At 70.7% G+C, this 57,004-nt stretch carries 53 protein-coding genes and 3 pseudogenes (2 of these 56 running past the window's edge); 38 read left to right on the top strand and 18 right to left on the bottom strand.

The annotated features are described in order from the left end of the window. From AMK33_RS36180 to AMK33_RS36165, 4 genes are all read left to right on the top strand, one after another. A protein-coding gene (locus tag AMK33_RS36180; protein ID WP_073937264.1) for a FecCD family ABC transporter permease crosses the window boundary here: on the top strand, positions 1-721 show its 3' portion. Its footprint begins 332 nt before the window's first position; the window shows 721 of its 1,053 coding nt (coding positions 333-1,053); the start codon falls outside the window, past its left edge; it ends in the stop codon at positions 719-721. Then, entirely contained in the window at positions 718-1,791 is a 1,074-nt protein-coding gene (locus AMK33_RS36175; RefSeq protein ID WP_235618295.1) for a FecCD family ABC transporter permease, read from the top strand. The genes AMK33_RS36180 and AMK33_RS36175 overlap by 4 nt, the downstream gene beginning before the upstream one ends. A 103-nt stretch (positions 1,792-1,894) precedes the next feature. Next, positions 1,895-2,245: a hypothetical protein gene (locus AMK33_RS45345; protein WP_073937263.1), complete on the top strand. Its 351-nt coding sequence runs from the start codon at positions 1,895-1,897 to the stop codon at positions 2,243-2,245. A 128-nt stretch (positions 2,246-2,373) separates the two neighbouring features. Continuing rightward, the gene (locus tag AMK33_RS36165; protein ID WP_073937262.1) at positions 2,374-3,894 is read left to right on the top strand and encodes an ABC transporter substrate-binding protein; all 1,521 of its coding nucleotides are present in this window, start codon (positions 2,374-2,376) and stop codon (positions 3,892-3,894) included. 439 nt (positions 3,895-4,333) lie between these two features. On the opposite strand, the gene AMK33_RS36160 is transcribed toward AMK33_RS36165, so the two are convergent. Beyond that, the gene (locus tag AMK33_RS36160) at positions 4,334-4,744 is read right to left on the bottom strand and encodes a cupin domain-containing protein (RefSeq protein WP_073937261.1); all 411 of its coding nucleotides are present in this window, start codon (positions 4,742-4,744) and stop codon (positions 4,334-4,336) included. A 232-nt stretch (positions 4,745-4,976) separates the two neighbouring features. On the opposite strand from AMK33_RS36160, the gene AMK33_RS36155 reads away from it, so the two are divergent. From AMK33_RS36155 to AMK33_RS36095, 13 genes are all read left to right on the top strand, one after another. Then, the gene (locus AMK33_RS36155) at positions 4,977-5,540 is read left to right on the top strand and encodes a carboxymuconolactone decarboxylase family protein (protein ID WP_079195100.1); all 564 of its coding nucleotides are present in this window, start codon (positions 4,977-4,979) and stop codon (positions 5,538-5,540) included. Positions 5,541-5,646: 106 nt separating this feature from the next. Then, positions 5,647-7,176: an ABC transporter substrate-binding protein gene (locus tag AMK33_RS36150; protein ID WP_073937259.1), complete on the top strand. Its 1,530-nt coding sequence runs from the start codon at positions 5,647-5,649 to the stop codon at positions 7,174-7,176. A gap of 32 nt (positions 7,177-7,208) precedes the next feature. Next, complete coding sequence (locus AMK33_RS36145) at positions 7,209-8,180, top strand: ABC transporter permease (RefSeq protein ID WP_143203895.1); 972 nt, start codon at positions 7,209-7,211, stop codon at positions 8,178-8,180. Continuing rightward, complete coding sequence (locus AMK33_RS36140; RefSeq protein WP_079195098.1) at positions 8,177-10,165, top strand: dipeptide/oligopeptide/nickel ABC transporter permease/ATP-binding protein; 1,989 nt, start codon at positions 8,177-8,179, stop codon at positions 10,163-10,165. The genes AMK33_RS36145 and AMK33_RS36140 overlap by 4 nt, the downstream gene beginning before the upstream one ends. Continuing rightward, the gene (locus tag AMK33_RS36135; RefSeq protein WP_073937257.1) at positions 10,162-11,055 is read left to right on the top strand and encodes an ATP-binding cassette domain-containing protein; all 894 of its coding nucleotides are present in this window, start codon (positions 10,162-10,164) and stop codon (positions 11,053-11,055) included. The genes AMK33_RS36140 and AMK33_RS36135 overlap by 4 nt, the downstream gene beginning before the upstream one ends. A gap of 166 nt (positions 11,056-11,221) precedes the next feature. Next, positions 11,222-12,133, top strand: coding sequence for a LysR family transcriptional regulator (locus AMK33_RS36130; protein ID WP_073937256.1), 912 nt, complete (start codon positions 11,222-11,224; stop codon positions 12,131-12,133). 112 nt (positions 12,134-12,245) lie between these two features. Next, a complete protein-coding gene (locus AMK33_RS36125) occupies positions 12,246-13,166 on the top strand; it encodes a VOC family protein (protein ID WP_073937255.1) in 921 nt (306 codons plus the stop codon). 30 nt (positions 13,167-13,196) lie between these two features. After that, positions 13,197-14,645, top strand: a complete 1,449-nt coding sequence (locus tag AMK33_RS36120) for an NAD-dependent succinate-semialdehyde dehydrogenase (RefSeq protein WP_073937254.1) — start codon at positions 13,197-13,199, stop codon at positions 14,643-14,645. Continuing rightward, positions 14,642-15,409 carry a fumarylacetoacetate hydrolase family protein gene (locus AMK33_RS36115; RefSeq protein ID WP_073937253.1) on the top strand — a complete coding sequence of 256 codons (768 nt, stop codon included), beginning with the start codon at positions 14,642-14,644 and terminating at the stop codon, positions 15,407-15,409. The genes AMK33_RS36120 and AMK33_RS36115 overlap by 4 nt, the downstream gene beginning before the upstream one ends. A gap of 3 nt (positions 15,410-15,412) precedes the next feature. Beyond that, entirely contained in the window at positions 15,413-15,784 is a 372-nt protein-coding gene (locus AMK33_RS36110; RefSeq protein WP_073937252.1) for a VOC family protein, read from the top strand. Positions 15,785-15,808: 24 nt separating this feature from the next. Continuing rightward, entirely contained in the window at positions 15,809-16,594 is a 786-nt protein-coding gene (locus AMK33_RS36105; protein WP_073937251.1) for an alpha/beta fold hydrolase, read from the top strand. Continuing rightward, a complete protein-coding gene (locus AMK33_RS36100; RefSeq protein ID WP_073937250.1) occupies positions 16,591-17,070 on the top strand; it encodes a GlcG/HbpS family heme-binding protein in 480 nt (159 codons plus the stop codon). Before AMK33_RS36105 ends, AMK33_RS36100 begins: the two co-directional genes overlap by 4 nt. A 3-nt stretch (positions 17,071-17,073) precedes the next feature. Continuing rightward, positions 17,074-18,102 carry a methionine synthase II (cobalamin-independent)-like protein gene (locus tag AMK33_RS36095; RefSeq protein ID WP_073937249.1) on the top strand — a complete coding sequence of 343 codons (1,029 nt, stop codon included), beginning with the start codon at positions 17,074-17,076 and terminating at the stop codon, positions 18,100-18,102. An 80-nt stretch (positions 18,103-18,182) separates the two neighbouring features. Here AMK33_RS36095 and AMK33_RS36090 read toward each other — a convergent pair whose 3' ends face one another. After that, a complete protein-coding gene (locus tag AMK33_RS36090) occupies positions 18,183-18,470 on the bottom strand; it encodes a putative quinol monooxygenase (RefSeq protein ID WP_073937248.1) in 288 nt (95 codons plus the stop codon). 223 nt (positions 18,471-18,693) lie between these two features. Between AMK33_RS36090 and AMK33_RS36085 the strand changes: the two genes are divergently transcribed. From AMK33_RS36085 to AMK33_RS40880, 6 genes and pseudogenes are all read left to right on the top strand, one after another. Next, complete coding sequence (locus tag AMK33_RS36085) at positions 18,694-20,142, top strand: aldehyde dehydrogenase family protein (protein ID WP_073937247.1); 1,449 nt, start codon at positions 18,694-18,696, stop codon at positions 20,140-20,142. 37 nt (positions 20,143-20,179) lie between these two features. Continuing rightward, the gene (gene lhgO, locus AMK33_RS36080) at positions 20,180-21,379 is read left to right on the top strand and encodes an L-2-hydroxyglutarate oxidase (protein ID WP_073937246.1); all 1,200 of its coding nucleotides are present in this window, start codon (positions 20,180-20,182) and stop codon (positions 21,377-21,379) included. Between the two features lie 148 nt (positions 21,380-21,527). Continuing rightward, on the top strand, positions 21,528-22,388 hold the full coding sequence (locus AMK33_RS36075) for an amidohydrolase family protein (RefSeq protein WP_073937245.1): 861 nt from the start codon (positions 21,528-21,530) through the stop codon (positions 22,386-22,388). 13 nt (positions 22,389-22,401) lie between these two features. Beyond that, entirely contained in the window at positions 22,402-24,111 is a 1,710-nt protein-coding gene (locus AMK33_RS36070) for a thiamine pyrophosphate-dependent enzyme (RefSeq protein WP_073937244.1), read from the top strand. A 17-nt stretch (positions 24,112-24,128) separates the two neighbouring features. Further along, on the top strand, positions 24,129-25,202 hold the full coding sequence (locus AMK33_RS36065) for an Ldh family oxidoreductase (RefSeq protein ID WP_073937243.1): 1,074 nt from the start codon (positions 24,129-24,131) through the stop codon (positions 25,200-25,202). Positions 25,203-25,693: 491 nt separating this feature from the next. Beyond that, positions 25,694-26,495 (top strand): annotated as a pseudogene (locus AMK33_RS40880) (IS5 family transposase); the annotation flags it as partial. Positions 26,496-26,749: 254 nt separating this feature from the next. Here AMK33_RS40880 and AMK33_RS36050 read toward each other — a convergent pair. The 8 genes from AMK33_RS36050 to AMK33_RS45005 form a co-directional block, all read right to left on the bottom strand. After that, positions 26,750-28,063: an MFS transporter gene (locus AMK33_RS36050; RefSeq protein WP_073937242.1), complete on the bottom strand. Its 1,314-nt coding sequence runs from the start codon at positions 28,061-28,063 to the stop codon at positions 26,750-26,752. Between the two features lie 270 nt (positions 28,064-28,333). After that, complete coding sequence (locus tag AMK33_RS36045; protein ID WP_073937241.1) at positions 28,334-29,287, bottom strand: VOC family protein; 954 nt, start codon at positions 29,285-29,287, stop codon at positions 28,334-28,336. Next, entirely contained in the window at positions 29,284-30,366 is a 1,083-nt protein-coding gene (locus AMK33_RS36040; RefSeq protein ID WP_073937240.1) for a 4-oxalomesaconate tautomerase, read from the bottom strand. Before AMK33_RS36040 ends, AMK33_RS36045 begins: the two co-directional genes overlap by 4 nt. Further along, a complete protein-coding gene (locus AMK33_RS36035; RefSeq protein WP_073937239.1) occupies positions 30,363-31,058 on the bottom strand; it encodes a 4-carboxy-4-hydroxy-2-oxoadipate aldolase/oxaloacetate decarboxylase in 696 nt (231 codons plus the stop codon). Before AMK33_RS36035 ends, AMK33_RS36040 begins: the two co-directional genes overlap by 4 nt. Beyond that, positions 31,058-31,816 (bottom strand): PIG-L deacetylase family protein, encoded by a 759-nt coding sequence (locus tag AMK33_RS36030; RefSeq protein ID WP_073937238.1) that lies wholly within the window; start codon positions 31,814-31,816, stop codon positions 31,058-31,060. Before AMK33_RS36030 ends, AMK33_RS36035 begins: the two co-directional genes overlap by 1 nt. A 43-nt stretch (positions 31,817-31,859) precedes the next feature. After that, positions 31,860-32,513 (bottom strand): GntR family transcriptional regulator, encoded by a 654-nt coding sequence (locus AMK33_RS36025; protein WP_073937237.1) that lies wholly within the window; start codon positions 32,511-32,513, stop codon positions 31,860-31,862. A gap of 297 nt (positions 32,514-32,810) precedes the next feature. Further along, complete coding sequence (locus AMK33_RS36020; protein WP_073937236.1) at positions 32,811-33,560, bottom strand: hypothetical protein; 750 nt, start codon at positions 33,558-33,560, stop codon at positions 32,811-32,813. Then, the gene (locus tag AMK33_RS45005) at positions 33,490-33,912 is read right to left on the bottom strand and encodes a hypothetical protein (protein WP_327380416.1); all 423 of its coding nucleotides are present in this window, start codon (positions 33,910-33,912) and stop codon (positions 33,490-33,492) included. The genes AMK33_RS36020 and AMK33_RS45005 overlap by 71 nt, the downstream gene beginning before the upstream one ends. Positions 33,913-33,981: 69 nt before the next feature. Here AMK33_RS45005 and AMK33_RS36010 point away from each other — a divergent pair, with 69 nt between their 5' ends. From AMK33_RS36010 to AMK33_RS35995, 4 genes and pseudogenes are all read left to right on the top strand, one after another. Continuing rightward, positions 33,982-34,452, top strand: a complete 471-nt coding sequence (locus AMK33_RS36010) for a hypothetical protein (RefSeq protein WP_073937234.1) — start codon at positions 33,982-33,984, stop codon at positions 34,450-34,452. 467 nt (positions 34,453-34,919) lie between these two features. Next, on the top strand, positions 34,920-36,689 hold the full coding sequence (locus tag AMK33_RS36005) for a subtype B tannase (protein WP_143203894.1): 1,770 nt from the start codon (positions 34,920-34,922) through the stop codon (positions 36,687-36,689). Positions 36,690-36,859: 170 nt separating this feature from the next. Next, positions 36,860-37,117 (top strand): hypothetical protein, encoded by a 258-nt coding sequence (locus AMK33_RS36000; RefSeq protein ID WP_073937233.1) that lies wholly within the window; start codon positions 36,860-36,862, stop codon positions 37,115-37,117. A 45-nt stretch (positions 37,118-37,162) separates the two neighbouring features. Next, positions 37,163-37,321, top strand: a pseudogene (locus AMK33_RS35995) (transposase); the annotation flags it as partial. A gap of 37 nt (positions 37,322-37,358) precedes the next feature. Here AMK33_RS35995 and AMK33_RS35990 read toward each other — a convergent pair. Beyond that, positions 37,359-37,769: a transposase gene (locus AMK33_RS35990; RefSeq protein WP_073937232.1), complete on the bottom strand. Its 411-nt coding sequence runs from the start codon at positions 37,767-37,769 to the stop codon at positions 37,359-37,361. 168 nt (positions 37,770-37,937) lie between these two features. Here AMK33_RS35990 and AMK33_RS44300 point away from each other — a divergent pair. Beyond that, positions 37,938-38,105 (top strand): annotated as a pseudogene (locus AMK33_RS44300) (pirin family protein); the annotation flags it as partial. 161 nt (positions 38,106-38,266) lie between these two features. Here AMK33_RS44300 and AMK33_RS35980 read toward each other — a convergent pair. Together AMK33_RS35980 and AMK33_RS35975 are read right to left on the bottom strand one after the other, a co-directional pair. Next, positions 38,267-39,544: an MFS transporter gene (locus AMK33_RS35980; protein ID WP_073937231.1), complete on the bottom strand. Its 1,278-nt coding sequence runs from the start codon at positions 39,542-39,544 to the stop codon at positions 38,267-38,269. Continuing rightward, the gene (locus tag AMK33_RS35975) at positions 39,541-40,932 is read right to left on the bottom strand and encodes an MBL fold metallo-hydrolase (RefSeq protein WP_235618294.1); all 1,392 of its coding nucleotides are present in this window, start codon (positions 40,930-40,932) and stop codon (positions 39,541-39,543) included. Before AMK33_RS35975 ends, AMK33_RS35980 begins: the two co-directional genes overlap by 4 nt. Before the next feature lie 73 nt (positions 40,933-41,005). Here AMK33_RS35975 and AMK33_RS35970 point away from each other — a divergent pair, with 73 nt between their 5' ends. The 5 genes from AMK33_RS35970 (at position 41,006) to AMK33_RS35950 (ending at position 45,798) form a co-directional block, all read left to right on the top strand. Further along, on the top strand, positions 41,006-41,683 hold the full coding sequence (locus AMK33_RS35970) for an ArsR/SmtB family transcription factor (RefSeq protein WP_073937229.1): 678 nt from the start codon (positions 41,006-41,008) through the stop codon (positions 41,681-41,683). Further along, positions 41,680-42,861 carry a cysteine desulfurase family protein gene (locus tag AMK33_RS35965; RefSeq protein ID WP_073937228.1) on the top strand — a complete coding sequence of 394 codons (1,182 nt, stop codon included), beginning with the start codon at positions 41,680-41,682 and terminating at the stop codon, positions 42,859-42,861. The genes AMK33_RS35970 and AMK33_RS35965 overlap by 4 nt, the downstream gene beginning before the upstream one ends. 50 nt (positions 42,862-42,911) lie before the next feature. Next, positions 42,912-44,096: a trans-sulfuration enzyme family protein gene (locus tag AMK33_RS35960; RefSeq protein ID WP_073937227.1), complete on the top strand. Its 1,185-nt coding sequence runs from the start codon at positions 42,912-42,914 to the stop codon at positions 44,094-44,096. Between the two features lie 131 nt (positions 44,097-44,227). Beyond that, positions 44,228-45,496 carry an MFS transporter gene (locus AMK33_RS35955; RefSeq protein ID WP_073937226.1) on the top strand — a complete coding sequence of 423 codons (1,269 nt, stop codon included), beginning with the start codon at positions 44,228-44,230 and terminating at the stop codon, positions 45,494-45,496. Then, positions 45,493-45,798 carry a sulfurtransferase TusA family protein gene (locus AMK33_RS35950; protein ID WP_073937225.1) on the top strand — a complete coding sequence of 102 codons (306 nt, stop codon included), beginning with the start codon at positions 45,493-45,495 and terminating at the stop codon, positions 45,796-45,798. Before AMK33_RS35955 ends, AMK33_RS35950 begins: the two co-directional genes overlap by 4 nt. A 32-nt stretch (positions 45,799-45,830) precedes the next feature. Here AMK33_RS35950 and AMK33_RS35945 read toward each other — a convergent pair whose 3' ends face one another. Continuing rightward, entirely contained in the window at positions 45,831-46,307 is a 477-nt protein-coding gene (locus AMK33_RS35945) for a MarR family winged helix-turn-helix transcriptional regulator (protein WP_073937282.1), read from the bottom strand. Between the two features lie 57 nt (positions 46,308-46,364). Here AMK33_RS35945 and AMK33_RS35940 point away from each other — a divergent pair, with 57 nt between their 5' ends. Both AMK33_RS35940 and AMK33_RS35935 read left to right on the top strand, forming a co-directional pair. Beyond that, positions 46,365-47,027: a class I SAM-dependent methyltransferase gene (locus AMK33_RS35940; RefSeq protein WP_073937224.1), complete on the top strand. Its 663-nt coding sequence runs from the start codon at positions 46,365-46,367 to the stop codon at positions 47,025-47,027. After that, entirely contained in the window at positions 47,024-47,449 is a 426-nt protein-coding gene (locus tag AMK33_RS35935) for a GerW family sporulation protein (RefSeq protein WP_073937223.1), read from the top strand. Before AMK33_RS35940 ends, AMK33_RS35935 begins: the two co-directional genes overlap by 4 nt. A 328-nt stretch (positions 47,450-47,777) precedes the next feature. Here the strand turns inward: AMK33_RS35935 and AMK33_RS35930 are convergent, their stop codons facing one another. Beyond that, positions 47,778-48,956, bottom strand: a complete 1,179-nt coding sequence (locus AMK33_RS35930; RefSeq protein ID WP_073937222.1) for an ROK family transcriptional regulator — start codon at positions 48,954-48,956, stop codon at positions 47,778-47,780. 234 nt (positions 48,957-49,190) lie between these two features. On the opposite strand from AMK33_RS35930, the gene AMK33_RS35925 reads away from it, so the two are divergent. Further along, the gene (locus AMK33_RS35925) at positions 49,191-52,664 is read left to right on the top strand and encodes a glycosyl hydrolase (protein WP_158075158.1); all 3,474 of its coding nucleotides are present in this window, start codon (positions 49,191-49,193) and stop codon (positions 52,662-52,664) included. A 75-nt stretch (positions 52,665-52,739) separates the two neighbouring features. Here the strand turns inward: AMK33_RS35925 and AMK33_RS35920 are convergent, their stop codons facing one another. After that, a complete protein-coding gene (locus tag AMK33_RS35920; protein ID WP_107425322.1) occupies positions 52,740-54,284 on the bottom strand; it encodes an MFS transporter in 1,545 nt (514 codons plus the stop codon). A 481-nt stretch (positions 54,285-54,765) separates the two neighbouring features. Here AMK33_RS35920 and AMK33_RS35915 point away from each other — a divergent pair, with 481 nt between their 5' ends. Next, positions 54,766-55,047, top strand: coding sequence for a hypothetical protein (locus AMK33_RS35915; RefSeq protein WP_143203892.1), 282 nt, complete (start codon positions 54,766-54,768; stop codon positions 55,045-55,047). Positions 55,048-55,065: 18 nt separating this feature from the next. Here AMK33_RS35915 and AMK33_RS35910 read toward each other — a convergent pair whose 3' ends face one another. Then, on the bottom strand, positions 55,066-55,665 hold the full coding sequence (locus tag AMK33_RS35910; protein ID WP_235618293.1) for a TetR/AcrR family transcriptional regulator: 600 nt from the start codon (positions 55,663-55,665) through the stop codon (positions 55,066-55,068). A gap of 119 nt (positions 55,666-55,784) precedes the next feature. After that, positions 55,785-56,684: a LysR family transcriptional regulator gene (locus AMK33_RS35905; RefSeq protein ID WP_073937219.1), complete on the bottom strand. Its 900-nt coding sequence runs from the start codon at positions 56,682-56,684 to the stop codon at positions 55,785-55,787. A 195-nt stretch (positions 56,685-56,879) separates the two neighbouring features. Here AMK33_RS35905 and AMK33_RS35900 point away from each other — a divergent pair, with 195 nt between their 5' ends. Further along, a protein-coding gene (locus AMK33_RS35900) for an FAD-dependent oxidoreductase (protein ID WP_073937218.1) crosses the window boundary here: on the top strand, positions 56,880-57,004 show its beginning. Its footprint extends 1,099 nt past the window's final position; the window shows 125 of its 1,224 coding nt (coding positions 1-125); it begins with the start codon at positions 56,880-56,882; the stop codon falls past the right edge of the window.

Here is a 57,004-nt window from a genome sequence, read left to right as displayed (position 1 = left end):
CCTCGGCGTCAACGCGGGCGCGTCGGCCGCGGTCGTCACCGCGATCGGGGTCCTCGGCATCACGTCCTTCACCGGATACCTGTGGTTCGCGCTCGCCGGCGCGGCCCTCGCCGCCACCGCCGTCAGCGCCCTCGGCGGCGGCCGGCGGGCGACGCCGGTCCGGCTCGCACTGGCCGGAACCGCTGTCAACGCGGCCCTGTTCGGCTACGTCAACGGCCTGTCGCTGTGGCACCTGAGCACGCTGGACGAGATGCGGTTCTGGTCGGTCGGCACCCTCGCCGGCCGGGAGGTGTCCCTGCTGGCCGTCGTGGCGCCGCTGCTTCTGGGCGGTGCCGTGCTCGCCCTCGCGCTGGCCAGGCCGCTCGGCGCCATCGCCCTAGGCGAGGACCACGCGCGGGCGCTGGGCACTCGGGTGCGGCGCGTGCGGGTGCTCTCCGTCGTCGCCGTCACCCTGCTGTGCGGCGGAGCCACCGCCGTGTGCGGGCCGATCGGCTTCATCGGCCTGATGATCCCGCACGCCGTCCGCGCCTTCTGCGGACCTGACCCGCGGCGGCTCATCCCCTGCTGCGCGGTGTTCGCGCCGGTGCTGCTGCTCGTCTCGGACGTGATCGGGCGCGTCGTGATGCCGCCGTCCGAGATCGAGGTCGGCACGGTCACCGCGTTCCTCGGCGGACTGCTCTTCATCCATCTCGTACGGCAGCGGAAGGTGGCCCAGTTGTGAGCCCCGTGAAGGACGCCCCCGCGCGGGCCCGCGCGGAGGTGCGGCGCGGACTGCTGCGCACCGGCCGCTGGTCGCTGCGCTACGACAGCCGGGCCCTGCTGGTCTGCGTGCTGCTCGCCGTGTTCGCGGCGTGCGCCATGGTGCTGGCCGTCGGTACCGGAACCTACGAGCTGTCCCCGACCGAGGTGCTGAGCACGCTCGCCGGCGACGGCCCGCCGGGAGCCGGGTTCGTCGTGCTCGACCTGCGCCTTCCCAGGGCCCTGGTGGCCGTGCTGGTCGGCTTCGGACTGGGCATGGCGGGCGCGGTCTTCCAGTCCCTGACCCGCAACCCGCTGGGCAGCCCCGACGTCATCGGCTTCGGCAACGGAGCCTCGGCCGGCGCGCTCGTGGCGATCATCGTCCTCGACGCGGGCGCCGTGCAGACGGCCGTCGGCGCGGTGTGCGGCGGCGCGGCGACGGCCACCGCCGTCTACCTGCTGGCCTGGAAGCGCGGGGTGCACGGCTACCGGCTGGTCCTCGTCGGCATCGGCGCCTCCTCGGTGCTGGGTGCGGCGACCAGCTTCCTGTACCTGCGCGCCGACATCGGCAAGGCCGCGCAGGCCGCCGCCTGGACGATCGGTTCGCTCAACGCCCGGGACTGGAACGACGTTTGTATCGCCGCGCTGGGGCCGGCGGCGCTGGCGCCGGTCGTCCTGGCGTATGGACGACGGCTGACCCTGCTGGAGATGGGTGACGACACCGCCGCCGCGCTCGGGGTGCCGCCCGAGCGGAGCCGCCTGGTGCTGCTCGGTGCGGGCACGGGCCTCACCGCCATGGCGGTGGCCGCGGCCGGACCCGTCCCGTTCGTCGCGATGGCCGCCCCGCAGCTGGCTCGCCGGGTGACGCGTGCGGCGGGTCCGAACGTCCTTCCCGCCGGCTGGACGGGAGCGTTCCTGGTGACCGCCGCGGACCTGGCCACCCAGCGTCTGACCGGCTCCGCCCTGCTACCGGTCGGTGTGGTGACCGGCGTGGCCGGCGGGGCCTACCTGGCCTGGCTGCTGCGCGCCGAGCGCCGGGGCTCCCGGCTGTGACGGGGAGACCGGCCGCCGAGCGAGTACCTACGTGCGTAATGCGACGAGCTGTGGATTCCGGCATCCCCACACCTCCGCTCCCCGGCGGCTCGTCTCCCCGTAAGTGACCGAGAACGAACGCGCGTTCACCCGCACCACCTGCCTGAGCGCCCGGCACTGGCATCACGACCGCCTGACGGCCCTGGCCGGGGTGCCACTGGACCGGGCCGGCGTCGCCCTCCTGCACCGGCTCGCCGACGGCGAGCCGGCCGCGCAGCTCGGCGTGGAGGCGTCCACGGCTCGGTCCTGCTCCACCCGCTCGAGGAGAAGGCCCTCGGCATCACCTCGGCCCGGGCCGGCGGCCTCGGCGACTGGTCACCGCCGGCTGGGTCCGGCCGTGCGCACGATGCCCCGTGCGTTCCAGGGGCCGGTGTTCTCCGGCGTGCAGTTTTACCTTGCGCCCCGGGAGGGGTGAGTTTTCCGGCTGCGCCACTACCTTCACTGGCACCGCACGGCTTGTCGGCTCCGTGCGCGTCCCCCATGCCTTTCCTTTTCCTTCCCTTTTTTCTCCCGCGCTGTCCGGCGCAAGGAGGCGCTCAGACCATGAGAAGCACGAACAGCGGCAGGCCCAGAGCCCTCGCCGTCGCGTCGATGGCGACCGTGATGGTCCTCGCGGGCTGCTCAGGAGGCTCCGGGACCACGGACGAAGCCGACACCCTGACCGTCAACTGGGGCGGTTTCCCGGAAAACTGGGCGCCGGGCGCCGAGATGGAAGCCGGCTACCTGCGGGTCCCGTACGAGAACCTGGTGGCGCTCGACGCCGGCGGTGCGATCAGACCCGTACTCGCCACCCGGTGGAAGCAGACGGACGAGGCGCTGACCCTCACCCTCCGCAAGGGCGTCACCTTCCACGACGGCACCCCGTTCGACGCGGAGGCCGTCAAGGCCAACCTGGAGTTCATCCGCGACGGGGAGACCGCCTACGCGGGCCCGCTCAAGGTGATCGAGTCGGTCGACGCCGTCGACGCGCACACCGTCCGCCTCAACCTCTCCGAGCCCACCCCGTCCCTGCTCACCATGCTCTCCACACGGGCGACACCGATGGGCAGCCCCAAGGCGATCAAGGCCGGCACCATCGTCCGGACCCCTGTCGGCACCGGTCCGTGGGCGTACGACGCGAGCGCCTCCAGCAGGGGCAACCGCATGACGTTCACGTACTACGACGACTACTGGGGCGGCGAGGACAGCGTCGGCTTCAGGACGGTGGAGCTCCACGCGATCCCCGAGGACAGCTCGGCCGGCGTCGCGCTCGCCGTCGGGGAGATCGCCCTCACCGACACCGAGACCACGCAGCTCGGCAGCATCAAGATCAACCGGCACCTGCGGCACCTCACCTATCCCGCCCTCCGCAACAACCCGATGTTCTTTGACCGCGGACCCGGTGGCGCCTTCGCGGACGTGCGCGTGCGCCGTGCGGCCTGCCACGCCCTCGACACCCAGGAGATCGTCAAGCTCGAGCCGGACTTCAAGGAGCACACCCAGCACTTCGGCGAGGGCGAACCCGGTTACAACCCGGACATCGAGGGCTACGACCACGACCTGCAGACGGCCCAGGCCCTCATGGCCGAGGCCGGCAGTCCCCAGGTGTCTGTCGAAGTCCTCGCGGCCCCCTTCAACGAGAAGCAACTGCGGGTGTACGCCGAACAGCTCGGGAAGGCCGGTATCGAGGTGACCGTGCGGCCCGCGGCCTCGCCGGAGTACTTCTCGCAGTGGAACAGCGGGCGTTACGCCCTGGGCCTCGGCTCCAACGACGAGCTGACCCCCTACGACTGGTACAAGGCGTGGTTCGCCGAGGGCGCGCCCGGCAACCCGGCCAAGGTGGAGAGCGCCGAGCTGAAGGCGGCGGCCGACGCCGCCATCGCCGCCGGTGACTCGGACCTGGCCGACGAGCTGTGGCAGAAGGTCACGAAGATCGTCTCCGACGAGGCCCTCACCTGCGCCCATCTGACGGGTGAGGAGCTGATCGCCTGGAACACCGAGATCGTCACCGACGTGAAGGCGTCCTCCCAGCCGTGGGAGACCAACCTGGTCGACTACAAGGCTCTCCGGCCAGCCGGAGAGTGACTTGACCCGGCCCCCGTCCGCGCAGCCGGCGGGTGCGGGCCACGCGCCGGGCCGGAGCCGCCGACGGGGAGGTCCAACGCCTCCACCCGGCCTTCTTCCCGCCGCAGGCGGTCACCGTGTCCCCGCTCGTCCTCCCGCTGACGTATCCGGAGCCGAAGAGCCCGGCCGCGGCGGTCCCGGGTGCGCCGCCACACCGGAGAGCCCGGAACGGGGGTTTCGACGCGCCTCGCCGAACGGCTCGGCGCGGTGTCCGGCGGCGGCCACGGCGCCTCCCGCGCCACCGGCCCGCCCGTGACCAGCCTCGTCCACCGCCGTGCCCGTCGGGCCGCACACCGGGCCGGCGAATCGCGTCGGGTGTGACGCGACGCGGCCATACGCGCTGTGCCCCGCTGCTCCGTTCCGGGCAGCGGGGCACAGCGCGAGCCGCGGACGGGACCGCTCAGTCGCGGCCCATCTGGTCCTCGGCCGACAGGTGTTCCACCGTCCTGCCCGTCTCCGTGAACGTCCGGGTCACATGCCCGGAGGAGTACACCCACAGAATGCGCAGCGGGGTGTCGCCGACGTTGCGGAACAGGTGGGGGATGGGAGAGGGGATGTACGTCGTGTCGTAACGTTCCAGCTTCGTCACCTCGCCATCGACCCACACCTCCGCCTCGCCGTCCAGGATCGTCACGTGCTCGTCGCAGTTGTGCGAGTGCAGCGGCGCCCCGGAGCCCACCGGATACACGCTCATCCCGCTGGTGATCCGGTTCTCCCCGCCCGCCGAGGGCGTCGTGATCAGCGGTGTCGTCACGACGGCGCCACCACGGTCGAGCAGGGGCACCGACGCGGCCTTGATGATCGTGGTCATCCGGAACTCTCTCTCCTTCTGGGGGTGCGTCGAACGACGGTAGGTCGGCGCCGGACGAATGGGTGCCCTCCGGAGTGCAGGTTTACCTTGCACTCCGGGAGGGGTGAGCTTCCTTCCGGCCGGTTGTACCGTCACCTGGCATCGCACGGCGTCTGTATCCGTGCCTGAAACGCGCCGGAAAGAAAAGGCAGGTAACGGCCAGATGAGGCTCCCCGTTCTCACTGATGAGGAAATGAACCCGCGGCAGCAGGAGCTGGCCGCGCGGATCGCCGGCCGTCGCGGAGCCGTCCGCGGGCCGTTCCGGGTCTGGCTGCACAGCCCGGAGATGTGCGAACGCGCCGAGTCCCTCGGTGCCTTCGCCCGCTTCGACTGCAGCCTCCCCAAGCACCTGCGCGAGCTGTCGCTCCTGATGGCCGCCCGGAACTGGGACGCGCAGTACTCCTGGAACGCACACGTGCACCAGGCGATCGAGGCGGGCATCCCGGAGGCGGCCGTGAAGGCGATCGCCGAGAAGCGCGAGGCCGTCTTCGAGGACGAGGGGGACCAGGCCTTCTACCAGTTCTGCCGGGAGGTCCTCGAGAACCACTTCGTCTCCGACGAGACCTTCGCCCGCGCCCACGCCCACTTCGGCGCCAAGGGCCTGGTCGACACCATCGGCACACTCGGGAACTTCACCATGCTGGGCATGTGCCTGAACACCTTCCAGGTGGACCTCCAGGCCGACAAGGAGCCGCCCTTCCCCGACATCCGCGGCTACGGACGCGTCGACCCCGGACAGGACACCCCGTCGTCCTGACACCCCCGCCGCCCGTACCCGGCGGCACCACCGCGCTCAGTCGTTCCCGTTCCTGTTCCATTCGCGATCTTCCCCGCAGTGCTCGGCGCAAGGAGGCGCTCAGCCCATGAGAAGCAGCAAGAACAGCACCAAGCCCAAAGCCCTCGCCCTCGCCTCGGTGGCGGCTGTCATGGTCCTCGCGGGCTGCTCCGGAAACGCCGCGAGCCAGGACAAGTCCACCTCCGGCACCCTGGCCGCGAACTGGGGCGGCTTCCCAGAGAGCTGGGCGCCGGGCGCCGAGATGGAAGCCGGCTACATGCGGGTCCCGTACGAGAACCTGGTGGCCCTCAACGGCCAGGGCGAGATCATCCCGGTGCTCGCCACCAAGTGGGAGCAGACGGACAAGGCGCTGACCCTCACCCTGCGCGAGGGCGTCACCTTCCACGACGGCACCCCCTTCGACGCCGAGGCCGTCAAGGTCAACCTGGAGTCCATCCGCGACGGCAAGACCGCCTACGCCGGTCCGCTCAAGGTGATCGAGTCGGTCGACGCCGTGGACGCGCACACCGTCCGCCTCAACCTCTCCGAGCCGACCCCGTCGTTGCTCACCCAGCTCTCCACCCGCGGCGCCCCCATGGGCAGCCCGAAGGCGATCAAGGCCGGCACCATCGCCCAGACCCCCGTGGGCACCGGTCCCTGGGCGTACGACGCGAAGTCCTCCACCAAGGGCACCCGGATGACGTTCACGTACTACGACGGCTACTGGGACGGCGCGGACAGCGTCGGCTTCCAGACGGTCGAGCTGTACGCGATACCCGAGGACAACGCGGCCACCGGCGCGCTCGCCACCGGCGAGATCTCCCTGACCGACACCGAGACCACCCAGTTCGGCCGCATCGAGTCCAACGCGAGCCTGAAGCACCTGTCCTACCCGGCGATCCGTAACAACCCGATGTTCTTCGACCGGGGCGAGGGCGGTGCCTTCGAGGACGTCAGGGTCAGGCAGGCCGCCTGCTACGCCCTCAACACCGAGGAGATCGCCAAGCTGGAGCCCGACTTCAAGGTCCGCAGCCAGCACTTCAGCGAGGGCGAGCCCGGCTACAACCCGGACGTCACGGGCTACACCCACGACCTCGCCAAGGCCAAGGCGCTGATGGCCGAGGCCGGTGACCCCGAGGTCGAGGTCGAGATGCTCGCGGCCCCGTTCAACGAGAAGCAGATGCAGGTGTACGCCGAGCAGCTCGGCAAGATCGGCATCAAGGTCTCCGTGCAGCCCGCGGCCCCGCCGCAGTACTTCTCCCAGTGGAACAGCGGACGCTACGGCCTGGGCCTCGGCTCCAACGACGAACTCACCCCCTATGACTGGTACCAGGCGTGGTTCGCCGAGGAGGCCCCCGGCAACCCCGCGCACGTGGAGAGCGCCGAGCTGAAAAAGGCCGCCGACGCGGCCATCGCCGCCGGCGCCTCCGACGAGGCGGACGCTCTCTGGCAGGACGTCACCAAGATCATTTCCGATGAGGCCCTGACCTGCGCCCACGTGGCGGGCGAGGAGCTGATCGCCTGGAACACCAAGGTCGTCACCGACGTCAAGCCCTCCACCCAGCCGTGGGAGACCAACGCCATTGATTACAAGGCCCTGCGCCCGGCCGGAGAGTGACCTGACATGACCCTCGCCCATACCGCTGACGGGTGCGGGGCCCGCGCGGGGCGGAGGCGATGATGGGCAAGCTCATCGCCTACCGCCTCGTCCTGGCCCTGCCGCAGTTGGCCCTGGTCTCCCTGCTCGTGTTCTTCCTGACATACCTGGTGCCCGGCAGCCCGGCCGCGGCCATCCTCGGCGCCGGCGCGACCCCGGAGAGCCTCGCCCAGGTGGAGTCCGACCTCGGCCTTGACCAGCCGTTCGCCGAGCGGCTGGTGGAATGGTTCGGCGCCGCGCTCACCGGCGACCTCGGACTGTCGTACTCCAACAGCCTGCCGGTGAGCGACCTGATCGCCGAACGGCTCCCCGCGACCCTCTCCCTCGTCGGTGGCGGCCTGGTCTTCGCCGGTGTCTTCGGCATCCTGCTCGGCGTGCTCGCCGCGCTCCGGCCCGGCCCCCTCGACCGGGCGATCAACGGCGTGACGTCCCTGGGGCTCGCCATCCCGGAGTTCTGGTTCGGGCTGATCCTCTCGCTGGTCTTCGCCGTGCAGCTGGGCTGGGTTCCGGTGGTCGCCTACACGCCTCTCGCCGAGGACCCCGCCGCCTGGTTCACCGGCATGATCCTGCCGTCCATCGCGCTCGGCGCACCCGCCGCCGCCATGGTGGCCCGGCAGACCCGCGGTGCCATGGCCAAGTCCCTGAGGGCCCCCTACATCGACAGCCTCACCGCGGTCGGCGTGCCCCGCACCCGCGTCGTGGTGCGGTACGCCCTGAAGAACGCCATGATCCCGGTGCTCGCCTCCACCGGTCTCACCCTGCGCATCCTGATCGGTGCGAGCTTCGTCGTCGAGACGGTCTTCGCCGTTCCCGGCATGGGCGAACTGCTCCTGCACAGCGTGATCGGCAAGGACTTCCCCGTCGTCCAGGGTGCCGTCCTCGTGGTCGCCGTCCTCGTCATCGGTGTCAATCTCGTTCTGGACGTGGGCTACGGCCTGCTCGATCCGAAGGTGCGCTCGCAATGACCGTGACCGAGAAAACACCGGCGTTCGGTAAGACCGAGCCCGCACCGCCGAGGAAGCGAAACCGCCACGGTCTCGTGCCCCGCCTGCTGCGGCAGCCGGGAACCGTCGCCGGCATGGGCGTACTGCTGCTGGTGGTCCTGATCGCCGTCGCCGCCCCGCTCCTCGCCCCGCACGACCCGGCCGCGCACAACTACGACGCCGTCCTCCAGGGCCCCGGTGTCGAGCACTGGCTCGGCACCGACGACCTGGGCCGTGACACCCTCAGCCGACTGCTGTACGGCGCCCGTGTCGCCCTGCTGGTCTCCGTCGGAGCCGTCGGCATCGCCATGCTCATCGGCGTGCCCATCGGACTGCTGCTCGGCTACCGAGGCGGCTGGACCGACCGGCTGGGCTCCCGGCTCCTCGACGTGTCGGACGCGCTGCCGGGCATCATGGTCGGCTTCACCGTGATCGCGATCCTGGGCCGTGGACTGCTCTCCCTGATGCTCGCGGTCGGCCTCATCTTCTGCATGAGCTTCGCCCGGCTCACCCGTGCCGTGACCCTCGCCGAACGCGAACGCCAGTACGTGGAGTCCGCGCAGGTCGCAGGGTTGCGTACACCGGAGATCCTCTTCCGGCACGTGCTGCCCAACCTCACCGGGCCGCTCGCCGTGCAGGCCGCCGGGTTCCTCGGTCACGCCGTCGTCATCGAGTCCGTCCTCAGCTTCCTGGGCCTCGGCCTGGAGTCCGACACCGCCTCCTGGGGGGCGATGCTCTCCCTCGCCGCGGAGCAGCAGGCCGAGCAGCCCTTCCTGCCGTTCCCGCCCGGCATCGCCATCGTGATCACGGTGCTCGCGTTCAACGTGATCAGCGACGGCATCAACGACGCCCTCATGGGCGGCGGTCGCACCTCCGTCAGCCGCCGGTTCCGCGGCACCCTCAAGGCCGCGGCGGCCGCGTCCGCCGACGGCACCACGGCCGGGCAGGACAGGACCGGGAGCACGGTCGGGGCCGGCGACAGCTCCGACGACTCCGATGCCGTGCTGGCCGTCCGGCACGTCACGGTCGCCCTCGACGGTCCCGACGGACCCGTCCCGCTGGTGAAGGACGCGGGCCTCACCCTGCGCGACGGAGAGGTCCTCGGCCTGCTGGGTGAGTCCGGCTCGGGCAAGTCGATCCTGTCCCGCTCCGTCCTCGGCCTGCTGCCCCGCGGGATCCATATGACCGAGGGATCGGTCCGGCTGGGCGGCGAGGAGATAGCGGGCCTCGGAGAGAAGGAGATGCGGCGCCACCGCGGTTCCGGCATCTCCGTGGTGCTCCAGGACCCGATGACCGCGCTGTCCCCGGTGCACACCGTGGGCAGGCAGCTCTGCGAGCCGCTGCGGCTGCACTTCGGCCTGTCGAAGGAGCAGGCCAGGGCCCGCGCCGTCGAACTGCTCACCCGGGTCGGGGTGCGCGACGCCGAGGGACGGCTCGACGACTACCCGCACCAGTTCTCCGGGGGCATGGCCCAGCGCGTGGCCATCGCCATGGCGCTGGCGGCCGGCCCCAAGGTGCTCATCGCCGACGAGGCCACCAGCGCGCTCGACGTCACGACCCAGAGCCAGGTCCTCGACCTGCTGCTGGAACTCCGGGACGAGTTCAACATGTCCATCATCATGATCACCCATGACCTGGGTGTGGTGGCCGAGACCTGTGACCGGGTCGCCGTCATGTACGCCGGACAGATCGTGGAGGTCGGCGAGGTCTCCGACGTGCTCCACCGACCCCGCCACCCGTACACCGCCGCCCTGATGGCGTCCAGCCCTTCGGGAGAGGTCACCGGAGGGCGCCTGGCCACCATTCCCGGCCAGGTACCGCCGGCCGGGTCCTGGCCCGTCGGCTGCCACTTCGCCGACCGCTGCTCCTTCGCCGAGGACGGCTGCCGCGAGCACCCCGTGCACCTCGCGGAGAACGTCCGCTGCACCCGTGCCGACGACCTCGTCCTGGAGGTGACCAAGCCGTGAAGACCGCACCCCTCACCGAGTCCGCCGCCCCGGGGACGGACGACGCCCCCCTGCTGGAGGTCCGCGACCTCAGCGTCTGCTACCGCACCGGGCGGGCCGCCTCCTGGCGGCGCACCGACACCCCCGTCGTCGACCGCGTCAGCTTCGACGTACGCCCCGGGGAGACCCTGGGCCTGGTCGGCGAGTCCGGCTCCGGCAAGTCGACCATCGGCCGCACCATCCTGCGGCTCGTCGACCCGGTGTCCGGCACGATCACGTTCGACGGACGCGAGGTAACCGCCTTCGGCCGGTCCACTCCGCTGTCCTACCGGCGGGACGTGCAGGCCGTCTTCCAGGACCCGGCGTCCTCGCTCAACCCCCGGCACATCGTGCGCGACGCCATCACCGGACCGTTGCGCCGCCACGGCAGGGGCTCGCGCAAGGAACGGGAGGAGGCCGCCGCCGAGGCGTTCCACATGGTCGGCCTGAACCCGGCCCTGCTCACCCGCTACCCCATGGAACTGTCCGGCGGCCAGCGGCAGCGGGTGGCCATCGCCCGCGCCATCGCGCTGAAGCCCCGGCTGGTCATCTGCGACGAGGCGGTCAGCGCGCTGGATGTCTCCACCCAGAGCCAGATCGTCAACCTGCTCGCCGACCTCCAGGAATCCACCGGGGTCAGCTTCCTGTTCATCACGCACGACCTGCGCCTGGTGCGCCACATCTCGCAGCGCGTCGCCGTCCTGCAGCACGGCCGGCTGGTGGAGTTCGCGGACACCGAGCAGTTGTTCCGCACCACCCGGCAGCCCTACACCCGCAGACTGCTGGCGGCCATCCCGGCCACCGACCCGGAGGGCCGCGAACACCGCAGGGCCCGCCGAGCCGCCCACCGCAAGGCTCCGAATACCACATGAAACTGTGAGGTCAGAACCCCTTTACTCAGCTGAAAGATCTCTTAGCCTGAAGTGCCCGCCATAAGAGGGAGCAGCTTCTTTCGCTTCCTCGGCCGAGCACATCCTGCACCGGCACGTCGCGCAGCCGGCGGCAGCGTCGTCTGACCGCCGTGGCCCAGGAGGAACCGTGGACCGCCTACTCCTCATGCACAGCTTCGTCACCGTCGCCCAGGTGGGCAGTTTCAGCGGTGCCGCGAAAAAGCTGGGCTCGTCCGGTTCCCTGGTGTCCCGGCACGTTGCCGAGCTGGAACGGCAGGTGGGTGTCCGCCTCGTCAACCGCACGGCCCGGTCGGTGAGCCTCACCGAGCCGGGCCAGCGGTACGCCGATTTCGCCGCCCGTATCCTGGACGAGATCGACGCCGAGGACGCCTCCATCTCCCAGCTGCACGACCGCGCCGAGGGCACGCTCAGCATCATCTGCCCGAAGTGGATAGGCAGTCTCGACCTCGGTGACGCGATCGCCGCATTCTCCGCCGAGCACCCGAAAATCCAGGTCCGTTTCGAGCTCGGTGGCATGTCCGACCGTACCTACGACTTCCTGGACAGCGGGTTCGACATCGCCTTCCACACCCGCGACCTCCGCGATTCCAGCGTCCGGCTGAAGAAAATCGCCTCGCTGCCGTTCGTGCTGTGTGCGTCCGAGGAGTACATCGCACGGCGCGGCGGCCTCGACCACCCGAACGACATCGCCGCCCACGACTGCCTGGTGCACGTCAACGACCCGGTGTGGCGGATCGGCCACGGACACGCCAGCACCCTGCACAAGATCCGCAACATCGCCTTCTCGTCGAACTCCTACATCGCCCTGCAGAAGGCCGCCGTGCACGGCCGCGGCCTGGCCCTGCTGCCCCAGCGCCCGGCCTACGACGATCTGGTCTCCGGCGCCCTGAAGGTGCTCCTGCCCGAACTGGCCGTCCCCGACCGTCCGCTGTACGCGATCTACGGGCCCGGTCAGGACACCCCGCGCAAGGTGAGCGTATTCCTGGACTTCCTGTCCCGGTGGTTCGCGCAGAATCCCATGCCGGCCGTGCGTCCGTAACCTCCCCGCCGTCAACCGCAAGAAACGATTGCGCACTTCGTCAAGCTCGGGCCATTGAGGGCTGTCGCCGCGGAAACCTACGCTCGCCGGGCGACCCGCGAAACGAGGAACCATGGGAATCCAGAGAATCGAATCGGTCACCTACAGCATTGACGACCTCGACGAATGCGTCCGGTTCTTCGACGACTTCGGACTGCTCCTGGTCGAGCGCACCGATGAACACGCCGTCCTCGAGACCCTCACCGGACAGACCCTGACCCTGGACACCGCGCCCGGCGACCTGCTGCCGCCGCCGGTGGAGGACGGGCCCACCCTGCGCGAGGTCGTGTGGGGCGTCGACACCGCCGAGGAACTCGACCGGCTGGTGGCCGAGACGGCCCGCGACCGTCCCGTCCGGCTCAGCGCCGACGGCGTGCACCACACCGTCGACGAGACCGGCTTCGGCGTCGGGCTCACCCTCGCCAGGCCCAGGCCGGCGCCCGTCACACCCCGCCCGGCCAACGCGCTCGGCAACGTCAACCGCTGGAACGCCGCCCTGACGGAGATCGCCCGGGTCCGACCGCTGCGCATGTGCCACGTCGCGCTCAACATCCGCAAGGAGGGCAAGGACGAGGCGGTCGCCTTCTACACCGACCGGCTCGGTTTCCGTCCCACCGACGTGGTCGAGCCCATGGGTGTCTTCATGCAGGCCCCCGGCGACGACGACCAACACACCATGCTGCTGTGCCACCGCCCCGACCGGGCCGGTGTCAACCACATCGCCTACGAGGTGCCCGGCTTCGACGACGTCATCGAGGGCGGCAACTTCATGATCGAGCGGGGCTGGCGGGAGGCCCGCAGACTGGGCCGCCACACCATCGGCTCCAACGTCTTCCGCTTCCTGCACGCCCCCTGCGGCGGACGCGTCGAGTACGCGGCCGACATGGACCGCGTCGACGACAGCTACGAGACCCGGGTGCACGAGACCACCCCGCCGCACCACATCTGGGCCCTGCGCACCAACCGCGACCAGGACGCCACCAGCACCGCCTGAACCTTCCCCGGCCTGAGAGGGCACCCCTTCATGACCACCGACCACGGCTATCCCGCCGTCCGCATGCACATCGCGGGCGAGTGGTGCCAGGGCGGCACCGGACGTACCGCCCCCATCGTGAACCCGGCCACCGAGAAGGTGATCGGCGAGGTACCGCTCGCCACCACCGCCGACCTCGACCGTGCCCTCGCGGCCGCCGACGAGGGCTTCCGGAGCTGGCGCGACACCCCCATAGCCACCCGCACGGCGATCCTGCACAAGGCCGCCGACCTGCTCACCGAACGCGCCGCCGCCATCGGCCGGATCATGACCCTGGAGCAGGGCAAGCCGCTCGCCGAGGCCACCGGGGAGGCCCGCCGGGTCGCGGGCACCCTGCGCTGGCACGCCGACGATGCCCGCCGCGCGTACGGCCGTATCGTGCCGTCCGCCCCCGGCACCGTGCTCACCGTGCGCCGCGAGCCGATCGGGCCCGTCGCCGCCTTCGTGCCGTGGAACTTCCCCGTCGGCGGTCCGATGCGGAAGATCTCCTCCGCGCTGGCGTCCGGCTGTTCCATCGTCATCAAGGCGTCCGAGGAGACCCCCGCCACCGCCATGGAGCTGGTGCGCTGCTTCACCGACGCGGGTCTGCCCGCGGGCGTCCTCAACCTGGTCTTCGGCGAGCCCGCCGAGGTCTCCGCCCACCTCATCGCCTCGCCCGTCATCAGGCTGGTCGCCTTCACCGGCTCGGTGCCGGTCGGCAAGCTGCTCGCCGCCGCGGCGGGCCGGGTCATGAAGCCGTCCCTGATGGAACTCGGCGGCCACGCCCCCGTGATCGTGTGCGCCGACGCCGACCCGGTGAAGGCCGCCCGCCGCGCCGCACAGGCGAAGTTCGCCAACGCCGGACAGGTGTGCACCTCGCCCAGCCGGTTCCTGGTCCACGAGTCCCTGATCGAGGACTTCACCGCCGAGTTCGTGAAGGCCGCCGAAGCGGTCGTCGTCGGGGACGGCCTGGACGAGTCCACCACCATGGGCCCGCTCGCCAACGAACGCCGGCTGAAGGCGATGGAACGCCTGGTCGCCGACGCCGTCAGCCGGGGCGCCAAGGTGCTCACCGGCGGCGAACGGCCGGACCGTACCGGGTACTTCTTCGCGCCGACGGTCCTGAGCGACGTACCGGCCGACGCGGAGCTGATGAGCGAGGAACCGTTCGGGCCGCTCGCGCCGATCGTTCCCTTCACGGATCTCGACGAGGCGCTTGCGGTCGCCAACGCGCTGCCCTACGGGCTCGCCGCCTACGGCTTCACCGACTCAGCCGCCACCGCCGAGAAGCTGTCGGCCGGACTGGAGGCCGGGATCCTCTCCCTCAACCACTGCGGCGGCTCCGTCCACGAGGCCCCCTCCGGCGGCGTCAAGGACAGCGGCTACGGCCGCGAGGGCGGCCCCGAGGCCCTGGACGCCTACCTGGTCACCAAGCGCGTCTCCCACCTGCTGGTGCCATGAGGTACGCGCGCATCTCGGTCGGTGGACGCGCGGTGTGGGGCCGGGTGGGGGAGGAGGACGTCGAGCTGCTGTCCGGCTCCCCCCTGGAGGAAACCGACGTCGACGTCATCGGCACCGTCCCGCGCGAGGGCGCGCACTGGCTGCCACCCGTCGTCCCGCCCGTCTTCTACGCCGTCGGCATGAACTACCCCCGGCACATCGCCCACGCCAAAGCCGCCACCCCCGAGCGTCCCGAGGCCGGCTACCGCGCCAACAACGCCCTCACCGGCCACCTTTCGCCGATCGTCAAGCCGGCCGAGGTCACCGGCCGCTTCGAGGCCGAGCCCGAACTCGTCGCCGTCATCGGCCGCCGCCTGCGCCACGCCACCCATGACGAGGCCCGCGAGGGGATCTTCGGCTGGACCGTCGGCAACGACGTCAGCGCCCGCACCTGGCAGCACCAGGACCGCACCTTCTGGCGCAGCAAGAACAGCGACACCTTCAAGCCCATGGGCCCCTGGATCGAGACCGACGTCGACGCCCTCGCCCAGACCACCACCCTCCGCGTCAACGGCGAGACCCGCGCCGAGTTCGCCACCGGAGACATGGTCTTCGACCCCTTCGACCACATCGTCGAGATCACCAAGCACATCACCATGCACCCCGGCGACGTGCTCTGGATGGGCGCCGAGTCCGTCTGCCAGGTGGAGCCCGGCGACACCGTGGACGTCGAGATCAGTGGCATCGGCGTGTTGTCCAACCCCGTACACCTGGAAGGGAACTGAGTCATGAGCGCAGCACCCCGTTACATCCACCACGTCAACTTCCCCACCACCGACCCGGACCGCACCGCCGAGTGGTACTCCAAGGTCTTCGGCATGAAGCGGATCATGCCCAAGTCCAACACCCGTGTGGTGCTGATGACCCGCGGCAACTTCGACCTGCACTTCACCCCGGTCGAGGAGATGGAGCGCATGGCGCCCTACCACTTCGCCGTCGAGGTCGACGACTGGGACGAGTTCCTCGCCCACCTCAAGGAACTGGGCATCCGGCACACCCGGCCCATCCAGCGCCCCGAGAACCAGTCGAAGTTCTGCTACATCCACGACCCCGACCACACCATGATCGAGTTGGTCTACCACGCCAAGCGTCCCAACTAGGCTGCTGCTGACAGGAGTTCATTCATGCCTTTCGCCGACTCCGACGGCACCTCCCTCTACTACGAGCGCCACGGCAGTGGTCCGGCGATCCTGTTCGTGCATGGCAGCGGCGGTCACCACGCCGCGTGGTGGCAGCAGGTTGCCGCGCTGCGCGACGAGTTCACCGTCGTCACCATGGACCTGCGCGGCTTCGGCAAGTCCGACTCGTCCATGCCCGAGTTCGACGGCCAGGACTTCCCGGGCGACGTGGTCGCGGTCCTGGAGGCCGAGGGCCTCACCGACGTCATGCTGGTCGGACAGTCCATCGGCTCCGTCGCCGCCCTGCGTGCCGGCCTGATGCGCCCCGAGCGGGTCTCGTCGGTCGTCCTCGGCCACTCCCTCGGCGGCATCAGCCACCCCGAGCTGAAGGAACTGGCCGCCGCCGACCGTGCCGAGGCCGTCAAACTGCCCGTCATCGACCGCCTGCTCACCAAGCCGTTCCAACAGGAGCGGGCCGACCTCACCTTCCTGTTCCAGCAGATGGGCACGTTCAACGTGGCCAGGATGCAGGACCTGCGCAACCTCGACACCGACGGCCCCTCCCTGGAGGAGATCCAGGCCTCCGGCGTCAAGGTCGCCTTCCTGGCCGGCGAGAAGGACGCGGTGCTGAGCGTCAGGACCGTGACCCGTGCCCACGAACTGCTGCCCGGCTCGCACCTGGAGATCGTCCCCGGCGCCCCGCACTCCATGTACTGGGAGACACCCGCTCCTTACAACGCGGCCGTCGCCCGTCTGCGCCGCACGCTGACCACATCAGAGGAAGCCGCATGAGCAACATCACCCTCGACGCCGCCGAGGAGATCATCGCCGCCGCCCACAAGCGCGCCCAGGAGATCGGCAAGGCGGTGAGCGTCGCCGTCGTCGACGCCGGCGGCTTCGTCGTCGCCGTCCGGCGGCCGGACGGCGCCCGCCCCCTCACCCCCGACATCGCCCGCGCCAAGGCGTACACCGCGGCCGTGATGCAGCGTCCCGGCAAGATGCTGAAGAAGTGGCAGGAGAGCCAGCCCGTCTTCTTCTCCCAGCTCTCCCAGCTCCCCGGCGCCGCGATGCCCATCATGGCCACCGACGGCAGCGTCACCATCAAGAAGGACGGCGAGATCATCGGCGGCCTCGGCATCGCCGGCGGCACCGCCGACGAGGACCAGACCATTGCCGACGAGGTTCTCCAGTCCCTCGGATACGAACTGGAGTTCGCCGCCTGGGGCGTTGCGGGCAAGCCGGCCGACAGTACCGGAAAGGACGCGTGACCCATGGCGGACACGTTCAACTACCGCATCGACCACCACGGCAGCCTGGTCCGCCCCGCCGAACTCACCGCGGCCCGCGCGGCCGGCGATCCGGAGGCGCTGGAGGCCGCCGAGACAAAGGCGGTCGAGGAGGCGGTGGTGTTCCAGCGCAAGCTGCGCTCCACCGTCGTCACCGACGGCGATTTCCCCCACGAGGACTTCCGCGGCGCCGTCCTCGGCGCCGTCTCCGGTTTCCGCCGTACGGACGAGGTGGGACCGGACGGACTGGTCCGCTGGGTCGCCGAGTCCCTGCCCAAGGCCGACGGCCCCCTGCTCCCCGGTTACGGCACCCGGCTCACCGCCCTCACGGTGATCGCCCCGAAGGCCACGCTGCCGTCCCCGGCGTACCTCGCGGCGACGACGTACCAGGACGGCCTCGGCGTGGCCTCCGCCCGGGAGCTCGGAGAGGCGCTGGCGGAGATCGTCCGGGCCGAGATCGCGCTGCTGGTCTCCCAGGGAGTCCGCCTGGTCCAGCTGAACAACCCGTTCCTGCTGGACCAGGTCGCCGCCGACCCGGCCGCCCCCGGCGCGCTGTCCTTCGAGGACGCCCTCGCGGTGGACGCGCTGGCGGTACGGCTGGACGAGCGCCCCGAAGGCGTGCGGATCGGCGTGGCGCCCGGCTGGGCGGCGCCGGCCGCCGTGGACCGGTCCCGCGCCGAGCAGCTGTACACGGCCGTCCCGGCGGACCGCTGGGTACTGCCCTTCGACCAGGGCACCGAGGCCGAGGTGGATCTCGTACGGGCACTGCCCGAGGAGCGGGACTTCTGCCTCGGCGTGGTGGACGCCACCCGCCCCGAGCTGGAGGACGTCGACACGGTGATGTCCCGGATCGACCCGCTCGAGGCGTTCAAGGACCTGGAGGACGCCGCGGTCTCCGCGTCCCGCGGCTTCGCCGACGTCGCGGACCGGCCGCTGCTGAGCGCCGAGGACCAGCGCAGGAAGCTCGCCCTGGTGGAGATGGTCGCCCGCTACTGCTGGGGTAACGAGTTCTGAGACGGCCGCAGGGCCGGGAAGCGGGCGCTTCCCGGCCCTGCGGCCCTTCGCTCACAGCACTGTGGTCAGGGCACCTCTGCTCACAGCACTTCGGCGAAGGTCACCGACCGGTCCGTCAACAGCGGCCACACGGTCTCGATGATCTGCTCCTTGAAATGCGGCGCTGCCTTGTGCGCATCGAACCCGGCGACGTCGTCGTACCGTTCGTACAGCAGGAAGCCGCCGGGCTGTTCGGCCACGGCGTGCACCTCGTACAGCTGGTTCGCGGGTTCCGCGCGGGTCGCCTCCCGCGCCTTCAACAGCGCGGCACGCACCGCGGCCTCGTCGGCGGGCGCGCAGCGGTAGTGGGCGACGACTGCGTAGGCCATGTTCGGTCTCTCCTCGGCTCCCGGCGGCGTCCTGCACACCGTCCGGCCAGCCGATTCCAGCATGGATCACCCCCGGGACGACCTGCGCGCGATGCAACCAATGCCTGCCGCCGCGGGGCTGGTGGACCCGCCCCGACATGGTGTGTTGTCACATCCGGCCCTGTACGGCCGACCCGCTGGGACCGCGGTCACCCGCACCGCGGTCGACGAAGGAAGTGATCTGATGCGCACCTTGGAAACGCTCCTGGGCGGAGAGTGGGTGACGACCGGCGCGTGGATCGACGTCCACGACCCGGCCGACGTCCGCGCCCCCGTGGCCCGGATCCCGGCACTGTCCGCCAAGGACGTCGCCAGGGCCTACGACCAGGCCGAGCGGGGTTTCGCCGTCTGGAAGCGCACCAGCCCCTTCGAGCGGGCCCGCGTCCTCACCGACGCGGCCCGCCTGATCCGCGAGCGGCTCGACGACATCGCCGCCGACGTCACCGCCGAGAACGGCAAGACGCTGGCCGAGGCCCGCGGCGAGGCGGGCAAGGCCGCCGACTTCCTCGACTACTACGCCGGCCTCGCCCGCCAGGGCTACGGCACCCTCCTGCACGACGCCCGCCCCGACACCCGTACGCACACCCAGCGCGAGCCGATCGGCGTCATCCTGGTCATCAGCCCCTGGAACGACCCGCTGATCACCCCCGCCCGCAAGCTCGCCCCGCTGCTCGCGACCGGCAACGCGGCCGTGTTCAAGCCGGCCACGGACACCCCGATGTCCGGACTGCGCTTCGCGCGCGCCCTGCACGACGCGGGACTGCCCGCCGGCGTGCTGAACGTCGTCACCGGCCGCACCCGGGAGATCGAGGAGGCGCTTCTGGACGACCCGCGCATCGCCGGCATCACCTTCACCGGTTCCAACGAGGTCGGCAACTCCATCCGCCGCCGCCTCGGCGACCGCAACGTCCGCTTCCAGGGCGAGCTGGGCGGCAAGAACGCCTCCGTCGTCCTGAAGGACGCCGACCTGCCGTCCGCCGCGAAGGCCGTCGTCGCCGGCTCCTTCGGCCAGGCCGGCCAGCGCTGCACCGCCACCAGCCGGGTGATCGTCGAGCGTCCGGTGTACGAGGAGTTCACCCGGCTGCTGGTCGCCGAGGTCGAGAAGCTCAAGGTCGGCCCGGGCAGCGACCCGGCGACCACGATGTGCCCGCTGTCCAGCCCCAAGCAGCGCGACAGCGTCCTCGCCGACCTGCACAAGGCGGTCGAGGAGGGTGCGGCGGTCCTCACCGGCGGCGGCGCCGACACCGAGGGCGACCACGCGCACGGCTGCTACGTGCAGCCGACCGTGCTCGGCGACGTCACCCCCGAGATGGCCGTCTGGCGGGACGAGGTCTTCGGTCCGGTCCTCGCCGTCCGCGCCGTCGACGACTTCGCACAGGCCGTCCAGGCCGTCAACGACTCCGTGTACGGCCTGGCCGCGGCCGTCTTCACCCGCGACATCGGCGCCGCCCACCGCTTCGTCGACGAAGCCGAGTGCGGCCAGATCGCGGTCAACCACCCGACGCCCGGCTGGGACGTGCACCTGCCCTTCGGTGGCTTCCACGACTCCGGCACCGGCTACAAGGAGCAGGGCGAAGAGGTCCTGCGCTTCTCCACCCGCGTCAAGACGGTCGCCATTCACTTCGGCGCCTGACGGCGGGGGAGCGGCAGGAACAGAGAGGAGGATGCCAATGGCTGACGAGACGATCGGCATCGTCGGCGCCGGCATCGTGGGTCTGGCCACGGGCCGCGAGATCGCGCTCAGGCGCCCCGGCACCCGGGTCGTGGTGTTCGAGAAGGAGCGGCAGGTCTCGCTGCACCAGACCGGCCACAACTCGGGTGTCGTGCACGCGGGCATCTACTACACGCCGGGCAGCCTCAAGGCGAACCTGACCGTGCGCGGTGTGGCACTGCTGCGCGAGTACTGCCAGGACCGCGCGCTGCCCTACCGGGAGATCGGCAAGCTCGTGATGGCCGTCCGTCAGGACGAGCTGGGCCGCATGGAGAACCTCTACGAGCGGGCCAGGAACAACCACGTGCCCGACCTGAGGAAGGTCTCCAAGGACGAGATCAAGGACCTGGAGCCGAACGCCGGCGGTATCGCGGCCCTGCACTCCCCGCGCACCGCCATCACCGACTACCCGGCGATTGCCCGGGAGTTCGCCAAGGACATCACCGACGCGGGCGGCGAGGTCAAGCTCGGGTTCCCCGTCACCGGCATCACCAACGTGCCGGGCGGCATCGAGGTGGCCTCCGGACAACAGCGCCTGAAGGTGGACCGGCTGATCCTGTGCGCCGGCCTGCAGTCGGACTCGGTGGCCAGGCTCGCCCAGGACAAGCAGGAACCCAGGATCATCCCGTTCCGGGGCGAGTACATGCTGCTCAAGCCGGACCGCACCCATCTCGTCCGCGGCCTCATCTATCCCGTGCCGGACCCCCGTTACCCGTTCCTGGGGGTCCACTTCACCCCCCGGGTCGACGGAACGGTGGAGGTCGGCCCCAACGCCGTCCTGGCACTGGCCAGGGAGGGCTACAAGCTCACCAAGGTCTCCCCGAAGGACCTGCTCGGCCTCGCCGCCTACCCGGGCTCCTGGAGGATGGCGGCCCAGCACTGGCGCACCGGCATCAAGGAGTACCGCGGCTCGCTGTCCACCACAGCCTTCATGAAGGACGCGGGCCTGTACGTCCCCGGCGTCGGCGCGGGGGACGTGGTCCGCGGCGGAGCCGGCGTACGGGCCCAGGCCCTGGACCGGGACGGCACCCTGGTGGACGACTTCCGCATCCACCAGGTGGGCAGGATCACCGCCGTGCGCAACGCGCCCTCGCCGGCCGCCACCGCCTCGATGGCGATCGCCGAGCACATCGTCGGCGCCGTCTTCGACGAGGCCTGACGCACGCCGAGAACGCCCTGTTCACAGCGCACTTTCGCGCAACAACAGCTTGCATCCCAAGCTCTCGGCAAGGCCTCTTCACCCGCCTAGCGTTCATCTCGCACCACCCACCACCCCCTTCGAGAACGTTCGAGAAAGCGAGTTCGACATGTTCGTCGTCGACACCCAGATCCACATCTGGAAGGAAGAGACCCCGGACCGCCCCTGGGTCCCGGGCGCCCGTGAGCGCATCCGCCTCAACGGCCACCGCGAGGACCCCTTCTCCTACGAGGAGGCCCTGGAGCTGATGGACGAGGCCGGCGTCAACCGGGCGCTGATCCTCCCGCCGTCCTGGGAGGGCAACCGCATCGACTACGCCCTGGAGGCGTGCGAGGCCCACCCGGACCGCTTCGGCATCATGGCCCGTGTCCCGCAGGACAACGAGGCCGAGGGCACGGCCATGCTGAAGGACTTCGCGCAGAACCCGCACATCAAGGGCACGCGGCTGACCTTCCACCGCCCGCAGGACCGCAACTGGATGATCGACGGCACCAACGACTGGTACTGGCCGATCGCCGAGCAGCTCGGCATCCCCACCATGGTCCACGCCCCGATCTGGAAGCGCGAGCTGGGCGAGATCGCCGCCAGGCACCCCGAGCTGAAGATCATCATCGACCACATGGGCATCATGGCCCGCTGCGTCGACGACGCGATCGGCTACTGGGTCCAGGAGACCGCCGACCTGGCCGCCCACCCGAACATCTACGTGAAGGTCTCGGCGCTGCCCGGCTACTCCACGCAGCCCTTCCCCAACAACAACATCCAGAAGTACGTGCGCGAGATGGTCGACAGGATGGGGCCGCAGCGCTGCTTCTACGGCACCGACATCACCCGCCTGCTCGGCCACGGCATCACCTACACCGACACGATCGAGCAGTTCACCAAGCACTGGGACTTCACGCCCGAGGAGCTTGAATGGATCATGGGCCGCGGTATCTCCGAGGTCCTGAACTGGCCGGTCGAGGGCTGAGGAACCACACGAGATGACGGACAGCAGGAACAAGCCGGGCGCCGACGGCGGTGACGCCGTCGTCTCCGCCCTCAACGCCGTCGGCGCCGACTACCTCTTCTGCTCGTCGGGGTCCGAGTGGGCCCCGGTGTGGGAGTCCCTGGCCCGGCGTCACCGGGACGGTGAGCCGGCGCCGGAGTACCTGGACCTGACCCACGAGACGGTCGCGGTCGGCATGGCCACCGGCTACGGGCTGGTCAGGCGCCGCCCGCAGGGCGTGCTGCTGCACGCCGCCCCCGGGCTCCTCCAGGGTTCGATGGCCGTGCACGGCGCCCTCCTCGCCGGCGTGCCGATGCTGGTCGCCTCCTCGGAGTCGACCACGTACGGCGACGGCCCCGGCCAGGACCCGGGCGGCCAGTGGTACCGAAACCTGTCCATCGTGGGCGGCCCGCACCACGTGGCCCAGCCGTTCACCAAGTGGGCCAACGAGGCCGCCGACATCAGCACCCTGCCCACGATGATCACGCGGGCGGCGGAGCTCGCCTGGCGGGCCCCGGCCGGCCCCGCCTACCTGAACATCCCGCTGGAGATCCTCCTGGAGGAGTGGGACGGCCGCGAGGCCAAGCCCGTCGTCCCGCCGGGCTCCACACACTCCTCGCCCGAGGAGGTCGACCCGGTCGCACAGCTGATCCGCGAGGCGAAGAACCCGGTGATCGTCACCGAGACCGCCGGCCGTGAGGCGGGCGGTCTCGAGGCCCTGGTCGCCTTCGCCGAGGCGTGGCAGATCCCGGTCGTCGAGCCCGACTCGGCGGTCTGCGGAAACTTCCCGCGCACCCACCCACTGCACGCCGGCAGCGACATCGGACCGTGGATGGACGAGGCGGACCTGATCCTCCTGGTCAACTGCCGGGCCCCGTTCTACCCGCCGAGCCGCAAGCCGTCGAAGGCGCAGATCGTCGTCATCGACCAGGTTCCGCAGCGCCCGCACATCGTCTACCAGGTGCTCTTCGCGGACGTGTACCTGGAAGGCAACGTCGCCAACACCCTGCGCCAGCTGGCCAAGCGGGCGAAGGGCCTCGACGAGAGTTCCGTCGCCGCGCGCCGTTCGGCGCAGGAGGAACGCCACGCCGCCGAGCAGGCCTCCAGCGCCGCCGCCGAGGCCAGGGCGGCACAGTCCGAGGGCGTCGACCCGGTCCTGGTCGCCGCCACCCTGCGCAAGCTGCTCGCCGGCTCCGGAGCCGTCGTCGTCGACGAGACCATCACCCACAGCCGCGTCGTCAAGCGTCACTTGAAGACCGCCGCCCCCGACTCGTACTTCTACGTCCAGGGCGGACTCGGCCAGGGCATCGCCGTCGCGCTCGGCGTCAAACTGGCCGCGAAGGACCGCCCGGTGGTCCTCACCATCGGGGACGGCGCCTTCGCCTACAACCCGGTCATCCAGTCGTACGACGCGGCGAAGGCGTACGACCTGCCGGTGCTGATCGTGGTCTTCAACAACCGTGTCTACAAGTCGATGAACCTCAACCACCGCCGCTTCTACCCCGAGGGCGCGGCGGCCGAGACCGGGGAGTGGCTCGGCACCGACCTGCACCGCCTGCCCCGGCTCGCGGCCTTCGCCGAACCGTTCGGCATGCACACCGAGACCGTCGACACCACCGACGCCCTCGCGCCCGCCCTGGAGCGCGCGCTGAAGGCCGTGGCGGAGGGAACCACCGCCGTCGTCGACGTCCTCGTCACCCGCTGACCCAGGAGACCCGCACCATGACCGACACCGCCATCCCCAGGCCGGGGAAAGTCCGCGTCCCCGCCGACGAACTGCGCGCCTTCGCCGCCGCCCTCCTGGAGAAAGGGGGCTTGAGCCCCGAGCACGCCCGCACCACCGCCGACGTGTTCATCTGGGCGGCCCAGCGCGGCGTCGAATCCCACGGCGTCGCCCGCGTCCCCGCTTACCTGGACCTGCTAGCCAAGGGCGTCGCCAACGCCCGGGCCGACATCAAGGTCGAGTCGACCACCCCGGCCGCCGCCCTGATCGACGCCGACCGCGCCCCCGGCCCGGTCGCCCTCAGCGCCGCCGCCGATGAGGCGGTCGAGCGGGCCAGGACGTACGGCGTCGCCTCCGTCGGCGTACGCCGCACCGTCCACACAGGCGCCATCGGCTACTACGTCTCGAAGATCGCCGAACAGGGCCTGGTCGGCCTCGGCTTCGTCGCCGGCATGCCCAACATGGGCTACACCGGCGTCAGGGGCGCCGCCGTCGCCACCAGCCCCCTCGCCATCGCCGTACCGGCCGCCGGACACGCACCGCTGCTGCTCGACATGGCCACCGCCACCATCGCCCTCGGCAAGATCCGTCAGGCGAAGGCGAACGGCACCCCGCTGCCGGAGAACGCCGCCGCCGCCGAGGACGGCACCCCCACCACCGACCCAGAGAAGGCGGTCATGCCGCTGCCGCTGGGCGGCGCCAAGGGCTCCGGCATGTCCCTGGCCTTCGAACTGCTCACCAGCGTCCTGGTCGGCGCGCCGATCTTCTCGGCCTTCCACTCCGACGACCCGGCCGGCCGCAAGCACCGCCAGAACGCGCTGCTCATCGCCATCGATCCGGCGGCGTTCGGCGGCAGTGCGAAGGACTTCGCCGAAGCCGTCGGCACCACCCTGGGCACTCTGAAGGGGCTGCCCGTGGCTGACGGCGCCGACGGGGTGTACTACCCCGGTGAGCGCAGCGCGGCGACGGCGGCGGAGCGGGGCGAGAACGGGGTACCGGTGGCGCAGAAGGTCTGGCGCGACCTCACGGAGAGTGCCGGGAGGCTGGGCGTCACGCCGCCCGACGCCGTATAGGCCGGTGACGAGCGCCGCCGACGGGCCACGGGGGGACGGTCGGCGGTCTCCACGCCACTACTCGGCGACCTCATCGTCAGGATGTACCTCCTCGTTGTCCTGGCCCTTGTGGGACTCGGCTGACTGCATGCCGCGCTCGAGCCGACAGTCGGTGGCCCGATCGTCATCCGGGTCCTTACAAGTTCTGCGGACGGTTCATTCGTGTTGCCGCGTGGCTGCCGAGGTATCAGACCGCGGGCGGCATGGTGACCAGCGTGAAGAGTCCTTGCCGTTGGAAAACCCTCGCGGTCCTGACCGGCTCCACTCTTAAGTCCGCCAAGGACATCGACCAGCCGACGATCTTGGCCGTCTGAGCCAGCGGGCTTTTGGCTGCCCGATGCAAGCTAGGCCGGCATGCCTTACTGGTTCTGACAAAAGTTGTTGATCCTGTGACTTCAGGACGCTGGATCGTTGTTGTGGTCGTGGGGAAGAGACAGTCGCGGCCGTGGTTCATCTCGGATGAGCTGTGGTCGCTGATCGAGACATTGTTGCCCGAACCGAGGCCGAAGCAGGTCGAGGGTGCCGGACCGACAGGCGTTGTGCGGAACCCTGTTCGTGCTGCACACCGGCATCCAATGGGAGTACCTGCCCCAGGAACCGGGCTTTGGTTCCGACATGACCTGCTGGCGACGCCTGGCCGCCCGGAACGAGGCTGGTGTCTGGGACCAGCTGCATTCGCTTCTACCGAAGAAGCTGCGGTCGAAGAACCAGCTCGACTGGTCGCGGGCGGTGATCGACTCTCCCCCTGGCTTCGCCGGGGGCACCCCCACCCACGTCCGGGCCGCTCGCCGGGGCCCAAAAGCGGCCCCAGCCCGGTCGACCGTGCACGGCCGGGCAGCAAGCACCACGTCATCACCGACGGACAGGGCATCCCGCTCGCGGTGTCGCTGACCGGCGGGAACCGCGGGTGACGTCACCCAACTGCTGCTCCTGCTCGACAAGATCCCGGCAGTTGCCGGGGTGGTCGGCCGGCCCCGACTCCGCCCGGCCATGCTCTTCGCCGACCGCGGCTACGACCATGACAAGTACCGGCGGCTCCTCCGCGAGCGAGGCATACGCCCGGTGATCGCCGAACGCGGCCAACCCCACGCCGCCGGCCTGGGGATTTTCCGCTGGGTCGTCGAGCGGACGATCTCCTGGCTGCACGGTTTCCGTCGTCTGTGCATCCGCTGGGAACGACGCTACGACGTCCACGAAGCCTTCCTCGGATTCGCCGTCTGCCTGATCACCCACCGCCACGTCCAGAGGCTTTGTTGGGGCAGTCAAGCTCTCGTCCATGCTGTGCGGGGCAACAACATCGACAGTCGTCTCGAAGATGCCGGGTGGGCGTTCCTGGGCGCGGCATGGGATCGGCTTCTAAGAAGTAGTTGTCGAAGTCCTGCGGAGTCAGCGGGACACCGTCGCGCGGCGTCTCGTTGACCAGGCGCGAGACCAGATCGGTGCCGCTGCCGCGCCAGCTCCCGGGCCGCCGACCCGGTTGCGGGGGCGGCCCTTCGAGCTGTCAACCGTTAGTGCCTCGCGGCCGAGCGTGCCCTGATGGTGAGGGCGGCCAGGGCCATCATCAGGGCTCCGAAGAGCGCGGCGCAGGCGTACATCGTGAAGCCGATGTCGGCGTTGCCGGCCGCGATCAGCGCACCGCCGATCCAGGGGCCGAAGATGGCGCCGAAGCGGCCCATGCCGGAGACCCAGCCGAGGGCGGTGGGGCGGTCCTCGTCGTTGTGGTGGGTGCCGACCGTCGCGTAGACCATGGTCTGGCCGGAGAAGAGCAGCAGTCCGGCGAAGAAGACCACCGCGTAGAGGACACCGACCGACATCTGGACGCCCATGAGGTAGACGAAGACGGCGGTCAGGAGGAACCAGGCGATGACGACCTTGCGCGGGCCGACACGGTCGGCGGTGCGGCCGGCGATGAGCATGCCGCAGATGCCGCCGACGTTCAGGAACGTCGAGAAGAGCAGCGAGTCGCCGGTGTCGTAACCGAGGTCGACCATGATCTTCGGCAGCCACTGGCCGACTCCGTAGACCAGGAGCAGACCCGCGAAGGAGGTCAGCCAGAAGCACAGGGTGGTGGACCACTGGCCGTGCCGGAACAGGTTCTTCAGCGCGTCCAGCTTGTCCCCGCCGCCCGCCTTGGGCTCGGCCAGTTCGGTGCCGTAGGCGGCGGCGAGCAACTCGGCGTCGGCGCGGCGGCCGCGGGTGAGCAGGTTGGTGGGCGACTCGGGCAGCAGCTTGAAGGCGACCGGGAGCAGGATCAGGGCGGGCATGGCGGAGGCGATGAAGGCCCAGCGCCAGCCGTGGTCGTCGACCAGCCAGAGGGCGATCAGCGGGGCCAGGGCGCCGCCGGTCTGATGGGCGGTCATGATGATGCCGGTGGCGAGGGCGCGGCGGCCGCGCGAGGTGAACTCCATGCCGTACGAGATCGCGATCGGCAGCAGCGCGCCGAGGCCGAAGCCGCACACGAAACGGAAGAAGCCGAACTGGCCCGAGGACTGGGACCAGCCGGTGCCCAGCGTGGCGAGGGTGAAGATCACGACGCTGGCGAAGACGGTGACGCGACGGCCGATCCAGTTCGAGGCCGTGCCGGACACGATCGTGCCGAGCAGCATGCCGAAGTTGGTGTAACTGCCGATCGTGCCCGCGACGTCCGGGGTGAGGCCGAGGCTGTGGCCGCCGAGCATCTTCGGAAGCACGGAGCCGTAGATGAACGTGTCGATGCCGTCGAGGAGGACGAGTGCCCAGCACAGGGCGATGACGACGGTGCGGCTACGGCGGGCCGTCGTCCCGGTCGCCTGGGCGAGCGGGGAGGTGGCGGAGGAGGACAACGTTGTTTCCTCTCGTGCGGGACGTCAGGACGGAACCTTGGTCCCTGGCTGCAAGGGCGGTGGGGCCGGTGCGGCTCGCGCGGTCGGTGGGGAGGACGGACGGAGCATGCCCCTGAGCTGCGGACTCCGCGCGGGGAGCCTCGAGCTCGCTGTGGCGTAGACGTTAAGAAGCCGTAGGCGCTGCGTCAACACTTCTGTTAACAATTTCGGCAACGATTCGGCCCCGGGGCACGGCCGGCCGTGCCCCGGGGCCTGGAAGGACGGATCACATCAGGGCTGCACGGGCGGCGTGCCGTGCGTGTGGAAGGACTCGATGGTCTTCAGGCCCCATGCCTGGCCCTTCTTGCGCTCCTCCTCGGTCCAGGTGATGAGCGGCCAGTCGGGCGCCAGCACCAGGCGGGTGAGCGGGTTGCACAGCTCGATGCGGTTGCCGCCGGGTTCGTAGACGTAGAGGAAGAACGTCTGCTGGATGGCGTGCTTGTGCGGGCCCGTCTCGATGAACACGCCGGTGTCGATGGCGAGGTCGGCGGCCCGCAGGATGTCCTCGCGGGTGTCGGTGGCGAAGGCGATGTGGTGCAGCCGGCCCTCGCTGCCGGTCCAGTCGGACGTGTAGACGACGTCGTACGACTTGTTGGTGTACGTCAGCCAGCGTGCCGCGATCTTCCCGGAGTCCAGCCGGATCTGCTCGGTGGGGCGGGCGCCGAGGAGCTGTTCCTGCCACTCGGCGTTGGCGAGGACGTCGGCGGCGAGGAAGTTGATGTGGTCCAGGCGGCGGACGCCGACGCCGCGGTTGGGTTTCGCCTGTGGCTGGTTCTTGAGAGACGGTTTGAGCGCCTGGGGGGCCTGGTAGTGCTCGCTCTCCCAGTACAGGGCGTGTTCGTGGCCGTCGGGGTCGGTGGTGACGTAGAGCCGGCCGAGACCGGGCTCGTCCTCGGTCCACTTGCCCGTGCCGCCCGCCGCCTCGATGGCCTCCACCCGACGTCGGAGAGCCTCCTCGCTGGAGGTGCGCAGGGCGAGGCGGCCGAGGCCGGGCTGATAGCGGGCGGTGAGGACGAGGCTGTGGTGCTCGTAGTCGTCGAAGGTCCGAAGGTAGACGGTGTCGCCGTCCTGCCCGTTGACGGTCAGGCCCAGGAAGTCGGTGAAGAAGGCGACGGAGGCGTCCAGGCCCGGGGTGAACAGCTGGGTGTGGCCGATGTGGGCGATGTCGCCGAGAGGCGGGGTCACGAGCGACCTCCTGTGGGTGGTACGGGGAAGACGGTGCCGTCGAAGATCTTGCGGGCGGTGCGGACGACGGCGGTGCGACGGGCTCTGAGGCCGCCCTGGGGGGCGCGATCGATGCTGCTTTCGATGTCTGTGAATCCGCTGGGATGCTCGATGCGGAGCCGGTCGCCCTCTTCGGGGAGGGCCGCGATGCCGTGCGCGACGCTTCCCTCGATCCGCAGCCCGGCCGCCACGCTCGCGGCGCCGAGGACGCCGATGGAGGTGTGGACGCGGGCCGGGATGAAGGTGCGGGTGGTGACGGCGCCGCCGTGGCGGGGCGGCGAGAGCAGGGTGAGCTTGGGGACGGTGGCTTCGGTGACGTCGCCGAGTCCCATCAGCTGTCCCGCTGCCAGCCGGATTTCGTGGAGCCGGACGGTCAGTTCCCGGTTGCTCTCCAGGTCCTTGGGATCCTCCTGACCGGTGACCTCGAGAGCTTCGGCCGGGATCAGGACGGTCGGCATGCCGTTGTCGACACACGTGACCTCGATGCCGCAGACCGTGTCGCGCACGTCCCCCGTGGGCAGCAACTGCCCGTTCTTCGGGGGGAATTCGATGACAAAGGCGGCTGCGCTCCCGGGGACCCCGGAGATTTCCGTGTCGCCGCTGTAGCCGACGCGGCCGTCAGGGGTCGGGAACGTCGCCGTGGCGAAGTCACCGGAGTTCACCATGCGGATGCGCACGGACGTCTCGCTGCTGCCTGCTCGTACGAGTCCGCGCTCGACAGCGAACGGGCCGACCCCGGCGAGCAGGTTGCCGCAGTTCTGGCGGTCCGAGACCACTGCTTCGTCCACGGCGACTTGGAGAAAGAGGTAATCGACGTCGGCCTCGGGGTCGGCCGACGGGGACACCACGGCAACCTTGCTCGTGAGGGGGTGGGCGCCGCCGAGACCGTCGATCTGGCGCGGGTCAGGGCTGCCCATGACCCGCAGCAACAGCTCGTCGCGGACCGTCTCTTCGGTGGGCAGGTCGTCGGCCAGAAAGTAGGCGCCCTTGGAGGTGCCGCCGCGCATCAGCATGCAGCGCACCTCCGCGGGGCCGCTCACGACTCGACCTCCTCGTACGTGTGGTAGGTCACCCCGAGCCGTGCGAGCGTCTCCCGCAGCCCGTAGCGGTCCAGGCCCAGTTGCCCCTCCAGGAAGGCGGCGCGGGCCGCGGCCTCCTTCTTCTCGCGGGCCTCGGACGCCTCGGCGGTGTCGTGGGCGCGCTCGCGCGGGACGACCACCACGCCGTCGTCGTCGGCGACGATCACGTCACCGGGGTGGATCACCTGGCCGCCGATCACGATCGGTACGTTCACGCTGCCGCCGGTCGCCTTGACGGTGCCCTGCGGGCTGACGGCGGCGGACCAGGCGGGGAAGCCCATCGCGCGCAGTTCGGCGGTGTCGCGGATACCGGTGTTCAGGACGACGCCACGCACCCCGCGATGGGCGAGGGCGGTGGCGAACAGCTCGCCGAACAGGCCGTCCGTGCACGGCGAGGTGGTGGTGACGACGAGGATGTCGCCCTCGCCGCACTGCTCGACCGCCGCGTGGATCATGAGATTGTCGCCGGGCCAGCACAGCACCGTGACAGCGGTGCCGGCGACGCGGACGCCTTGCTGGATCGGGCGCAAATGCGTGCCGAGGAAGCCGGTGCGGCCCATGGCCTCGCCGACGGTGGCTGTCCCGTAGCCGGCGAGCGCTTCGACGTCCTTCGGGGCGGCCTTGAGCGGGTTGGTGACGATCATGCCGGGCATCAGGCGAGCTCCTTCGCGATCTGCGGGTAGGGCCGCATGTACGCCTCGGCCATGGTCTTGTGGGCGAGGCCTAGGTTGGGCCCGGCGTTCCGCTTGAGCTGGACGCCGCGGCGGACGGCGAGGTCGGTGTAGTAGTCCCACAGGTGCTGCTGGGCGCCGAGGCACTCCATGGCCTTGCGCTTGGTGTCCCACACCTCGGTGATGTCGAGGAGGACCTCGGGCTTGAAGCCGCTCATCTCGGGCTGGTGCGGTTCGAAGTAGAAGACGGGCGGGGCGCCGATGATGCCGCCCTCGCCGGGGTAGCCGATGGCCTGGGCGAGGACGCGGGCCTCCAGTGCCATGCGGTTGGCGGCCGGGTGGTCGCCGTTGTACGGGTCCTCGACCGGGTGTGTGAGCACGACGTCCGGCTGCGTCTCCCGGTAGACGGCGACGAGCTGGTCGGTCAGCTCGGCGGTGGCGACCAGCGGGTAGTCTCCGGCGTCGAAGAAACGGACCTCGGCGCCGAGCGTCGCGGCGGCGCGCTCGGCCTCCTCACGACGGATCGCCTTGATCTCGTCGAGCTTCTTCCCCTCCCGCCACGCCTTCGCCGACTCGCCGCGCTCGCCGAAGGTGAGGCACGCGATGGTGACCTTCTCGCCCCGGGAGGCGGCCAGGGCGATGGCTCCACCCGCCCGCCACACGAAGTCACCGGCGTGCGCGGTGACGACGAGAGTCGATCGGGGCGGAGTGGCGGCGGGTGCGCCGTTGCCGTGGGTCATGCTGAATCTCCTTGGTGACAGTGCCGCCCCCCAGGAGCGCGTCTCAGTCGGCGCGCAGGGCGTCGATCACGCTGCTGAGGTGGGCGCGAACGGCCGTCTCGGCCGCTTGCGGATCCCTGGCCCTGATCGCTTCGATCAGGGCCAGGTGCTCACTCAGGGACTGCTGCGGACGTCCCGGCCGCAGCGCCAACTGAAATCGGTGGCGCACCAGTTGGGCGTTGAGCCGCTCCAGGAGGCCGACGGCCGTGCGCTGGCCGGAGGCGTCCCGGATCAGGCCGTGGAGATCATGGTTGAGCTCGGAGTAGGTGACTGGATCGCCGTCGGCGACCGCCTTGGACATGGCCTTGCCCAGGCCGGTCAACTCGTCGAGCTGCGCGTCGGTGGCCTTGGTCGCCGCCTTGGCCGCGCACAGCCCTTCGAGTGCCATCCGGCACTCCGTGATCTCCACGGCCTCCTCGACCGTCACCACCCGCACTCGCGAACCACGGTTGCGGATCCGCTCGACCAGTCCTTCGGAGGTCAGGTCCAGCAGTGCGGCACGCATGCTGGCACGCGTGACGCCGTAGCTCTCGGCGAGCTCGTTCTCCACCAGCCGCTGGGCCGGCGCCATCTCGCCCTGCAGGATCGCCTTCCTGAGTCGCTCCAGCGCGTACTGCTTGGCCTGCTCTCCGGAGCCTGGACGGGCTTCCTTCGGCATCTGCCCTCCCTGAGTGAGTGCCTGTCGACGCTAAATCTAGCGAACAGAATTGTCAACGATTCTGTTCTCACTTTTGGGGATGGGGTGAGCCACGGCGGGCGCGGCAGGCGGCGCCCGATTGCCCTCATCGAGGGTCGGGTCGCCGGCGGGGAGGGCGGAGTGACCGTTGCCACCGCCGGCTCGCTGCCCTGCGGTGATCGCACGTCGGTAGTGGCGCAAATGCCGCAGCGTGTTCAGGCCGTCCACGGCGGTCAGCTCCGGCAAGGAACGGCGGAACGCGCGTGCGGTGTGGCGGTGCTAGCTCTTGTGGCCCGTCACCTTGGCGACCCACTTGACGAAGTCGCCCGGGTCCTCGTTGGTGGCGTGGCCCTTGTCCCAGTAGTACGCGTGGTCGACGTCGTCACCGAGGTTGTCCACGGCCATGGCGAGGTTCGCGGCGACCGTCAGTGCGGTGTCGGTGTCGGACGTGCCGAGCCGGATCCACCAGTGCCTGGAACGGTGCGGGTTGCGCTCTTCGAGGATGTGGAACATAGGGTTCATCAGCTTCAGCTTCAGCTTCTCGGGGATGTCGCTGTCGACCCGATTGCTGCTGAGCCCGGTGGTGTCGTTCTTCGCGCTGTATGCGGTGAAGTGACGGGCCTTGGTGGCGCCCTTGCCCAACTCGTTGTTCTCGCCGGCGGACAGGTCGAACGCGTCGAACGTCGGCTGGGTCCTCTTGCGCTGCGCCACGTGCGCGAGGTGGCCCTCCCACGTGAAGGCGGCCTGGTTGTTCTTCCACGTGATGAACGTGTTCTTGGCCAGGTATGTCTCGCGCTCGGAAGCCGACAGGGCCGCGAGGTACTTCGTCGCCGACGGCTGGAGGTGGTCGGCGTAGTTGCGGGCGGTGATCTTGCCGAAGCGCGAGCCCTTGAGGCCGCGTAGGTTCAGGCCGACCTGATACTCGGCGAACTGCGACTGGAGCTCCTTCGACATGTTCTCATCGACGGTCTTGCCGGTGGTCCGCGTGGGCAGGGTGCCCCAGTTCCACTCGGCAGGCGCCGTCGGCATGCTCCAGGTCCGTGATCGGGCACCGGGCGCCGGTCGCGAAGATCGCGTCGGAGGCGTCGGCCGCACCGGCCTCCCTGAGGTATGGCTCGTAGATCTTGCTGTCGCCGGAGGCACCGAGCAGGGCCGAGGAGGCGCCGCCCGCGCTGGTGCCGGCGGACACGATCCGCTCGACGTTGCCCGGGATGCGCCACCTGTTGGTGCGGATGTAACGCACGGCGGCCTTCAGGTCCACGATCACCGTGGGGGCGGTGCCGTAGCAGGTGCCGGAGGAGTCGGTCAGGCTGCGTCCGCGGGTGCCGGGCTCCACCACGACGTAACCGGCGACCAGGGCCAGCTTCGCGAGATTCGCCATGCCGCTGCTGCGGGCCGCCACCACCCGCGGCCTCGCCGACCCGGAGCGGACCGGCCTCCTCCTGGACGGTTGGTCCCGGTTCGCCGTACGCCACCTCCTCGACGACTCCGACGCCCCGCGCCGCGGATCTCAGACCTGGCACCTCAAATCGCGGCTGTACGACATGCCCTGGCTGGCCCGCTTCTTCCTCGACCGGCACCGGGCACACGACCGGAGGAGGACCTGGAGCGCGCCGCCCGCATCATCGAGCGCCGCTTCGACCTGGGCGGCGCCACCCACCTGTCCATCGACGACTCCCCGACCACGACGGCCGTCTGCGACGCCCTCGACACCGTCGGCCAGACCGCCCGCGCCGGAAGGCTGCGCGACCTGCTGGTCGACAGCGCCCGCCGGTTCGCGCGCCTGGGCCGGCACCTGCCCGCCCACGAGGTCAGCTACGAGCAGGCGATCGTTGCTCCGCTGTTGGACCTCCTCGGCGACGCGTACGCTCTGACCGGCGACGCCGTCTTCCACGACGCGATCGAGGAGCGGCTGCCGTGACTGCTGGCCTTCGGCGGGCCCCAGCCGCACGCACGGCTGCACGGCATTGCCATCCGGCACTGGGACGGCTACTGGTTCGGCGAGAACCGACTCTGGGGCGACGTCTTTCCCCGCTACTGGAGCACCCTGGCTGCCACGACCCTGCTGCGCCTCCCGGCCACCCTGCGCACCCCCGACACCGACCGCCCCGCCGAGACGATCTTCCGCGCCGACCTGGCCAACTACCACGAGGACGGCTCGGCCACCTGCGCCTTCGTCATGTCCTCCATCGTGAACGGACGCCCCGCGCACACCGCCGACCCCCTCGCCAACGAGCAGGACTGGCGCCTGGTCCTGTGGCTGCGCCACGACGACGCCCAATAATGTCCGCGATAGTGCTAGGCGTATTGTTAACAATCTTGTAGCGTGCGTCACGCCTTGACCCCGAGGCATCGGCGGAGCACCTGGTGCTCGATGAGGGGAGACCCATGCAGCGGCTGACCGCTTCCCACGGACGTGGCGCACTCGCCCACCCGACGAGCGCGCGGGCGGAACGCCCCGCGCCCCGCAGACGCCTTCTGAGAGCGGTGGCGCTCGCGGGTTCCCTCGTCCTCACGTCCGTCGCGGTACCGGCCTCCGTCGCGGCGGCCGCCCCCGCGCAGGGCCGCGGCCCTGCCGCAGACCCCCAGGACGCCGCGCTCGCCTTCGACTCCACCGCCTACACGACGCTCACCGTCGCCGTCGACGGCCGTCCCGTGACCGTGCGCTGGTACAAGGAGATCTGCTACGTCGCGAACCCGGTCGCCGCCGCGGCACAGCAGTCCGGTGGTCCCACCGGGGGCAGCACCACCATCCCCAACACCGCCTGCGGCTACCAGAGCATGAACGTGTTCGTCCCCGAGAGCGCCTTCGGCGACCGGCGGGCGCCGGTCTACTTCGCGGTGAACAACAGTGGCTGGATGGCCAGTTACATACGGGCGAGCGTGACCGCCGGCGCCTCCTACGACAGTTCGACCAGCAACGTAGGTGCCGCGTTGAAGGCGGGGTACGTCTTCGTCGACGTCGCCAACCGCAGCCGCGGGCTGGTCGGCGCCGACGGCTCGTCCCCCGGCAAGGCCCCCGCGGCGGTGGTCGACGCCAAGGCCGCCGTGCGCTACCTGCGCCTGAACGACGCCGTGATGCCCGGCAGCGCCGAGCGGATCGTCGTCAACGGCACCAGCGGCGGCGGTGCGCTGGCGTCGATCCTGGGCGCCTCCGGCAACAGCGCCGAGTACGCCCCGTACCTCGCCGCGATCGGCGCCGCCGGCATCGACGCCAAGGGGCGCAGCACCCTGCGCGACGACGTCTTCGCCGTCAACGCCTACTGCCCGATCACCGACCTCGGCAACGCCGACGTGGCCTACGAGTGGCTGTACGACGTCCTCGGCACCCGCGACACCACCGGCTCGAACCCCTCGCCCGAGGCCGCCGCCGAGATCGCGGCCCGGTTCGCGGCGTACGAGAAGAGCCTCAACCTGCGCACCCCCGACGGCTCCCGGCTCACCGCCGCGACCATGCTCGACACCATCGAGAAGGAGGTCGTCCGCTCCGCGGAGACCTACCTGGAGGCGGACCCCGCCCACACGATCCCGCCGCTGGGCGGCACCTTCGAGATCACGTCGAGGGGCACCACCACGTCGTACGTCAACGACTGGATCGACGTCGACAGCGCCACCCGCACGGTGCGCTCCGTCGACATGGCGAAGTACCTCGCCTTCGTCGCCACCCAGGCCACGCTGAAGACGACCCCGGCCTTCGACGCGGTGGGCGTCGACGGGAACACCACCAGCCGCACCGAGACCAACCTCTTCGGCCCGCCGACGCAGAAGTACCTCAACTACACCGAGTTCGGCTGGAACCACAACGACGTGCCCGGCGACGGCAGCGGCCTCGACGACACCGGGCTGACCTGGAAGCAGTACACGAGCAGGAAGAGCACCACCGTCGACGACCAGGTCCACCTCATCAACCCGATGGACTTCATCGGCACCCGCGCCGACACCGCGCCCAACTGGTACGTCCGCCACGGCACCCGCGACCGGGACACCTCCTTCACCGTCTCGGTCAACCTCGACCGCGCACTCGCCGCCGACAAACAGGTCGAGAACCTGGACCACCGGCTCGCCTGGAACCAGCCGCACGCCGGGAACTACGACGTGCCCGAGGCCATGGCCTGGATCGCCAGGGTCGTCCAGAAGGCCGGCGACCCGCTCGCATAAGGGACAGGACAGCCATCGGCCGCCCCGTCCCGGGAACAGGGCGGCCGGGCGATCGAGCACGCCGACTGCACGGGACCGGCTTCTTCGCCCCCACGGGCTGGAAGTCAGAGACCGTATGCCGGGCTGAATGGTGCAGCGACTTACTGGTTCTAACAAAAGTTGTTGGTCATGTGACTGTCGGCCCGCTGGGTCGTTGTTGTGGTCCCATCAAGCAGAGCAACCCCCACCGGTCCAAGCACTGGTGGATCCGCCTCGGCACCAACGACAGCGACACCTCGCTCAGGGTCTCCGCCAACCTTGCCGCCGCCCTCGACAACATCGGCGACGACGTGAACCACGAGTACTACTGGGACCAGGGCCACGCCACCAACACAGACTCCGGCGACTTCATCACCTGGGTCGCCAAGGTCACCGGCTACAAGAAGTAGGCCGGTCCGCGCCCCGGTGCCTCCTGGCTGCGCCGATTTTTGCGATCGGCCCATTTGGCCGAGGTGTACGGGGCGGAAGTGTCCAAGCAGGCCACCACCACGATCACCGACAAGGCAATGGGAGGCATGACGGAATGGCAGTTCCGTCCACTCGACCGCGTCTTTCCCGTGATCTTCGTGGACGCCGCCCACATGAAGATCAGGGTTCTGTTGGCGATCTTGTGATCCGGAGAGGTCGGGCTCATCGTACGAGCAGGACGCGTCTGCGGAGGAGATCGAGACCGTCCCGTCCGAGTATTTGGTGTTTCAGTGTCTTCAGCCGGTTGACGTTGCCCTCGACAGCGCTGGAGCCATGTGTCAGGGACAGGCCGTTGCGGACTACGTCGAAGTCGCGGCGGAGGTTGCGGGCGAAGCCCGCGAGCGGAGCCAGACTGTCCTGTTCGGCATCCGTGATCCACCTTTCCAGGTGGTCACCGCGGCGACCGGTCATCATGGCGGCGAACTTCCTGACGTGACCGGTGAACCGGTCGAGTTCAGGATCGCGCTCACGCAGCCGGTACAGCTTGTCGGCGTCCTCGCCCCGTAGGTGTCCGGGGTGGGTCATGATCCAGGAGGTGATCTCACGGACCGATGCGGGCTCGGGTCCCGCCACGGGTGCGTGCCGTGCCCGCGCCCGGTCCGGTAGCACCGCAGGTGCCGTTGAACGGCCGACTCGCCGCCGGGGGGCACCGCTGAGCGCCTTCCAATCGCCTTCGAAGGCCGACTCACCCCGGCCGCCAACTGACCACTACAGAAACTGGATCAGCCGTCTACTGAACACCCCCCTATGTGGTGGAACTTCATCGGCCGCTCGCACGACGACATCGTCCAGGCTCGCGAGGACTGGATGACGGGGACCCGTTTCGGCGAGGTGCACGGGTGCGACGGGGCTCAGCTGCCCGCGCCGGAACTGCCGAGCGCTCCCTTGAAGCCGCGAGGAAGGGTGCGCTGCCCTGCGGAAACACGGGGCCTGAACCAAGGGGGTCAGAATCGCTGCCGCGCCTGCCCGGCGACGTGGCCGTCCCCTGGCGCGGGCCTTCGGTTCCTGCCCTCAGGACACTCCGACGACTCCACCGAACCCAGGACACTCCGCTTCCTCGTTGTCGGCTGTCAGTCCTTTGCGCGCTCGGTGATCCAGCGGGCGGCGAGAAGTCCGGACGCGGCGGTGAGGACCGCGGCGGCGATGACGGTGGCGTTGAGGCCGAAGGTGTCGGCGAGGACACCGGCGACCAGGGCGCCGGCTGCGTAGCCGATGTCGCGCCAGAACCGGTAGGTGCCGAGGGCGTTGGCTCGCCAGGCGGGGTGGGCGTGGTCGGAGATGGAGGCGATGAGGGCCGGGTAGACCATGGCCGTGCCGAGGCCGAGGAAGACCGCGGAGAGGACGCCCGCGAGTAGCGGGCGCTCGAGCAAGGCGAGGGCGAGGACGAAACCGACGGCCTGGACGAGCATGCCGTGGACGATCAAGGGCTTGCGGCCGATGCGGTCGGCGAGGTGACCGGTGGGAATCTGCCCGAGCCCCCACAGGATCGGGTAGAGGCCCTTGATCAGGCCGACGGCGGCGAGTCCGAGGCCGTGGTCGGTGAAGAGCAGAGGGAAGACGCCCCAGGTGAGGCCGTCGTTGAGGTTGTTGATCAACCCGGCCTGGCTGGCGCCACGCAGGGAGCGGTTGTGCCAGGACGTGCGGGTGAACGTGGCCTTGAGACCGGTGTCCTCGTCGGTGGGCAGAGGCTTGGTGTGGTTGGCGAGTTCGAGGGCGACGTGGGCGGCGGTGTCGCGGACGGCGAGGGCCAGGGCGAGGCCGGCTGCGACGAAGACGACGCCGATGAGTTCGGGGACGGGGCGCAGGCCGTAGCTGGTGGCGAGGTAGCCGGTGAGCAGGGCGGTGACGCCCACCGCGGTGTAGCCGGCGGCTTCGTTCAGGCCGGTGGCGAGCCCGCGGCGGGAGGGCCCGACGAGGTCGATCTTCATGTTCACGGTCATTGACCAGGTGAGGCCCTGGTTGAGGCCGAGGAGGACGTTGGCGGCGACGATCCAGCCCCAGGACGGTGCGTAGGCGAGGGCGAAGGGGACGGGGATGCCGAGCAGCCAGCCGGCCACCAGCAGCTGTTTGCGGCGGAAGCGGGCGGTGAGGGCGCCGGCGGCGAGGTTGGTGAGTGCCTTGGTGAGGCCGAAGGCGATGATGAAGGAGAAGACGGCCAGGTCGCTGGTCAGGCCGAAGGTCTCGGAGCCGATGAGCGGGACGGTGGTGCGTTCGAGGCCGACCAGGCCGCCGACGCAGATGTTGACGATGACCAGGAGGGTGAACTGCAGCCGGTTCTCCCGTAGTCCGAGCCGTACGGGGCGCCCGGCGGCGTCGGTCGGGGTGGTGGCGGTGGGTGTGGCGTTCACGATCGGTGGCCCTCCGTGCCCTGGGCGAGCTGCCGGCCGTGGGCGGCGGTGTAGTCGTCCGGTCCGCCGTCCAGGACGGCGATGTCCGTGTGTCCGGCGCGCTCCAGGAGACTGGCGGCGGTCATGGCACGTTCGCCGTGCCCGCAGGCCACGACCGGCGCAGTCGGGGCGTCGCCGGCGGCGGCGGGCAGGCTGCCGAGTTCGAGGTGCACGGCGCCGGGGACGTGCCCGGCGGCGAATTCGGCCTGCTGCCGGACATCGACGTAGGGGCGGCCGACGGCACGGTCGGCGGTGAGGAAAGCGGTGGTGGCCTGGGGGTTGCCGTCGGCGAGCCAGGCGTCCATGCCGCCGGTGAGACGGCCGGCGAGACGCTCGTATCCGATCTTGTACGCCTGCCAGACGATCTCGCTCAGGTCTTGGCCCTCGCTGGTGACGAAGGCCAGGGGCGCGGTGTCGGGCAGGAGCCAGCCGAGCCAGGTGGCGAACTGGTCGCGCAGCGGGATGGACAGGGAACCGGGGATGTGGCCGGCGGCGTAGTCGGCGGCCGGGCGGACGTCGACGACGTAACCGCCATCTGCCATCAGGGCTTGCACCTGCCGCGCGGACAGGACGGGCAGCACCGGCTGGGCGGTCAGCACCGCCGGGCCGCGCCGGTTGGTCTCACCGAGGCGGTCGAAGTACGTCGGGTAGGTGCCCAGGCTCGCGATCAGCCGGTCCACGAAGGCGTTCTCGTCGGGTGCGGCGAGCAGCGGGTTGGTCTGCCTCTGCGCGCCGATCGTGGAGGTCCGCCCGGTGCCGGGCGGCGCGGAGCAGAACGAGCCTGCGCCGTGCGTGGGCCACACCGCGGTCTCGTCCGGCAGTTCGGTCAGCAGCCTCAGCGACCGGTACTGGGCGCGGGCGAGTTCCTCGGTCCGCTCCGGGCCGAGGAGGTCGGTGCGGGCGGCGGAGTTCACGATCAGCGACCCGCCGGTGAACACCCCGAGTTCCCGGCCGCCGTCCAGCAGCAGGAAGGACAGGTGCTCGTCGGTGTGTCCGGGGGTGGAGAGGGCCCGCAGGGTCAGCCCGCCGAGGTCGACCTCGTCGCCGCCGGCCAGCGCCCGGTGCGCGAAGGCACGGCGTCCGGCGGCGGAGGCCAGGACCGTGGCGCCGGTGTCGTGGCCGAGCTGGACGGCGCCGGAGAGGAAGTCGGCGTGCAGGTGCGTGTCCGCCGCGTACGCGACGGTCAGGCCGCGCTGCTCGGCAGCTTCCCGCAGTGCGCGCAGGTCGCGGCCGGCGTCCATGGCCAGGGCGCGCCCGTCGCCGAGGTCGAGCAGGTAGGCGCTGTTGCCCAGCCCTTCGTCGACCAGCGGGATGAGGTGCTCGTCCGCGAAGCCCACGGCGTCCTCCAAGATCTCAAGAGGGGGTGTGTGGTCACACCCACCGGATTCAATTACAATAATCCATGGATTTATGGAGGATGCCATGTCGGAGAACACGAAGAGCGCGACGAAGGCTCGGCTGTATGACGCGTTCGCGGCCAGCGGCAAGGCGCTGGCCAGTGGAAAGCGTCTGGAGCTGCTGGACCTGCTGGCCCAGGGCGAGCGCACCGTCGACGCGTTGGCGAAGGCGGCCGGGCTGAACCTGACCACCGCCTCGGCGCATCTGCAGACCCTCAAGCAGGCCGGGTTCGTCGCCACCCGCCGCGAGGGCGTGCGCATCCACTACCGGCTTGCCGGTGACGATGTCGCCCGGCTGTTCGCGCTGCTGCGCAAGGTCGCCGAAGCCCACCAGGCGACCGTGCCCGCTGCCCGCGACGCCTACCTCGGCGAGGACACCGCCGCCGAGCTCAGCCGCGAAGAACTGCGGGCCCGGATCGCCGCAGGGGACGTCGTCGTCCTCGACGTGCGGCCGGTCGAGGAGTACCAGGCCGGGCACATCCCCGGTGCCCTCTCCATCCCGGTCGACGAGCTGGCCGACCGGATCAACGAGCTGCCCGAGGACCTGGAGATCGTCGTCTACTGCCGCGGCGAGTACTGCGTCCTGGCCTACGACGCGGTGCGGCTGCTGACCGACCGTGGCCGCCGCGCGATCCGCCTCGACGACGGCATGCTCGAGTGGCGCCTGTCGGAGCTGCCCGTCGACGCCGCGGACCTGACGTGAGTGCCCCGAGCGGCGTTCTTCCGCCTCATCCGGGGCTGGCCGGCGGGCCGGTCTATCTGGACTACAACGCCACCACCCCGGTCGATCCGCGCGTCGCCGAGGCGATGCGGCCGTACCTGACCGATTTCTTCGGCAACCCCTCCAGCAGTCACCGCTACGCTGCCGCGCCCCGCTGGGCGCTCGCCGAGGCCCGCGCCCAGGTCGCCGGTCTGATCGGCGCCGGGCCGGGCGAGATCGTGTTCACGGGCTCCGGATCCGAAGCCGATCTGCTCGCCCTGCGCGGCGCGGTCCTGGCTTCCGGCCGACCCCGTCCGCAGGTGATCACGCAGGCCACCGAGCACCCGGCCGTTCTGGAGACGTGCCGGGCCCTTGAGCGGCTGCACGGCGCGCGGGCGACCGTGCTGCCGGTCGACGGGGACGGGCTCGTCACCCCGGCGGCGCTGGCCGCTGCGCTCACCGAGGACACGGTGCTGGTGTCGGTGATGGCGGCGAACAACGAGACCGGCGTCCTCCAGCCGATCACGGAACTCGCCGCGCTCGCCCACGAACGCGGGGCGCTGTTCCACTGCGATGCCGCCCAGGCCGTCGGCAAGGTCCTCCTCGACGCCCGCGAGCTGGGAGTGGACCTGCTGACGATCGTGGGGCACAAGATGTACGCGCCCAAGGGCGCCGCCGCCCTCTTCGTACGCGAGGGCGTACGGCTGGAGCCGGTCGTCTACGGCGGCGGGCAGGAGTACGGCCTGAGGGCGGGCACGGAGAGCGTCGCCCTGGCCGTCGCACTCGGCACCGCCGCACAGCTCGCCGCTGTCGAACTCGCCAACGGCGCCCCGGTCCGCACCATGGCCCTGCGCGACGACCTCCACCGACGGCTGACGGCCGCCCTGCCCGGCCGCGTGCACCTCAACGGCCCGGACGAACAGCGGCTGCCGAACACCCTGAACGTCAGCGTGGAAGGCGTTCTCGGGCACGAGCTGCTCGCCGCCGTCGGCGAGATCGCGGCCTCGACCGGCTCGGCCTGCCACAGCGGCACCCACACCCCCTCCCCGGTGCTCACCGCCATGGGCCTGGACGCGACCCGCGCGCTCGGCGCGCTGCGGCTGTCCCTGGGCCGCTGGAGCACGGCCGAGGACATCGAGACGGCGGCAGCGGCCCTCATCCGGGCGGCTGGCGCGCGGTGACCGGGCCGAGCGGCCCGACGCAAGAGGTTCCGACGAGCAGCAGGAGAGGTATGACCGAGACCAGCGCGCACGGACTGTCCACCCGCAGTGTCCACGCCGGCGAACGCCGCGACGCCGAGGGTGCCGTCCACACCCCGCTCTACAACCATTCCACCTTCGCCTTCGACACCACCGCCGACCTCCTCGACGTCGTCGAAGGCCGCAAGGCCGGGAATCTCTACACCCGTTACGGCCTCAACCCCACCATCCGCTCCACCGAGGCCAAGCTCGCCGACCTCGAAGGCGGCGAGCAGGCCCTGGCGTTCTCCTCCGGCATGGCCGCCGAGGCCGCCACGTTCCTCGCGCACTGCCGCGCCGGCGACCACATCGTGTGTATCGGCGAGGTGTACGGCGGCACCTTCGAACTCCTCGGCGGCAACCTGCCGCAGGTCGGCATCACCACGACGTTTCTGCGCGCAGACGAGGTCGACCGGCTGCCCGAGGTGCTGACCCGCCGGACCCGGATCGTGTTCTTCGAGACCCCGGCCAACCCCACCCTGACCGTCTTCGACATCGCCGCCGTCTCCGCCCGGGCCCGTGCGGTCGGCGCGTTGACGGTGGTGGACAACACCTTCGCCACCCCGGTCAACCAGAACCCGCTCGCCCATGGCGCGGACCTGGTCGTGCACTCGGCGACCAAGTACCTCGGCGGGCACTCAGACCTGACCGCCGGCGTCCTGGTCGGCCCCGCCGAGCACCTCGCCCCGGTGATGGGGTGGCGCAAGAACCTCGGCCAGGTCATCGCCCCCGAGACCGCGTTCCTGCTCGCCCGCTCCGTTCGCTCCCTGCCGGTGCGGGTTCGCGCGCAGAACACCACCGCCGCGGCCGTCGCCGCCTTCCTGGCCACGCACCCGCGCGTCGCTCGTGTCCACTACCCGGGCCTGGCCACCGGTGAGCAGAAGCGCATCGTCGACGTGCAGATGCGTGGCGGGGGCGGCATGCTCAGCGCCGTCCTGGACGCGGACGCCGACCGGACCGCCGCCGTGGTGGACCGGCTGCGGCTGTTCGCCATCGCGCCCAGCCTCGGCGGAGTCGAGTCCCTGGTCACCCAGCCCATCACCACCACCCACCACGGCCTGGACCCGGCCGAGCGCGCCGAGCGGGGCATCGCCGACGGCATGGTCCGCCTGTCCGTCGGTCTGGAAGACGCCGACGACCTGATCGCCGACCTCGCCCAGGCCCTCGACGCCGACTGAACCCACCCCGGCGCACCGGTCCACAACGTCCTTCATCCGGCGCCGGGCCGGTGCAACGGCCACATCCCTCTGTCGAGACCGGCCAGTTCCTCCCGCCGGTCCACCCTTCACCACCGCTCCGGAAAAGAGACATGACCAGCACCGCGCCCACCCGTACGACGGCCTCCATACCCGACCCCGCCCAGGCCCAGCCCCGCATCCTGCGCGTCCTGGTCGCCTCCCAGATCCTCAGCGGCGCCGGTCTCGCCGCCGGCGTCACCGTCGGCGCCCTCCTCGCCCAGGACATGCTCGGCTCCACCAGCCTCGCCGGACTGCCCAGCGCCCTGTTCACCGCCGGCTCCGCGCTCGCCGCCGTCGCCGTCGGCCGCGTCTCCCAGGCCAGAGGCCGCCGCCCCGGCCTCGCCGCCGGCTACCTCACCGGCGCCGTCGGCTCGGCCGGCGTCATCATCGCCGCCGTCCTGGACAACCCGGTCCTGCTGTTCATCGCCCTGTTCGTCTACGGCGCCGGCACCGCCACCAACCTCCAGGCCCGCTACGCCGGAGCCGACATCGCCGCACCCGGCCACCGCGCCCGCGCCGTCTCCACCGTCCTGGTCGCCACCACCCTCGGCGGTGTCGCCGGCCCCAACCTCGCAGCCCCCACCGGCACCTTCGCCGAACACCTCGGCATCCCGAACCTCGCCGGGCCGTTCATCCTCTCCGGCGCCGCCTACGCCCTGGCCGCGCTCGTCCTCGCCCTGTGGCTGCGGCCCGACCCGCTGCTCCTGGCCCGCTCCGTCGCCCAGGCCGAGGAAGCCGACGCCGAGGCCGACCAGGCCGCAGCCGACGGCGGCGCCGACACGAGCGAGGGCCGCGGAGGCGTGGTCCTCGGCGCCCTGGTCATGGTCCTCACCCAGCTCGTCATGGTCGCGGTCATGACGATGACGCCGGTCCACATGCACGACCACGGTCACGGTACCGCCGCCTCCGGCCTCGTCATCGCCATCCACATCGGCGCCATGTACCTGCCCTCACCCCTGACCGGCTGGCTCGTCGATCACTACGGCCGCATGAAGATCGCCGCCGCCTCCGGGATCACCCTCCTGACCGCCGGCATCCTCGCCGCCGCCGCGCCCGGCGACTCCGTCGCCCTCCTCGCCCTCGCGCTCGCCCTGCTGGGGCTGGGCTGGAACTTCGGCCTCGTGGCCGGCACCGCGATCATCACCGACACCGTTCCCCTGGCCACTCGTGCCAAGTCCCAGGGACTGGTCGACGTCGCCATCGCCATCGCCGGCGCCACCGGCGGAATGGCCTCCGGCATCATGGTCGCCGCCACCGGCTACCCCGCCCTCGCGCTGACCGGCGGCATCCTCTCCCTCGCCCTTCTGCCCGCCATCGCCGCCACGGCCTATCGCCGATGAGCACCGTGAACCCCGAGACCCCCGCGCCCGGCATCACCGTCGACGGCACCGGCCTGCTCTGCGTCACCCTCCTGCTGCGCCTGCGCAAGGAGATCGACGGCGCCGCACCGGGCACCGTCGTCCACGTCGTCGTCACCGACCCCGCAGCCCCGCTCGACCTGCCCGCCTGGTGCCACATGACCGGCCACCACTACCTCGGTCCCGTGTTCGACCCCGCCGGACGATCGGTCCATGTGCTGCGCCTCGCCGCCGACGCCCGTCCCACCCGGCCCGACGCTCCCTGGCACAGCACGGATCGCTGACACCCGGCGCTCTCGGGCCGCGCCTCGGGCAGTCAGGTGCATTCGCTCGGGCCGATGCCTCTCAGCCGCTCGGTCACCCGGGCCAGCGTGGCGCCGAAGGCGTCCAACTGATCGGCCGGCACGTCCCCGAACAGCGCGGTGGCGAGGTCGTCCCGGCCGCGGCGCAGCGCCGAGGTGACCCCATGGCCCTTCTCGCTCAGGGAGACCAGGGTGGCGCGCCGGTCGGTGGGGTGCGCCCGGCGCACCACCAGCCCGTCCTCCTGGAGCGCGTCGAGGAGGCCGGTGACGTTACGAGGGGTGACGCCCAGGCGCCCGGCCAGGGCGCGCTGTGTCATCGGCCCGTCGTGGAACAGCGCCCACAGCACCCCCGCCCGCGCCGTGGTCAGACCCCGCTCGGCCACGCCGCGCGCCATCATCGCGCCCAGCACCTCGGCCAGCTCGAAGAGCCCGTCCAGCGAAGCCCTGGCGGTGACCCGCTCCCCAGCCGTATCGTGAAGTGACTTCACCATGTAGCACCTCCGCATAACAAGGTAGTCCCCGAGGCTTCCGCAGAGGAGACCGTCACGATGGCGCAGCCGGTCAAGCCGCATCCCCTTTTCGCCCGCTTCTACGCCACGCTCGCCGGCCCGGCTCTGGAGAAGGCGGGCATCGCCGAGCACCGCAGGCGGCTCCTGGCCGGTCTGACCGGCGAGGTGATCGAGATCGGCGCGGGCAACGGACTGAACTTCCCCCACTACCCGCCCGAGGTGACACGCGTTGTCGCCGTCGAACCGGAGCCGAACCTCCGCGCCCTCGCCCGGGACGAAGCCCACCGCGCACCCGTCCCCGTGGAGGTCGAGGCCGCCCGGGCCGAACGCCTCCCCTTCCCCGACGCGTCGTTCGACGCGGCCGTGGTGTGCCTGGCCCTCTGCTCCATCGCCGACCCCGGCACGGCACTCGCCGAACTCCACCGGGTGCTCCGGCCCGACGGACGGCTCCGGTTCTTCGAGCACATCCAGGCCGGCTCACCTGCGGTGCGGCGCGTCCAACGCGTGCTCGACGCCACCGTATGGCCCCGGCTGATGGGCGGCTGCCACACCGGCCGTGACACCCGCAGCGCCATCATCGCCGCCGGTTTCACCCTCACCGCCGTCGACCGCTTCGACTTCCCCAGGACCAGGATCCCGATGCCCGCCGCCGCCCACATTCTCGGCACCGCCGTACGGCCCGGCCCGAAAGGCACCCGATGACCAGCCCTCATGACCAGGTCCGGCCCGGACAACCGACGGATGCGTCGACCGCCCGCACCTCCCTCGCTCTGCTGGAACGCCTGGCAGACAGGCTCGGGGCACGGGTCTCGGTGACGTCCGTCTACGGTGAACCCGTCACCCGCGGCGACATCACCGTCATCCCCGTCGCCGAGATCGCCTTCGGATTCGGCGCCGGAGCCGGGCGCGAGACCACGGCCGCCAAGAACGGCGAGGGCGGCGGAGGCGGCGGCGGAGCCGCAGCCCGCCCCTGCGGATTCATCGTGATCAAGAACGACACAGCAGTCTTCACACCACTGCGAAACCCGTGGGCAGACGCCACGGCACTCTTCGCCGCCCTCCTGGCAGGCGCGGCCACCCCACGGCTCGTACGCAACCTCATAGGTCGGCGCGCCCGCTGCTGAGCGGACTCTCCCGAGTCCCGCTCACCCCGTCGCCCCGCACGGCCCCCGTTGGAGCCCCAGGGGTGGCCGGACCCGTTGGTCGAGCGCTTTGGCCGCCCCTGGACGGTGGAACGTCCGGCGTCCAGGTGCCGGAATCTCCGGGGCCGCTCCACGGGGGCCGGGCGACGAAGGCCGCACGGGGCGTACGGCACCGCATCGCCGCACAGGCTCGCGTTCTCGCCAAGGCTCGGTCGCCCCCGCCGGGCCACCGAACGCATCGTGTCCTGGCAGGCCGACTGCCGACTAATCCGCCGCCGTCGCGGACGCGAAGCCGACCGGTTTCCCGCCTTCACCGGCGAGCGCGCCCCGCGAGAGCCGAACCGCCGAGAAGGGCGGCGTCTTCCTGGCGCATGCCGGGTACGACGGTGAGGGCCCGCGCCACGTTGGCGGGCATGGTCCGGTGGACGGCCGCGAGGAATCCGTCGATGACCGGGGCGGTGGCGGGTCCCAGCACGGGGTCGATGACGACGGCTTCCGGGTTGAGCATGAGGAGCCCGCCCGCGACGGCCATGCCGACGGTCCGGCCGAGGTCGGTGAGGACGTGGCGGACCGTCTGCTCGCCTTGTACGGCCAGGGCGACGACGTCGAAGAGATCGAGGTCCTCGCCGTAGCGTGGGCGTAGGACTTCCAGCAGGTGACGGGCGTTCGCGACGGTGCCCAGGCAGCCGCGGCCGCCGCAGGCGCAGAGCATGCCGTTCGGGTCGACGCGGATGTGCCCGATCTCGCCGGCGACACCCAGAGAGCCCCGCAGGACGCGGCCCTGCACGACCACCGCTCCCGCGACGATGTCCCCGAGGCGCAGGTACAGGACGCTGTGCAGGTCACGGGCGGCGCCGGCGCTAGCCTCGCCCAGGGCGGCGAGGTTGATGAGGTTCTCGACGCGTGCCGGTACACCGAGCCTGCTGGTCAGGACGGCTGCCGGATCGCCGCTGAGCCAGGACGGATACGCGTCGATCCCGTAGTAGCGGGGCACTCCCTGTTCGAGGAACGTGACGCCATGACCCTGCCGGTAGGGCTGAGGGAAACCCACGATCACCTGCGACACCGGGGATCTCGTAGTCGAGGCCAGAAGGCGTTCGATCTCCGTCGCCAGGTCGGCGCAGGTCCACCAGCGGAACGGCTCCCGCACCACCGGTGAGCGCCTGTCGCCGTCCACCCCGACGTGGCACAACGCGATGTCCTCGTGGGTGATGAGGACGACACAGGCGTCACGGGGAGCGCCGGGCAGCCGCAGTGCCCGTGCGGCGGGCCCTCGTCCGCCCCCGGTCCGCGGCCGGTCCGGTGCGTGGCCGGACGTGCCGTCCTCCGTCAGCAGGCCCCGGGTCAGCAGGCGTGCCGCCGCGCCGCTGACGGTCCGCCTCGGGATGCCGGACAGCTCCGTCAATTCCGCCCGGGTCAGCGGACCGTGCGCCGTGACCAGTTCGATGAGGCGGCGTTCGGAAGCGCGTGGAGCGCGTGAGGTGGGCACCTCGGGATGCTAGGCGACCGATGAGCAACCTGGCCAGGTCGGCCGGGTAAGTGACGCAACCGTGGCCCGCCGGGGCGTTGACGGGCCGATTCGGCCGCCGAAGGATAACGGTCTGACACCCACCCTTTCGCGGCCCAGCCGGTCAAGGCGCAGGACACACAGGTATTGAAACGTTTCATTACGCGTGTCCCCTTGGAACTGGCCGCGATCCCGATGACCCGATGGAGAGTCACCGTGCCGACGAACCGCAGGAACTTCCTCAAGAAGGCGGCCGGCGCTGCCGCCCTGGGCACGAGCGGAGGGCTCATCGGCTCCACCGGCACCGCCGGGGCCGCGGAGGCCGCCGCCGCTGCCGGGGGCACACCGCCGGACCTGTCCCACCTGGGCACCCTCCGGGCGGCGGACACCTCGTCGGCCCTCGCGGACTCCGGCCTGTTGAAAGGCTTCAGAAAGCCGCCCGCCGAGGCGCTGCCGCGCGTGTGGTGGCACTGGATGGACGGCAACATCTCCAAGGCGGGGATCGCCAAGGACCTGGAGTGGTTCCGTGACGCGGGCGTCGGCGGACTGGTGAACTTCGACGGCGGCTTCGGGCTGAAGCAGATCGTCGACCCGCCGGTCACCTACCAGTCCGCCGAGTGGCGCGACGCCTTCAAGTTCGCGATGGAGCGCGCCGCCGACCTGGGCCTGGAGGCCGGGGTGGCCGCCTCGCCGGGATGGTCGGAGACCGGTGGGCCCTGGGTCGCCGCCGAGGACGGCATGAAGAAGGTGGTCTGGTCCGAGACGTGGGTCGACGGCGGCCGCACCCTCCGGGTGACCCTGCCGAGGCCGACGGACGTCGCCGGGCCGTTCCAGGACCACCCGGGAGAGGCGGACGTCCGCTACTACAAGGACGCGTGCGTCTTCGCCTACCGGGTGGCCGACGGAGCCCGGCCCCAGCGCGAGCTGGAACCGCGTATGTACGCCTCCGCCACGAAGGCGTCCGCGACCGCGCCCGTGGTGAGCGGCGGCAGCCGGGGCGTGAAGCTCGACAGCGCGAAGCTGTCCAGCGGCTCCCTGAAGGACGTCACCAACCTCGCCCCGCCCACGGCGGACGAACCGACCTGGGTCCGGATCGAGTTCCCCCGTGCCGTCACCGTCACCGGTCTGGGCATCGCCGCCGGGACCTCGGCGGCGCTGCAGGACGTCACCGAGTTCGGCACGGTCGTCGAGGTCTGGGCGAGCAAGGACGACCGGACGTACCGCCAGGTGGCCGAGGGCATCTGCAAGGACGAGCAGCGCACCCTGTTCCTGCCGCGCACCGAGGCCCGCTACTTCAAGGTCGTCTTCAAGGCACCGGGCACCCCGGCCGAAGTGCCGTACTACCTGCCGCAGCCCACCGGCGCGGAGCCGGTCCCACTGCGCTCCCTCGTCCTGCGCACGGCGCCGACCGTCCACCGCTTCGAGGCCAAGGCGGGCTTCGTCCAGGCGCCGGACTACTACCGGATCGACACCCCCGAGGAGGGCTCCGCGAAGGCCGTCGCGACCTCACAGGTGATCGACCTGACCAAGGCGATGGACGACGAGGGTCGGCTGCGCTGGAAGGCGCCGCGCGGCACCTGGGTCGTCGTCCGGCTCGGCGCCGGACTCACCGGCCACCAGAACGGCCCCACCACCGAGGCGGCCACCGGCTTGGAGGTCGACAAGCTCGACGCCGGGCGCGTCCGGGCGTACCTCACCACCTACCTGGACAGCCTGCAGAAGGCGACCGGTAAGAACGCCATCGGCGCCCGCGGCCTGACCGCCCTGCTCAACGACAGCTACGAGGCCGGGCCCCAGAACTGGACCGACGACATCCTCAAGGAGTTCCGCACCCGGCGCGGCTACGACGCCGGCCCCTACCTGCCCGCGCTCACGGGCACGACGGTCGGCGGCCCCGCCGAGTCGGACCGCTTCCTGTGGGACTGGCGGCAGACCATCGGCGAACTGCTCACCGAGAACCACTACCGCGTCGTCCACGAGGTCGCCCGTGAACGCGGCCTGAAGCTCACCTACGCCGAGGCCCAGGAGAGCAGCCGCGCGATCACCGCCGACGACATGGACATCCGGCGCCACGCCGACGTCCCGATGGGCGCCAGCGGCAACCCCTGCGCGCCCGGCGACCGCCTGGGGGAGCGCTACCTCGTCGACATGCGGGGCGCGGCCAGCGTCGCCAACGTCTACGGCCGCGACTTCGTCGCCTGCGAGGCGTTCACCTTCGGCGCGCGCAACCTGATGCCGGGCGACCTCAAGCCGACGGCCGACCAGATCCTGCTCTCCGGCGTCAACCGGTTCATGATCCACACCTCGGCCCACCAGCCCCAGGACGACGGGCCGGGCGTCACCCTCGGCGGCATCGGCTGGTTCTTCAGCCGCAACGAGACCTGGGCGGACCGGGCGAAGCCGTTCACGACGTACCTCGCCCGCTGCTCGTACGTCCTCGCGCAGGGCAAGGCGGTCAAGGACGTCGCCTACTTCTACGGACAGGAAGCCCCGGCCCCGGCGCTCTGGGGCCCCAGCCGGCGCCAGCCGGACGTCCCGCTGGGCCACGACTTCGACTACGTCAACGCGGACGTGCTGCTCAACCGGCTCTCGGTCAAGGACGGCCGGCTCGTCACCCGCACCGGCATGTCCTACGGGCTGCTGTACCTCGGGGGCGCGTCGGAGCGCATGACCGTGCGGGTGCTCCGGAAGATCGCCGCGCTGGTGGAAGCCGGTGCCGCGGTCGCCGGGACGCGGCCGGTGGCCAGCCCGAGCCTGGCCGACAGCGACGAGGAGTTCCGTGCGCTGGTGCGGCGGCTGTGGGGCGAGGAGGGCGAGCGGGACCGGGTGGTCGGCGCGGGGCGGGTGTTCGGGGACGTACGGGCCGAGGAGGCGCTGTCGAGCCTCGGGGTCGCCAAGGACTGGGACTACGCCTTCGACGCCGACGACCCGCTGGGCTGGATCCACCGCAGGACCGACGGCGCGGACGTGTACTACGTCGTCAACCGGCGGGCCGTACGGACCACGCTCGACGTGAAGCTGCGGGCGACCGGCAAGGCGGTCGAACTGTGGGACCCGGTCACCGGCGGCGTCGCCCCGGCGACCTTCCGGACCGAACGCGGCCGCACCGTCCTCTCCCTCGACCTCGGCCCCTCCGACTCACGCTTCGTGGTCGTCGCGCACGGCACCCCGGGCAAGGGCACCGCCAAGGCCGCCACCGGCCGGGTCATCGGCGTGGTGGAGGGCGGCTGGACGGTCGCCTTCCAGCCGGACCGCGGGGCGCCCGCCTCCATCGAGCTGGGCTTCCTCCAGGACCTGTCGGAGCATCAGGAGGCGGGGGTGCGCTACTTCTCGGGCACGGCCACGTACACCAAGACGTACCGGGCTCCCGGCCGTGAGGGCGGTGGACGCGTGTGGCTGGACCTCGGCGAGGTGCACGACATCGCGAGGGTGAAGGTGAACGGGGCCGACGCGGGGACCGTGTGGTGCGCGCCGTACCGGGTCGATGTCACCGACGCCCTCCGGACCGGGGCGAACAAGATCGAGATAGAGGTCACCAACAGCTGGTACAACCGCATGATCGGGGACATGCAGCCGGAGACGAAGACCCCGGTCACCACCTTCGTGGGACAGTTGTGGGACCTGAAGGCGACCACTCCGCCGGAGCCCGCCGGTCTGGTCGGGCCCGTCCGGGTCGAGGTGGTGGAGTGACGGCCGGCTGAGACACGGACACGGGTGCCCGGTCGCATCGACCGGGCACCCGTACGACGTCCTGCGGGCCTGCGCCTACATGTGGACGGCGGACGCCGCCGACTCGTCGTACCGGGGCGCACCGCGCTTGTAGAGCAGTACGGTCGCCACGAGCCCGACGGCGAAGATGGCGGCTGTCCAGGCGTAGGTGGCCGAGTAGCTCTCCACGGACGCCTGCGCCGTCACGGCCGGGGTGCCGCCCGGATGGGAGGCCAGGTAGTCGGCCGAGGCGCTGGAGGCGATCGTGGTCAGCAGGGCGGTGCCGATGGAACCGCCCACCTGCTGCATGGTGTTGACCCCGGCGGAGGCGACGCCGGCGTCGTGGTGGGCGACACCGGAGACCGCGAGGTTCATGGCGGTGGCCATGATGAGGCCCATGCCGAAGCCGGTGACGACGAGTTGCGGCAGGACGTGCGTGGCGTAGGAGCTGTCGACGCCGAGGGTGGTCATCCACAGCAGGCCGAGGGCGCCGACGGCCATGCCGGCCGGTACGACGGGCTTGGGGCCGATCCTGGGCACGAGGAAGTTGGTGGCGAGGATGGTGCCGGTCATCATCGCGCCGACCATCGGCAGGAACGCCAGACCGGTCCTGACGGGCGTGAAGCCCATGACGATCTGCATGTAGTAGGTCAGGAACAGGAACACCCCGAACATCGCGGCGCCGATGAGCAGCACCGAGACGAAGGACGCGCCGCGGTTGCGGTCCGCGAGGACGCGCAGGGGAAGCAGCGGGTGGGCCGCCCGGGTCTGCCACCAGGCGAACACGGCGAGCAGTACCGCGCCCGCCGCCAGGAAGCCCCAGGTCCGCGTGGACGTCCAGCTGTGCGACTCGGCGTTGGAGAAGCCGTAGACGAGGCTGAACAGGCCGGCGGAGACCAGGACGGTGCCGGGTACGTCGAGGGCGACGTCGCGGTTGCGTCCGTCGTGCTTGAGCAGCATGAAGGCGCCGATGAAAGCCACGACGGCGAAGGCGACGTTGACGTAGAGCGTCCAGCGCCAGGTGAGGTACTCGGTGAGGAGTCCGCCGAGCAGCAGACCGATCGCGCCGCCGGCTCCCGCGATGGCCCCGAAGACGCTGAACGCCTTGGCGCGGTCCTTGGGGTCGGTGAACGTGGTGGTGAGCAGGGAGAGCGCGGCGGGGGCGAGCAGGGCGCCGAAGAGGCCCTGGAGCGCGCGGGCGGCCACCAGGAGTTCGAGGCTGGGGGCCGCGCCGCCGATGGCGGAGGCGACGGCGAAGCCGACGAGACCGATGAGGAAGGTGATCTTGCGGCCGAAGAGGTCGGCTATGCGTCCGCCGAGGAGCAGCAGGCTGCCGAAGGCGAGCGAGTAGGCGGTGATCACCCACTGCCGGGCGCCGTCCGAGAAGCCCAGGTCGGCCTGGGCGGTGGGCAGCGCGATGTTCACGATGGTCGCGTCGAGCACCACCATGAGCTGCGCGATGCCGACGAACGCCAGGACCCACCAGCGGTGGTCGGCCGGGCGCGCGCCCGCCTGGGCGGGTGCCCGGGTTGCAGTGGACTGCGACACGGAGTGCTCCTGAGGAGTCGAAGGTGTGCGTCGGCCCGGTCCGGCCTGGCGCATGGATGAAACGGAGGCGTTTCATCCAGCATAGGTGGGGCCAAGGATGAAACGCAAACGTTCCATCCCCGGTCGCCCGGTCTCTCTCCGGGCGGCTGCCGGGACCGGCCCGGTGGGGCGGGCGAAGGCGGCTCGCGCGGTTCTCCCGGAACGCTTTTTCTTCCCTTTTCGAAATTCAGTGGGCGGAAGAAGGCCCGCGTCGACGTATTGACGCCCATTCCGTCGGCGGATTTACACTGCCGCCCGGTGCCTTTTCCCACGACGAAGGGTTCGTTGTGACTGTCGATCCCGCGTGGGCGTACTCCCCACTGCCCGAAGTCGGAAGAGCGCGAAAGGAGCTGTCTCTGTTCGCGTGGAATCTGTCCGGTCTGCTGTTGGTCGTCTGTGTGGTTTCCGGCGGAAAGATGGAAGCGGAAAATCTGGCCGATCTGTCCGCGTCCCACGAGGAGTGGTTCTCCTTGGCCTTCGCGCCGCGGTGATCGTGATGAGCGCCCTGACGGCGGCCCTGCCGGCCGGGCTGATCGCCGGTACGGCCCTGCTGATGCGGATGGTGCCACCCCACCCGGCGACCGGTGCCCGCTTCCGTGAGGTGGGCCTGGCCGCCCGGCTGCTGGACGGCGCTGATCGTCACGGGACTGGTATGGGCGTGAAGTGGGACTGGAAATCCGCGTTCGCGCTGACGACCCTCGGTGTGGGCGCCGCGTGCGTCGCCCTCCTGGTGCTGCGCGGCGTGCGAGGGAGGTCGGCGGCGGCCGTGGCCGTCTGAAAAGGAGCTGGGCGCCGGTCAGGTGTGCAGCAGGGCCGGCATCACCCAGTCGTCGATGAACCGGGCGAGGTAGTCCGAGTCGAGCAGGGTTCCGTCGAGCGCGGGGCGGCTCATGGCCAGGCTCCTCATGGTCTGCGGCAGGAAGTCGGCCGCAGCGGGCCGGTGGGTCAGCTCCCCGCGCTCGACCGCCCGGTCGATGAACCGCATGACGTGCTCGGTGTCCGGCCGGAACAGTGCCGTCTGCACGGCGGAGGCCAGTTCGTCGTCGGTGAGGATGGCGTGGCTCAGGGCCGCGTAGAGCCGGCTGTCCTCCGTCGCGTGCTGGGCCAGGCGCTCGGCCACCGTGATCAGGTCGCCCCGCAGGCTGCCGGTGTCCACCTCTGCGGGGCGCACCGGACCGCTGCTGCGGATCGCCGCGGAGACCAGACCGGCCTTGTTGTGCCAGAGCCGGTAGAGCGTCGCCTTGCTGCAGTGGGCGCGCGCGGCCACGTCCTCCATGGACAGGGCTTCGTAGCCGGTGTCGCTGAGTGCCTGGAGGGTGGCGGCCAGCACCTCCCGCTCGCGCTCCGCGGTGACCCGCGGCCGTTTGACGGGGGTGGCGGCCTCGTCCGCAGCCACAGACACCTCCTGAATGAATTGAAACGGTCCCGTACGCAAACTAGGACGGCACTCGATGAAACGCAAGTGTTTCATCGAGTGCCGTCCATGGGCGCGTCGAGTCGCGGACGGTGCGGGGCTCAGGACCGTTCCACGATGCGTCCCGCCTGCGAGGCCATCTCGCGCAGCCAGGAGTGGGCGGGGTCGCGCTCGTGGGCGGGGTGCCACCACAGGGACTCCAGCAGGTCACCCAGCTCGAAGGGCAGGTCGGCGATGGCCACGCCCTGGCCGGCGGGGTGCAGCCGGGCGACGCGCTCCGGCACCAGACCGATGCGGTCGCTGCCCCGTACCAGGTGGGGCACGGACAGGAAGTCCTCCGTGGTGACCGAGGACCGTATGCGCACGCCCTCCTGGGCCAGGCGCGGCATCGTGGAGAGCGCCGAGAACGGGTGCTGATAGGCGAAGACCCAGGGACGGCTGGACAGTTCCTCCCGGTCCAGCGGCCGGTCGGCGGTGTCGGAGGAGACCACGCAGACCCAGCGGTCCCGGTAGAGCTGCAGCATGGGCATGTTCACCAGGACACCCTGCGGCAGCACGATCGCGTCCACGGCACGCAGGGATTCGGAGGCCCGGTGCACGAACTGGGCCGTGCTGTGGTGAAACGTCAGGCGTACGTTCGGGGCCTGCCGCTGGACCAGATCGGCCAGGACCCGGCCGAAGACCGGCAGGTGGCAGTCCGCCACGACCAGGGTGAACTCGTGCTCCGACTCCTCCGGATCGAAGTCGGCACGGGTCTGGAACACCCGGTCCGTCCAGCTCAGCGCGAGTGAGGTCTGCTCGGCGAGACGCTCGCCCAGGGCGGTCAGCTCGTAGGAGTTGCCCACGCGGGTCAGGAGTTCGTCGTCGAAGTGCCGGCGCAGGCGGGCCAGGGCGGCGCTCAGACTCGGCTGGCTGAGCCCGAGGCGTCGGGCGGCGCGCGTCACGCTGCGTTCCTGCAGCAGGGCGTCCATGGAGACGAGCAGGTTGAGGTCCGGGCTCACGTCCCACCCCTTCGTAGGGCATCAGCTTCATCTATAACGGACATCAGCGAATTTGGCTTCCCTGATGGAATTCGGCCCGGCAAGACTAGAGCACCGCGAGTCCAGGGTCGTAGCCGCATCGGACTCCGCGTTTTCGGTAGGGCGTATCGCCTGCCGTGTCGACGCGTGGAAAGCTCCAGAAGGGCAGGGACGCCGATGTCGTCGTTTCACGTTCTCATTGCCGGCGGAGGAATAGGGGGCCTCTGTCTGGCGCAAGGATTGAAGAAGGCCGGAATAAGCTGCGCCGTCTATGAGGCGGCCCCCGGCATCGTGCGTACCGG

It is taken from the genome of Streptomyces sp. CB02400, from assembly GCF_001905725.1.
In the GTDB taxonomy this organism is placed as follows: Bacteria; Actinomycetota; Actinomycetes; order Streptomycetales; family Streptomycetaceae; genus Streptomyces; species Streptomyces atrovirens.
Note: the sequence above shows the minus strand (reverse complement) of the source record. Positions and strands in the feature narration are given on the sequence as shown.

Coding starts and splice junctions, on each gene's coding strand:
- lhgO (WP_073937246.1), top strand. CDS start 20,180: ATGGCTGACGAGACGATCGGCATCGTCGGCGCCGGCATCGTGGGTCTG.
- AMK33_RS36100 (WP_073937250.1), top strand. CDS start 16,591: ATGAGCAACATCACCCTCGACGCCGCCGAGGAGATCATCGCCGCCGCC.
- AMK33_RS36075 (WP_073937245.1), top strand. CDS start 21,528: ATGTTCGTCGTCGACACCCAGATCCACATCTGGAAGGAAGAGACCCCG.
- AMK33_RS36035 (WP_073937239.1), bottom strand. CDS start 31,058: ATGCCCGGCATGATCGTCACCAACCCGCTCAAGGCCGCCCCGAAGGAC.
- AMK33_RS36105 (WP_073937251.1), top strand. CDS start 15,809: ATGCCTTTCGCCGACTCCGACGGCACCTCCCTCTACTACGAGCGCCAC.
- AMK33_RS36110 (WP_073937252.1), top strand. CDS start 15,413: ATGAGCGCAGCACCCCGTTACATCCACCACGTCAACTTCCCCACCACC.
- AMK33_RS36115 (WP_073937253.1), top strand. CDS start 14,642: ATGAGGTACGCGCGCATCTCGGTCGGTGGACGCGCGGTGTGGGGCCGG.
- AMK33_RS36030 (WP_073937238.1), bottom strand. CDS start 31,816: ATGACCCACGGCAACGGCGCACCCGCCGCCACTCCGCCCCGATCGACT.
- AMK33_RS36125 (WP_073937255.1), top strand. CDS start 12,246: ATGGGAATCCAGAGAATCGAATCGGTCACCTACAGCATTGACGACCTC.
- AMK33_RS35950 (WP_073937225.1), top strand. CDS start 45,493: ATGAGCACCGTGAACCCCGAGACCCCCGCGCCCGGCATCACCGTCGAC.
- AMK33_RS36150 (WP_073937259.1), top strand. CDS start 5,647: ATGAGAAGCAGCAAGAACAGCACCAAGCCCAAAGCCCTCGCCCTCGCC.
- AMK33_RS36140 (WP_079195098.1), top strand. CDS start 8,177: ATGACCGTGACCGAGAAAACACCGGCGTTCGGTAAGACCGAGCCCGCA.
- AMK33_RS36020 (WP_073937236.1), bottom strand. CDS start 33,560: ATGCCGACGGCGCCTGCCGAGTGGAACTGGGGCACCCTGCCCACGCGG.
- AMK33_RS35960 (WP_073937227.1), top strand. CDS start 42,912: ATGACCGAGACCAGCGCGCACGGACTGTCCACCCGCAGTGTCCACGCC.
- AMK33_RS36155 (WP_079195100.1), top strand. CDS start 4,977: ATGAACCCGCGGCAGCAGGAGCTGGCCGCGCGGATCGCCGGCCGTCGC.
- AMK33_RS36025 (WP_073937237.1), bottom strand. CDS start 32,513: ATGCCGAAGGAAGCCCGTCCAGGCTCCGGAGAGCAGGCCAAGCAGTAC.
- AMK33_RS35915 (WP_143203892.1), top strand. CDS start 54,766: ATGAGCGCCCTGACGGCGGCCCTGCCGGCCGGGCTGATCGCCGGTACG.
- AMK33_RS36090 (WP_073937248.1), bottom strand. CDS start 18,470: ATGGCCTACGCAGTCGTCGCCCACTACCGCTGCGCGCCCGCCGACGAG.
- AMK33_RS35970 (WP_073937229.1), top strand. CDS start 41,006: ATGTCGGAGAACACGAAGAGCGCGACGAAGGCTCGGCTGTATGACGCG.
- AMK33_RS35920 (WP_107425322.1), bottom strand. CDS start 54,284: ATGCGCCAGGCCGGACCGGGCCGACGCACACCTTCGACTCCTCAGGAG.
- AMK33_RS35940 (WP_073937224.1), top strand. CDS start 46,365: ATGGCGCAGCCGGTCAAGCCGCATCCCCTTTTCGCCCGCTTCTACGCC.
- AMK33_RS36065 (WP_073937243.1), top strand. CDS start 24,129: ATGACCGACACCGCCATCCCCAGGCCGGGGAAAGTCCGCGTCCCCGCC.
- AMK33_RS35935 (WP_073937223.1), top strand. CDS start 47,024: ATGACCAGCCCTCATGACCAGGTCCGGCCCGGACAACCGACGGATGCG.
- AMK33_RS45005 (WP_327380416.1), bottom strand. CDS start 33,912: ATGGCGAATCTCGCGAAGCTGGCCCTGGTCGCCGGTTACGTCGTGGTG.
- AMK33_RS36095 (WP_073937249.1), top strand. CDS start 17,074: ATGGCGGACACGTTCAACTACCGCATCGACCACCACGGCAGCCTGGTC.
- AMK33_RS36070 (WP_073937244.1), top strand. CDS start 22,402: ATGACGGACAGCAGGAACAAGCCGGGCGCCGACGGCGGTGACGCCGTC.
- AMK33_RS36160 (WP_073937261.1), bottom strand. CDS start 4,744: ATGACCACGATCATCAAGGCCGCGTCGGTGCCCCTGCTCGACCGTGGT.
- AMK33_RS35945 (WP_073937282.1), bottom strand. CDS start 46,307: ATGGTGAAGTCACTTCACGATACGGCTGGGGAGCGGGTCACCGCCAGG.
- AMK33_RS35955 (WP_073937226.1), top strand. CDS start 44,228: ATGACCAGCACCGCGCCCACCCGTACGACGGCCTCCATACCCGACCCC.
- AMK33_RS36165 (WP_073937262.1), top strand. CDS start 2,374: ATGAGAAGCACGAACAGCGGCAGGCCCAGAGCCCTCGCCGTCGCGTCG.
- AMK33_RS36120 (WP_073937254.1), top strand. CDS start 13,197: ATGACCACCGACCACGGCTATCCCGCCGTCCGCATGCACATCGCGGGC.
- AMK33_RS36005 (WP_143203894.1), top strand. CDS start 34,920: ATGCAGCGGCTGACCGCTTCCCACGGACGTGGCGCACTCGCCCACCCG.
- AMK33_RS36085 (WP_073937247.1), top strand. CDS start 18,694: ATGCGCACCTTGGAAACGCTCCTGGGCGGAGAGTGGGTGACGACCGGC.